Raw genomic sequence first — 57,160 nt, 5'->3', positions numbered from 1 at the left:
TCAAATCCGGCAGTCCTGTTGGCTTTAAAACGCTCAGGCGTTCCGCTTCATCGAACAGAAAAAGAAGCCGTCCGTATCGGTCGTCCCAGGCGTCAGCGTTATGGTCTCGCCATCCGCCGAATGCGGCTTGGCGGCATCGGCACCAAAAAGGCCTGTCCAGCGATCCAGTGCGGAACGGATGGAAAACTCCGGGTTCTCGGCACAGAAATGACGAACCTGACGCTCGTTTTCTTCCGGAAGGACAGAGCATGTGACATAGACCAGCTCCCCACCGGGGCGCACGAACATCTTGGCCTCATCCAGCGCCTGCCGCTGCTGCTCGACCCGCTCTTCCAGATTACGCTGCGTCAGCCGCCATTTGGTGTCGGGGCGACGACGCCATGTGCCGGTGCCGGTGCAGGGGGCATCGACCAGAACGCGGTCGAATTTGTTTTGATAGCGTTCCAGGGCCTCGGCGCGGTCGTGAACCTGCACATTGCGGGTTCCCGCGCGCTTCAAGCGTTCGATGATCGGTGCCAGACGCTTGCGATCGGCGTCGAAGGCGTGAACCTGCCCCTTGTTGTTCATGGTCGCTGCCATGGCCAGCGTCTTGCCGCCACCGCCTGCGCAATAATCGAGGATCTGTTCACCCTCTTGCGCACCGGCCAGATCTGCGACGATCTGCGATCCCTCGTCCTGAACCTCGAACCAGCCTTTCTGGAAGGAAAGTTCGGCGGTCACATTGGGGAGACGCGAAGGGCCTTCGCCCGCCGCAATCCGCACACCCTGACGGGCGATGCGCGTGGTCTCGGCCTTCGCGTCTTCCAGCGCCTTGATGACCTTGGCACGCGATGCCTTCAGCGTATTGGCGCGAAGGTCGAGCGTCGGGCGCTCGTTCAGCGCTTTTGCCTGCCGCAGCCAGTCCTCACCGAAGGTCGCCTCGAAAGATGCCTGCACCCAGTCGGGAATGTCACCCTGAACATGGGCAGGCGCGTCAGACAGCGCACGCGAGGCGAAGGCCGACAAAGCCGCATCTGGCAGAGGCTCCGGCGCGAACTTGTCGCCATCGAATTCGGCTGTCAGCTGCTCGGCGGATTTGCCCCATTGGCGCAACATGACGGCATAGCCGAGCGCAGTCGCGCTTCCGTCATCCATCAGCCATGCGTGGGAAAGTTTCATGCGCAGGGCATCGTAAACGATGTTCCCGATAGCGGCCCTGTCGCCGGAACCGGCAAAACGATGCGCCAGTCCCCAGTCCTTCAGCGCGTCGGCAACCGGGCGTCTACGCGCCTCGATATCCGCCAACACTTCGATAGCCCCGGCCAACCGCCCGCCCAAACGCATATTCTACCTCATTCACAATCTGTCCGGGTTGGTAGACGCGAATGGTGTCGAGGGCAAGTCTTCGCCCGGAATTCCCTAAAAAACGCTTCGAAGCAACAGGCTCAGTTGGAGGCCATGATTTCGTAGCAGACCTTGGCCGTGCCGGAGCTGACCATGCCAATGTTCTTGGCGGCTGCCTTGGAAAGATCGAGCACGCGACCCTTGATGAACGGACCACGGTCGTTGATGCGAACCACGACAGCCTTGCCGTTGCGGGCATTGGTCACCTTGACCTTGGTGCCGAAGCGCAGCGAACGATGAGCCGCCGTCAGATTGGAAGGGTTCATCCGCTCGCCCGAAGCTGTCTTGGAGGTCAGTGCATACCAGGATGCGCCTCCGCAGCCGGTACCGGCCTGTGCTGAAAGTGGAGCGATGATGGAACATGCGGCTATAGTTGCAGCCGCAAAAGTCATGCGTCGTATATGCGTCAAACTGTGCTTCCCTGATACTCGGCCCCGCGCCGATGGACTTAGGCGTATTGAATTGAGGTGAGTGTAGAGCGAGCGAAAGATGGCGAAAAATGGCCAATGGGTGTTCACGAAGTGTTACGCGTTGTAACATTCGTGAAGGGCGTCTACCCCGTGAATTTCGATGGGTTTCGACGTATTCGAAAAAATTCATTTGGAATCAACGCCAAACGAAAAATCCGTGCAGAGATAGGGTAAAGCGAACCGGATCACGAATTCACTGTGAAATAATTTTCCAAGACATGAAAATTTTAGCCAGATTGCGCCTTAACAAATGGTTAAAAAGGCGAAAATGCGATTAAAACATTCCTGAAAAGGGCTTTGGATGGATTTTTCAGGGTGGCGGAATATGAACGTTTATTCATCTCGCCAGGTGCCCTCATCCCACATCTGTCGCAGCGATTGGCGGTAGTTGGGATAGGCAAAGGCGAAGCCCAGCTCTTTCAGCTTGCGGTTTGAGACGCGTTTGTTCTCGCCATAGAAAGAACGGGCCATCTCGCTCAACTCTGCGGTCTCAAAGGGTTGCTCTTCCGGGGGGGCCACATCCATCAGGTCCGCAGCAAAGGCGACAACATCCTGCGGCGGTGCAGGCTCGTCATCCGTCACGTTGAAGATGCCGTGGGCCTTGTGTTCGATCAGAAATTCGGTGGCAGCACCAATATCCTCCACACGGATGCGGTTGAACACCTGATCCTTCTTGACCAGTCGCCGCGCCGTGCCCTTTTCAAGGTTGATGAGGCCGTTGCGACCCGGACCGTAAATCCCCGAAAGCCTCAGGGTGCAGAGCTTGACGCCCGCCTGCTGACAGGCCGCGTCCCAGGCCTGTTCGGCCTCCACGCGCTCGACGGAACGTACGGAGACGGGGCGGCAGGGCGTGTCTTCATCCACCCAAGCGCCATCATGGTTGCCATAGACCCCCACAGTCGAGAGATAGGCAGCCCATTGCAAATCCGGCATGAGGCTTTTGAGGTCGCCCTTGCACAGCCGCAGCAGTGGATCGCCGGAAGCGCTGGGTGCGATCGACTGCACCACGTGCGTAACGCCGCGCAATTCAGCGCGCAATTCGTCGCTGATCGCCTCGCCCGAAAAAATGAAGGGAGCGATGGCCTGACACTGCAATGTCGAGATTTTGTCTTCGCCGCGCGTCGTGCCGGAAATGCGGTCCATATCGGTCTGGAGTGCTCTGGCGATGGCCTTGCCGGAATAACCGGCCCCGAAAATCATCAGATGCGACATTTACACTCCTGCCAAGAACCATTCGTCCAGCACGCCCGAATCGTCTTCGGATGCACGTGTGCCAGCGTAGGCATTGAAGCTGTGCCTGTCCATCAATCTTGACAGCGCCCACACCGCCATACCGCGCACGTCGGGCGACACATCCTGTACAAGTATTTGACATTGTTCGATAAACTTGGCGTCACCGGAGTTTCCGGCAGCGATCAGGACATTGCGAATGAAGCGGTTACGACCAATCCTCTTGACCGGGGATCCGCTGAAAAAAGCACGAAAAGCGGCATCGTCCAGCGTCAGCAGAAAAGCGATTTCCGGTTCCTTCAGGTCGTCGCGGGCCTGAAATTTCATCTCGGATGCGTTCGCCGCAAACTTGTTCCAGGGGCAAGCGGCCAGGCAATCGTCACAACCATAGATACGGTTGCCGATCATCGGCCTGAATTCCGGCGGTATAGACCCCTTGTGCTCGATGGTCAGATAGGAAATGCAGCGCCGTGCATCCAGCTTGTAGGGCGCGGGAAAGGCATTGGTCGGGCAGGCGTCGAGACAGGCCCGGCACGAGCCGCAGTGGTCCCTCTCGGCATCGTCCAATTGTAGCTCTGCCGTGGTAAACATGCTGCCCAGAAACAACCACGACCCATGGCTGCGGCTGACGAGATTGGTGTGTTTGCCCTGCCAGCCCAGCCCGGCCGCCTCGGCCAGGGGCTTTTCCATCACCGGCGCGGTATCGACGAAGACCTTCACATCTTCGCCCGCACGCGCAGCAAACCGCGTGGCAATCTCTTTCAACCGTCCCTTGATGACATCGTGATAATCGCGGTTGCGGGCGTAAACGGAGATTGCGGCCTTGTCGGCCTTGGACAGGATGCCGCGCGGGTCTTCGTCGGGGCCATAGTTCAGGCCAAACATAACGACGGACTTCACCTCGCTCCATAACGTCTTGGGGCGCGCACGGCGTTCCTGCGTCTCTTCCATCCAGTTCATGGTGCCGTGAAAGCCGTTGTCGATGAATTCCCGCAGCCGTTCTGGCGCGAGCGGAATGCTGTCGGCGGAGGTGATGCGACAGAGATCGAAGCCGAGCGCGTCGGCCTCTGCGCGGACGAAGTCCGTCAGCTTGGCAGCACGCGTCTGTTGCTTCTGCAATGCCGTGTCGATTGCTTTTCTCCCGATGCGCGGCGCAATGAAACCGCGTCGTGCATCATTATACCGCAAGCCGATGTCGCAGGCTTAAAAATCCAGGTCCGCATAATGGGACGAGGGCGCAAGCCGCGGCACCCGCTCTGTCAGCAGCGGTCGGAAGGATGGGCGCGATTTGACGCGCTGGTACCATTCCTTGGCAATGGGGGCTTCGAGCCAGTTGATCTCGCCGAGATAATCGAGAATGGATACGGAGGCACCCGCAGCGAGATCGGCGTAGCTCAGCCGGTCGCCCGCAAGCCATGTGCGCGAACCTGCCAGCCATTCCAGATATTTCATATGCTGATGGACGTTGGAACGCGCGGTGCGCAACAGCTTGCTGTCAGGCGGGCCACCACCCTGTGCAGTCGACATTTGCAATTTGTAAGCACGTTCGCGCACCAGCGGTCGCGTCACGTCGGTTTCCATCTTTTGTAGAAACCATTCCGTCAGGCGGCGGATTTCGGCGCGCTGGAACGGATCTTCGGCCAGAAGGCGTCTGTCCCGTTTCAGCACACCATGGGTCTCGTCCAGAAATTCTGCCAGAACATAGGGACCGCAGAGCGAGCGCATGTTGTCATCGAGATAGACGGGCAGCGTTCCCGCCGGGTTAAGTGCCAGAAACTCCCGTCGCTTTTCCCAAGGCTGCTCCTCGACCAGATCCGCCTGAAAACCATATTCGGTCAGGATCAGCCGGACGAATCGGGATGCGGTCGACATGGGAGAATGAAAAAGGGTTGGCATAGGCACTCAGATTTTTTGTGAAAGGAAGGGTTGTCTTTATCGCCAGGCGGCGGACAAACGATGGCCTGTGCAGAAACTATAAGTTCAGCTTTTTTAAGACAAGTTTAACAGCCGAGCGATTGCCACATCACTTTATCGCTGAAAAGGCGCGTTCACTCACGAAAAAAGCGCCTTCGATCAACCCGATGGCGCTTTTCTAAACTCATGGCACAAGCGCTTTGCTTGAAATCGATCAGTTTGCCGAGATCGAGCTCGTGGCGCATGGATCGACGCCATAGGCTGGCGAACAACCGGTCTTGCCAGCTGCGACCGTGCCCGGCGCCATGAACGAACCTGCCAGAACAACCAACGCCGCACACGCAAAAAAGAGTGCGATAGACTTGCCCATTTTATATTTGCCTTTCAGACGATGACCGCAACGACACCAGCCGCCGCACGATGATTGTTAGGTTCTGGATTGTGTGTAGGATGTGGCGTTTAGCAATAAAGGACCTTGCTGAACACCGGGTTAATGCGAACTCTTGTTCACAGTTGCCCATGTGCCACGCTTGGTCCAGTGTCGTGCTGATGTCATGATGTGCCCCCACATACGAAAGAAAAGGCAGCGAACGTGATCGCTGCCCGTTGGATGCATAACTCATGGGTTTGGATTTGGTTGCACGCCCTTTTTTAAAAGCGTAACGCCCGCGAGCTGGACGCCGATTTTCCATCCAAAGCGGGATAAGGGCTTAAGCGGCTTTGCCTGTTTTGCTGAACTGTCCGTGGGTGCGGTAGCTCACCATGTAGGACGGCAGAACGGATGCGACGCGTACCGGTGTGATGCCGAGACCGTCGAGCGTCCTCCCGGAATTGGCGGCCTCTGCGGATACGATATTGTCGTTGCGCAGCATCGTGACCTGATCGGCCGTCAGTGGCGGCGTGATCAGCGGTACCATCGATGCGACCTTGCCGATCATCGATGCGATGCCGAAGGGCAGATTGATCAGCGGGCGCTGGCGATAGGTCGCTGCCAACACCGCCTCGAGACAGTCTCGGAATGTCATGACGTCCTGACCACCCAGCTCATAGGTCGCGCCAGCCTTCAGCGCGCCATCGACGCTGCGTGCCACGACTTCGGCCACGTCCTCGACATAGACGGGCTGGAACTTGGTGTGCCCGCCGCCGATCAGCGGCAGAAACGGCATACGCTGCGCCATACCGGCGAATTTGTTGAAGAAATCGTCTTCCGGTCCAAACACGATCGAGGGACGCAGAATGATGGCATCCGGCAGAACCGTGCGGATCGCAGCTTCGGCACGGCCTTTCGTGCGGGCGTAACCAACGGACGAATTGGCATCGGCGCCGATGGCGGAGATATGCGTCAGGGTTGCGCCTGCGTTCCTTGCGGCCTCGGCCACGGCGCGCGCACCTAATTCCTGTACGGCGTCGAAGGTGTTGCGACCGCTCTCGAACAGGATGCCGACGCAGTTGACCACATGGTCGGCGCCTTCAACGGCCTTGTTGATGGACTCCTTGTAACGCAGATTGGCTTGCACAAAGGAAATCTGCCCGACATTGCCCAATGGCTGCAAGAAACCGGCCAGATCGGGACGGCGAACGGCAACACGAATGCGATAGCCGCGCTTGGCCAGAAAACGCACAACATGCCGCCCGACAAAGCCCGAGCCGCCAAAAACGGTGACGAGAGGGGGAAGGTTGGCCAATGGCATGGGAGGCTCCTGCGAAGCGTTGAATATATGCGTTTCCGTCTCTTAGCTTAAAGCCGATGCAACGGGAAGAGAGAACAGCGTTTGTGGCCAACCAGAATGAACGGTTGCTGGACGATGATCAGGTGCCGTCCATGATCATCAGTTCGGTATCGGCCACCTCCTGGCGGATTTTCAGCGCCTGCTGGTATTCGTCGGAGTTGTAGCAATCGAGCGCGTGCTGCATCGAGGGAAACTCGATGATGACATTGCGGGCCCGACCCTTGCCTTCGAGTTGCGTCACAACGCCACCGCGTGCCAGAAAATTCGCTCCGAACCGCTCGAATGCGGGTTTGGCGGTGGAGATGTAGTCCTTGTAGCGCTCGGCGTCGCGCACATCCACCTGTGCAATCCAGTATCCCTTGGCCATGGTCTTATCCTTTTCAGAGTGCTCTGGACATCTCGTCCAGAATGGCAAGCGCCGCAGCCTTTGGATCGGCTGCTTTGACGATGGGTCGGCCTACCACCAGATGGCTGGAGCCAGCCCTGATCGCATCGAATGGTGTCACAACCCGCTTCTGGTCGCCGGCGTCGCCACCGATAGGGCGAATGCCGGGGGTAACGACGGCCATATCAGAACCGACGATCTCACGCACAGCGGCAGATTCTTCCGCCGAGCAAACGATGCCACCCATGCCTGCGTCCCGCGCCTGTGCGGCGCGTTTCAGCACCAGAGAACGGGCGTCACCCTGATATCCGGCATCCAGCAGATCGGCGTCGTCCATGGAGGTCAGAACCGTGACGCCCAGAAGCGTCAGCCCGGACCCATGCGCCGCCTTGACCGCCGCCCGCATCGCTTTCGGATAGGCATGCAGCGTCAGCATCGACATGCCCATCTTGGCGATGTTTTCTACACCCGAAGCCACCGTGTTGTCGATGTCGAGGAGCTTCATGTCGAGGAAGATGTTCTTGCCGCTTTGCGCCAGTTCCCTGGCAAATTCCAGCCCGCCCGCAAAGGCCAGCTGGTGGCCGATCTTGTAGAACAGGACATCGTCGCCGAGTGCGCTGACAATGTTTTCGGCCTCAGCCACGGTTGGAAGGTCAAGCCCGACGATCAGGCGCTCGCGTGCGGTCATAGTCTCATCCCCTGCCATGTTTCCCCCTGCCACGTTTCCATTGCCGTCCAGTCGCATGTGATGCGCCGGTCTGCAAGGGTAAAACAGAACAGATTGCCACCACCCGCAGGCTGGTCGGTGCTGCGGGTAATCTGGCTTCCTGCGAGGTGGCATTTCAGCAGGGTTCCGACGCCGCCATGTCCCACAAAGGCAATTGGCAGCATAGGATCATGGTCAGCGAGAACAGTCTCGACAGCCGATACGATTCGGGCTTGCGCATCGATGGCCGTTTCCCAACCCTTGTAGCTGGCATGTGGGTGGGCAAAGAACCAGTCCGCCGCTGCCTCGAACTGGTCCGGCGGCAGAAACCCCGTCGCACTCCTGTCGTTCTCGTGCATGTTGGGAACGGTCTCAACGGCAACACCGCTCACCGATGCAACAATCTGCGCGGTTTCGGTGGCCTTGTTCTCGGCGCTGCTGACGATGCGGCGCAATGTCTTGGCCCAGGGCAGGGCACTGGCCTTGCGTGTTCTTTCGACGCCCAACTCCGACAGCCCCCAATGGGGAACCGGCACATCGGCGTCGATCCTGACCTGTGGGTGGGTGATGTAAAGCGCGTACATGATGCTACGCTAGCTCAGGCGCGGGTGTAGGTCCACAGCTGTGCGGGCGGAATGTTGCGCACCACGAAATCAAAGTGGCGAATGTGGTAGAGGTGCGGTTGCGCCACGATCGGCGACATCGGGCCATAGGAAATCTGGAGGACCGGACGTCCATGCGGCACGCGATTGAGCAGGTCGTCGAGAAGACGGATGCGCTCGGCCATCGGGAAGTTCAGCATTGGTACGGCTGAGATGACGCAATCGAACATCTGGTCTTTTTGCGCCGCCAGCGTGGTGTCCAGATCGAAAGCATCGCCATTGATGAAATTCACGCCCGGATAGCTGCGCAGCAGTTGCTGGTAGAAGTCCGTGGAATATTCGATGGCCGTCACGTTTTCCGGCCTCACGCCTCGGCCTAGAATAGCCTTGGTGATACAGCCGGTTCCAGGCCCAAGTTCCAGCACGGGCAGGCCGGATTGCGGGGTGATGACACTGGCCATGCGCCGTGCGGTCACACCGGAGGTCGGAACGATGGCGCCTACCTTTTTCGGCTGGTTGACCATTCCCTTGAAGAAACGAATTTCCTCTTCGAATTTCCTGCCGAAGCGCTGTTTCAGGCTCAGTCCCATCCGGTCCCCCTCTGTGTTCCGTCAAAACAACATTTGGTGAAACTGTGGCGATATGTTGTTTCGAACTGTCGTAAAGACAATGAAAAATGTCGCAACAGGAAAATGTCGATAACTGGGGAAAATCTGCAAACAAAAAAGCCGGTGAGGCGGTCACCGGCTTTTTTGCGTTTTCACGAGGTGAGAATACGCTAAACGCGCATCGGCATCAGCACGTAAAGGGCGTCATCGCCCGCATTGTCGCGCACAAGCGTCGGTGAACCCGCGTCGGCCAGAAGGAAAATCGCGTCTTCGCCGGAAAGCTGCGCCGTGATGTCCAGCAGGTATTTGGCGTTAAAGCCGATCTCCATGCCTTCGTGTTCGTACCCAACCGCGACTTCTTCCGTCGCACTGCCGGAATCCGGATTGTTGACGGTCAGCGTCAATTGCCCCTCGGTGATGGCAAGCTTTACCGCGCGGCCACGCTCGGACGAGATGGTCGAGACGCGGTCCACTGCCTTGGCAAACGACTGGCAATCGACGCGCATTTCCTTGTCGTTGCCGGTGGGGATGACGCGCTGGTAATCCGGGAACGTACCGTCGATCAGCTTGGACGTCAAAACGATGTCGCCGATCGCAATGCGGATCTTGGCATCGGACACCTCGACCGTCACTTCCAGTTCGGGGTTATCGACCAGCTTCTGCAACTCGCCCACCGTCTTGCGTGGAATGATGATGCCGGGCATGCCCTCGGAACCGGACGGCGCGTTTACGTCGGCGCGTGCCAGACGGTGGCCGTCGGTGGCGACGGCACGCAGCTTCAGGTCGTTGCCGCTTTCGATCGTGTGGAAGAAGATGCCGTTCAGATAATAGCGTGTCTCTTCGGTCGAAATCGCAAACTGCGTGCGGTCGATCAGCATTTTCAGGTCAGTTGCCTTCAGTTTGAAGACGTGGCTGAAGGTCCCGGCCGTGAGATCCGGGAAATCGGTTTCCGGCAGGCACTGCAACGAAAACTTCGAGCGGCCGGATGCAACCGTCATGGTCGAGCCATCGGGATTGGTGGCCAGAAGAACCTCGGAACCATCAGGCAGCTTGCGCACGATTTCATACAGCAGATGCGCGGGCACCGTCGTCGAACCGGCCTGTTCCACCATCGCTGGTGTCGCTTCGGTGATTTCGAGATCGAGGTCGGTCGCCTTCATGTCCAGCTTGGCATCGGATGCGCGCAAGAGCACGTTGGACAGAATGGGAATCGTGTTGCGCCGTTCCACCACACGATGAACGTGGTTCAGCGATTTCAGAAGGTTCGACCGCTCGAGGGTAATACGCATGAAGACTTCCGCTTTCAACCGATGCGATCCTGGATAGGCCGGATCGCCAAGATAGTGTCTCCGGCATTTTGGCCGGATAATGTGGACGGGCAAAATGGCAGAGTTATCGAGGAAAAGGCAAGGGGCCAGACCGCGTCATTCCTCAATTTTCCACGCTATACATTCCCTTACATGACGTGAGCGCCAACAACGGCCCTTGTTCGCAGGCGCCGTCTTGCCCATAAAGACAGGGAAATACCACAGGACGGGAATGATGCAGTGACAGATGAAGCGGTGAGCGACCAGACGATAGACGACGCAGACGGCACGGGCCGCGGTTTCAAGGTCGGTGGCTTCACCGTGCCTGCACGCCCCATCGATGCCGCACTCTATCTGGTCGCCACCCCCATCGGCAATCTCGGAGATATCACCTTAAGGGCGCTGGAAACACTGGCCTCTGCTGATGTTCTGGCCTGTGAGGACACCCGTGTCACCCGCATTCTGCTGGACCGTTACGGTATCCGCAATCGCCCCTATTCCTATCACGAGCACAATGCCGAAGAGGCCGGCCCCAAGCTCATCGCTGCCCTGGATGCCGGAAAATCCGTGGCGCTGGTGTCGGATGCGGGCACGCCGCTGGTCTCCGATCCCGGATATCGCCTGGGGCAAATGGCAGTCGAGGCGGGCCACCGCGTCGTGCCCATTCCGGGCGCTTCGGCACCTTTGGCTGCGCTGGTCGGCTCCGGCATGCCGAGCGACGCTTTCATGTTCGCAGGCTTTCTGCCAGTCAAGGACAAGGGCAAGCGCGACCGTTTTTCCGAGCTTTCGAAAATTCCGGCGACCATGATGTTTTTCGAATCCCCGCACCGCATCTGCGCCACCATAAAGGTCGCCTCGGAGGTTCTGGGGCCGAACCGCCGCGCCGTCGTATGTCGGGAACTGACGAAGACCTTCGAAGAGTTCCGCCGTGGCACGCTGGGTGAACTGACGGAATTTTATAACGAAGACCGTATCGTCAAAGGCGAGATCGTGCTCCTCATCGAGCCGCCGTCCTATGACGAAATTCCTGATATGGAAGACGTCGAAAAGCTGCTGAAAGACCTTGTCTCCACCATGCCTGCCGCAAAAGCGGCCGCAGAGGCCGCCAAACTCACCGGCCTGCCGCGCAAGGAGCTTTACCAGCGCATCCTTGACCTGAAGGGTAGCGATGGCGCGTGAGGCAAGCAGACGCCGGGCCGAACGGCGCGGCCATATTGCCGAATATTGGGCAGCGCTTTATCTGCTGGTGAAGGGCTATCGCATCCTCGCCCTGCGTTACCGCACCCGATCGGGTGAAATCGATATTATCGCACGCAAGAAGGACGTGATCGCCTTCGTCGAGGTCAAGGCACGGGCCTCTGAAACAGGCGCTATCGATGCGGTCAGCTCCGCGTCGCAAGTCCGCATCCGCGCCGCCGCCGATCTCTGGCTGTCACGTCGTAAGGACGCCGCTGCTTTATCGCTGCGTTTCGATATCGTTGCAGTCCTGCCGCGCCGCATGCCCAAACATTTCATCGACGCTTTCTAGGGAGACAAGTGGATGCGCAGCGAACGGGAGAAAATGGCAGCGGGAGAATGGTATTGCTGTCTGGATGATGAACTCGATGCCCTGCGTGTCGCGGCCCGCCGGGCCGTCCACCAACACACCAGCATGGTGCCGGATGCCCGTGGTGCAATGGCCCCGCTTCTGCGCTCTCTCTTTGGGTCCGTCTCCAAAACCGCCTTCATCGAAGCACCGTTTCATTGCAGCTACGGCTTCAATATTTCGCTGGGTGAAAACACCTATCTCAACGCGGGATGCGTCATTCTGGATTCCGGCCCCGTCACCATAGGAAACGGTTCCATGCTCGGCCCCGGCGTGCAGATCTATTGCGCCGATCACCATAGGGATGGCGCGCAGCGCGCACGTGGCATCGAGATCGCCAAACCCGTCACCATTGGCAACAATGTCTGGATTGGCGGCGGGGCGATCATCCTGCCCGGCATCCGCATTTTCGATGGCGCGATCATCGGCGCGGGCTCGGTCGTCACGAAAGATGTCGCCGCCGGTCAGACTGTGGTCGGAAATCCCGCCCGCCTCGTTTCGGCATCGTTGCCGGCAACTCGTGATTGATGCGTGAAGTCATGGAGCACTTCTTGGTGCCGTACTGTTATAAATCCGACATAAAACCGTAAACGAGACGTCATGGAACGCGCCTATTCGCATCCTCACCCAACAAGGGCGGTAGAGGATCGGAACTATGATCAAGAAGTTTTCCATGGCTGCAATGGCCATCACGTTTTCGGCGACATCGTCCATGGCGGCGACCAACATCACCTGGTGGCATGGCATGGGTGGCCGCAACGGCGAAGTCATCAATGAAGTATCGCAGAAGTTCAATGCCGCGCAGACCAATTGTGCACTGACGCCTGTTTCCAAGGGCTCTTACGAAGAAGCGCTCGCCAGCGGCATCGCGGCCTTCCGTTCAGGCGAACAGCCGAACATCCTTCAGGTCTTCGATGCCGGTGCCGCCACCATCATCAATGCCAAGGGCGCGATCATTCCGGCCGAAGACATCATCAACAAGGCCGGTTACAAATTCGATCGCGAAGCCTTCATTCCCGGCGTGCGGAACTTCTACGCCGCTGCCGATGGCAAGTTCGTCGGCATGCCGTTCAACTCGTCTGCGCCGATCATGTACTACAACACCGAAGCCTTGAAGAAGGCCGGTGTCGAAGCCCCCAAGACCTGGGAAGAGTTCGAGGCCGCAGCGCCGAAACTGAAGGAAGCCGGTTTCATTCCCCTCGTTCAGACGCAACTGACCTGGGAATTCACCGAGAACTTCTTCTCGCGTAACAACCTTCAGTTCGCCACAAACAACAATGGTTACGACAGCGTTGTCGACACTAAGCTGAAGGTCACCGATCCCAACCTCGTCATGATGTTCGACAAGCTGAAGGCCTGGAAGGATCAGGGCTATTTCGCCTATTACGGCGCTGGCTGGAACGATAACCAGAAGCCGTTCGAAGAAAACAAGGTCGCGCTGTGGATCGGGTCTTCCGGCTCCTTCGGCGGCCTGCAGAAGACGGCACAGATGCCGTTCTCCGCAACCTTCCTGCCCTATTGGGGCTCCATCAAGGGCGCTGGCACCAACTCTTTCATCGGTGGTGCTGCCCTGTTTGCCATGTCCGGCAAGTCGGACGCCGAAAACAAGTGCGTGGCTGACTTTTTCCAGTTCCTGACATCGCCCGAAATCCAGAAGTTCTACCACGAGGCAACCGGTTACGTCGCCATCACCCAGGCGGCCTATGAGCTTGCCAAGAAGGAAGGCTTCTACGAGAAGCAGCCCGTTGCCGAAGTCGGCATCAAGCAGCTGTCTCTTCCAGGTGGTGAATGGTCCAAGGGCTACCGCCTCGGCTTCTACCCACAGATCCGCGCCATCATGGAACGCGAATATGGCCGCATCTTCTCCGGTGAAGTCGAGCCGAAGCAAGCCATGGAGATCATCGAAAAGGAAGGCAACGAGCTTCTGGCCCGTTTTGCCAAGACTGCCGGTTGATTGAACTGAAGCCATAAGAAATGGGCCTCCCTTCAGAATGAGGGAGGTCCGTTGGTTGTCTGAAGGCTAGCCAGTTTCTCTTTTGTCATCCTCGGGCTTGTCCCGAGGATCTAACGAACCACAACATTGAACGTGGTCAGATCCTCGGGACAAGCCCGAGGATGACGTCGAGCAAGTGGGTAAGACCTGTCCATGATCCCGGCCTCGCTTCAGACATGAAGAGACGCCCACAACACACAAAGGTTCGCGCGCGTGGCCTATACTTCGTCCCAGCCGGGTCTCGTCCGGCCCATTCCCGGCGTCGCCGCCAAGGCCAAGAAGCCTGTCGAGATGGCGCAGCCCGCCAAACGGGTGCAGTTTTCGTCGTCCGCGCTGCCTTATCTGTTGATCGCGCCACAACTCATCGTCATTTTCGTCTTCTTCTATTGGCCGTCCGTACAGGCCGTTCAGTCGTCATTCTATATCGAAGACCCCTTCGGCTTCGGCTCCACCTTCGTCGGCATGGCCAATTATTCCGATGCGCTATTCAGCGCCGAATATCTCAACATCGCCAAGTTCACGGTGATTTTCACTGTTCTCGTTACCGTCTTTTCACTGGCGCTCGGCCTTTTGCTGGCGGTGAAGGCGGACGCGATCATTCGCGGCGCTTCGGCTTACAAGACGCTGCTGATTTCGGTCTATGCCATCGCTCCGCCGGTTGCGGGCCTCATCGGCATGATGTTTTTTGACCAGCACATCGGCCCTTTCGTCAAGATGGCCGCCTTCTTCGGCTGGCACATGCAGGTCGGTGTCACCTATTTCGATACCGCCTTCGCCATGATTTTCGTGTCCGTCTGGAAACAGATCCCCTATAATTTCATCTTCTTCCTGTCGGGCCTGCAAAGCGTGCCGGTGTCGGTGCGCGAAGCCGCCTTCATCGATTGCCGCTCCGGCCTTCGCCGGTTCTGGACGGTCATCATGCCGCTTCTGGCGCCCACCGCTTTCTTCCTGCTCATCATCAACATCACCTATGCACTGTTCGATACTTTCGGCGTCATCGACGTGATGGTGAAGGACAAGGCGGCCAACAACCCGATTACCCTTGTCTACAAGGTCTATGTGGATGGCTTCCGCGGCAATGACATTGGCGGCTCATCGGCTCAATCGGTCATTTTGATGATCGTCGTCTTCGTGCTGACGGTCATCCAGTTCCGTTTCCTCGAAAAACGCATCCATTACGGTTGAGGGATTTTCACCATGTACAAGACAAAGCCCCTCGATCACCTGATCCTCATCATCGGTTCGCTGTTTCTCATCATGCCTGTGGTGGTCGCCTTCATGACGTCGACGCATACGGCAGCGCAGATCCATATGAATGGCCTGACGCTTCTGCCGGGAGACAATTTCGTCGGCACCTATGAGAAGGTCTTGACCCAGAAGGGTGGCTTTACGGGTCAGATCACCGGCCTCAACATGGTCATCAACTCGCTGATCCTCGGCATCGGCTTTGCTGTCGGCAAGATCGTGCTGTCGATGCTGGCGGCTTACGCCATCGTCTATTTCCGCTTCCGCTTCGCCACGCTTGCCTTCTGGGTCATCTTCACCACCCTGCTTCTGCCGCTGGAAGTCCGCATCATGCCGTCCTATGAGGTCATGAGCAAACTGGGACTGTTGAACTCCTATACCGGCCTCATTGTACCACTTCTGGCATCGGCCACCGGCACCTTCTATTTCCGGCAGTTTTTCAAATCCGTGCCGGATGAACTGTTGGAAGCTGCCCGTATCGATGGGGCAGGGCCGGTCAAGTTCTTCATCGATATCCTGCTGCCTCTGTCGCGCACCATGATGGCGGCCATCTTCATCATCATGTTCGTCTATGGCTGGAACCAGTATCTCTGGCCCATGCTGATGACTAGTGATGAGAGCTTCTTCACCATCATGCGCGGCATCAAACAGATCCTTCAGGTCTGGGTCGGCTCGCAAATTCCCGATTACAACGAAGCGTTCGCGCTCGCCGTTCTGGCCATGCTGCCACCTGTGTTGATCGTCGTCATCTTCCAGAGCTGGTTCATCAAGGGCCTCACCGAAAGCGATAAGTAAGGACAACCACAATGGCCGAAATCGAAATCAGTCAGGTCTGCAAGGATTACTCCAACGGCATACGCGCCGTTCACGATGTGGATATCTCCATCAAGGACGGGGAATTCATCGTCCTCGTCGGCCCGTCGGGTTGCGGCAAGTCCACGCTGTTGCGCATGGTTGCCGGTCTTGAGGAGATATCTCAAGGCAAGGTCAGCATCGGCAACCGCGTCGTCAATGACGTGGAGCCCGCCGACCGCGACATCGCCATGGTCTTCCAGAACTACGCGCTTTATCCGCATATGTCGGTTCGCCAGAACCTGGAATACGGCCTGAAAAACCGCAAGACGCCTAGGGACGAGATCGATGCGCGCGTGGCGGAAGCCGCCCGCATGCTGGAGCTTCAGCCCTATCTGGATCGCAAACCGCGGGCTTTGTCGGGCGGTCAGCGCCAGCGTGTCGCCATGGGTCGCGCCATCGTGCGCAAGCCCGCCGCTTTCCTGTTCGATGAGCCGCTGTCGAACCTCGATGCCAAGCTGCGCGTTTCCATGCGCGGCGAGATCAAGCGCCTGCAACGCCGTCTTGGCACCACCTCCATCTACGTCACCCACGACCAGCTGGAGGCCATGACGCTGGCAGATCGTCTGGTGGTGCTGAATGCCGGTCGTATCGAACAGATCGGCGCGCCGCTGGAGGTCTACCACAAGCCAGCCTCCACCTTCGTCGCCAGCTTCATCGGCTCGCCCGCCATGAACCTCCTGGCAGGCGAACTGCACGGCGACAGGCTCGCCATCGGCCCCGCCACGCTCTCGCTCAATGGTTATGCCCCGGCCTCCGGCCCTGTCACGGTCGGCATGCGCGCAGAAGACCTGCGGATTGCCCGCGCCGGTGAACAGGGCATCCCTTTCCGCGTGGATTATATCGAGGAGCTCGGCTCGCAGCGTCTCCTCCATGGTCTGGTGGGCGATCAGGTTCTGACCGTGGCCTGCGCTGCCGAAACCGAGATGCCGCAGGAGATGTTGCTGGCGATTGCGCGCGAAAAGCTGCATTTCTTCCACAATGACACCGGCAAGCGCATCACGACCAGCGCCGATGTCATGCCGCGTCAGCCAGCGGAGCAGCGTGTCGCGGCCCATTAGAGCGTTTCCTTGTTAAATGGAAACGTTCTGCCGGAGCAGATTTTCGTCAGGACAAAGGCGATTGGCGAAGGGCATACCCTGAGGTACGGTCGAGCCGATCGCCTTTGTCCCGGCGGAAATATGCCCGGCCCTCCGGGTTGGTTGAAACGGGCCATCTGCCTGCCCGGACGGCTTGGCCGTATGCTAAGGCTACGCCACGCGCCATCCGGACAAGCAGTCGATCCCGTTTGAACCAACAGAACTGTTTCCATTTAACAAGGAAACGCTCTAAAAGTCGGCTGGAAATGCACGTCGTTAAACTTGTCTCAATTTAAGGAAGAGCATTCTTACTCGATCTGTGCTAGGGCGTTTCCATTGCAAGGTTGGGGACGCAATATGGTTTTTCATGTCATGATCGCAAGTGTGGCTGCAATGGCGGCCCGCGCCGTGCCGCTGATGCCGCGCGCCAGGAGTGTCGGGCGGACGCAAACCGTTGTATCGGCTGCTTCCAGCGGCCTGATCATGCAACCCGCCCCCATCAACCCGGACTGGATCCTCGCAGGCGAACCCGTAGCCCGCATGGCAGACCATTCCAGAAGTGCAGATCGCGCCGCCTATACCGCTCTGTGGGATTGCACGGCTGGCACGTTCCGCTGGTTCTTCGCCTGGGACGAAACGGTCCATATCGTCGAGGGCGACGTCCATGTGACTGCGGAAGATGGCACCATTCATATGCTCCGAACGGGCGACGTTGCCTATTTCAAGGCCGGCACCTGGGCCACATGGCGTGTGGATACCTATGTGCGCAAGGTCGCCTTCCTGCGCCGCCCTTTCCCGGCGCCGATCGCCTTTGCCTATCGCTTGAAGAACAAGCTGTTGCCGGCCAAAACGCCCTCGCTGTAAGCCCCGAAACCGTCAATAAAACTCATAGATACGCCACTCCGTAGCAGTTGCCTTTGAAGCTTGCCTGCCCTACACATTTCGGGCTTTCAAAAGGAAATTGCGCATGGCCAAAATCAAGAACGTCGCGATCCAGATGGATCATGTCTCCGGCATCAACATCGCAGGCGACAGCACCTTCGCGATCAGCCTTGAGGCGCAGGCCCGCGGTTACCGCCTGTTCCATTACACACCGGATCGTCTGTCGATGCGAGATGGCAAGATCTACGCCACCGTCGAACAGATGCAGTTGCGCGATATCAAGGGCGATCACTTCTCTTTGTCTGAACCGGAGCGTGTTGATCTCGCCACCATGGATGTTATCCATCTGCGCCAGGATCCACCCTTCGACATGGCCTACATCACCTCCACGCATTTGCTGGAGCGCATCCACCCCAAGACGCTTGTGGTGAATGATCCGGCATGGGTGCGCAATTCGCCGGAAAAGATCTTCGTCACCGAATTCGCCGACCTCATGCCCACCACGCTCATCACCAAGGACGTGAGCGAGATTGCCCGGTTCCGCGAAGAGATGGGCGACATCATCCTCAAACCCCTTTACGGCAATGGCGGCGCAGGCGTCTTCCACTCCACCCGCGATGATCGCAATTTTTCCTCGCTGCTGGAAATGTTCGGCCAGATGTTCCGCGAACCCTATATCGCCCAGCAATATCTGCCGGATGTCCGCAAGGGCGACAAGCGGATCCTTCTGGTTGATGGCGAGCCGGTTGGCGCCATCAACCGCGTGCCTGCGGAAAACGATGCCCGCTCCAACATGCACGCCGGTGGCCGTCCTGAACCGACAGAGCTCACGGCCCGCGAAAAGCAAATCTGCCAGCGTATCGGCCCCGCATTGCGGGAGCGCGGCTTCCTCTTCGTCGGCATCGATGTCATCGGCGATTACATGACGGAAATCAACGTCACGTCACCCACCGGCATCCGCGAAGTCAAGAAATTCGGCGGTGCCGATGTCGCCAGCCTCTTGTGGGACGCGATCGAGCGCAAGCGCGACGCGCAGGGCTGAGCCGTTTGGAGTGGCGAAAACCTGAGGTTTTCGCCACGTCTTACAACTCACGCCGCCTTGGCGACGTGATACTCCTTGATCGCAGCCATCTTGATAGCCGGATAGCGTTCCGCTTCATAGCGCAGCGAAAACGCATCCTGCGCCAGAAACACCGGGTCACCGTCCAGATCGCGGGCAATATCGCCGCGCTTGACGGTCAGGAATTTCTCCATATCCGAAGCCTGATCCGAGGAAATCCAGCGGCAGATCGAGAAACGCGACATTTCAAACGAAACCGGCAGGCCGTACTCGCCCATCAGCCGTTCCTTCAGAACATCCAGCTGCAAGGCACCGACAACGCCGACGATGGCGGGCGATCCGTCTTCGGGAGAAAACAGCTGTACGACGCCCTCTTCGGCCATCTGGTGAAGCGCTTCTTTCAGCTTCTTCGCCTTCATCGCATCTTCCAGCCGCACGCGGCGCAGAATCTCGGGCGAGAAGTTCGGTACACCCTGAAACACCAGGTTTTCCCCCTCGGTCAGCGTGTCGCCGATGCGCAACGTGCCGTGGTTGGGAATGCCCACCACATCGCCCGCGAATGCCGTATCGGCAATGTGTCGCTGCGACGCGAAGAAGAACTGCGGTGCCGTCAGGCCCATCTGCTTGCCGGTACGCGCCAGCCGCGCCTTCATGCCACGCTCCAGCTTACCGGAGCAGATGCGCGCAAAGGCAATGCGGTCGCGGTGGTTGGGGTCCATATTGGCCTGAATCTTGAACACGAAGGCCGTCATTTTTTCTTCGGCCGCGTGAACCGTTCTCGTATCGGCCACCTGGTCGCGCGGTGGCGGCGCAATGTCGCCGAGAGCGTTGATCAGGTCTCGCACACCAAAATTGCGCAGCGCGGAGCCGAAGAAGACCGGCGTCAGATGTCCCTCCAGAAAGGCCTCGCGGTCAAAAGGACGGCACGCCTCCAGCGCCAGCTGCGTTTCCTCGATAAAGGCCCCGCGCTCGTTTTCCGGCAACCGGCTGGCCACGTCCTGCGGGCCATTCACCTGCGTTGCCTCGACTTCCGTGTCGGAACCGCGAACCTTGTTGCTGGCCAGATAATAGGAACCGCAGAAGCTCTTGGAACGACCGATCGGCCAGGTGATCGGTGCCGTGTCCAACGCCAGCTTTTCCTCGATCTCGTCGAGAATTTCGAAGATGTCTCGGCTTTCGCGGTCCATCTTGTTGACGAAGGTGATGATCGGAATGTCGCGCATGCGGCAGACTTCGAACAGCTTCAGGGTGCGCGGCTCGATACCCTTGGCGGCATCGATGACCATGATGGCGGCATCCACCGCCGTCAGCGTGCGGTAGGTATCGTCGGCAAAGTCTTCATGGCCCGGCGTGTCGAGAATATTGTAGACCTTGTCGTCATATTCGAAGGTCATCACCGAGGTCACGACCGAGATGCCGCGCTCGCGCTCGATTTTCATCCAGTCGGACCGCGTCTGGATGCGATCCTTCTTCGCCTTCACTTCACCGGCCAGCTGAATGGCGCCGCCGAACAGCAACAGCTTTTCGGTCAGCGTCGTCTTACCGGCGTCCGGGTGCGCGATGATAGCGAAGGTGCGGCGGCGGGAAACCGCCTCGGCGAGTGTTTCGGGCATCAAACAAATCCTGTGGAATTGCGCGGTATCTAGCGTTTCGGGGCCGCTTTTGCAATTGACCTTGGCGCGCACAAGGAAAACTAATGCCGCATGACCAAAGAAAACCAAAATCGCCCCGCCCTGAATCTCGTTCGTCTGGACCATGCACAGGGCATCGAGCTGCCTTCCTACGAGACGCCGGGAGCGGCTGGCATGGACCTGCGTGCCGCCGTCGCCGGGGATGCGCCGGTGGTGCTGACACCGGGCGCCCGCGCACTGGTGTCCACCGGCTTCATCTTCGAAGTCCCCCAAGGTTTTGAGGCGCAAATCCGCCCGCGCTCCGGCCTTGCCATCAAGAACGGCATCACCTGCCTCAATTCACCGGGAACGGTGGACAGCGATTATCGCGGCGAGGTCAAAGTCATCCTCGCCAATCTGGGCCAAGACGATTTCGTCATCGAACGCGGCATGCGCATCGCCCAGATGGTCGTAGCGCCCGTCACTCAAGTGACCGTTGTCGAGGTCGACGAGACCTCGGATACCGCGCGTGGCACCGGTGGTTTCGGCTCTACCGGCGTCTGATGGCTGACAACCCGTTGCAATTTTCCGCGCGGCATACGTGAAATTGTTCACTTCTTGTTCTTGTCTTATCATGACCGTTGTGCAAGGTTGCAGGGGCGGACACTTACACGCGTGATTGAGCGTTTTCTAAAGTCCGCCTGTTGGGGGCTTTCATGGTTGCGCGCGTCAATACGGTGGCATTTCAGGGCATAGAGGGCGTGCCGGTCGAAGTTCAGGTCATGGTCGCACCCGGCAAGGTCGGCATGCAGATCGTCGGCCTGCCGGACAAGGCTGTTGCCGAAAGCCGGGAGCGGGTGCAGGCGGCCTTGCATGCCTCTGGTCTGGCGCTTCCGGCAAAGAAAGTCACGGTCAATCTCGCACCGGCTGATTTACCCAAGGAGGGAAGTCATTTCGATTTGCCCATCGCGCTGGGCCTGATGGCCGCCTTGGGTGCCATTCCTGCGGATGCGCTGGGTTCCTATGTTGTTCTGGGCGAGCTTAATCTGGATGGGACCATTGGCGCCGTGTCTGGCGCGCTGCCGGCCGCCATCGGCGCAAACGGGCAGGGTAAAGGTCTCATCTGCCCGGCAGACAGCGGTGGAGAAGCGGCATGGGCCGGTGCCGACTTCGATATTCTCGCTCCGCGCAGCCTGATCGCTCTCGTCAATCATTTCCGCGGCACACAGCGTCTTTCGCGACCGGTTCCAGCCATCCGCGCCCATCCTGCAAACCTGCCGGATCTTGCCGATATCAAGGGGCAGGAAAGCGCCAAGCGCGCGCTGGAGGTGGCCGCCGCCGGAGGGCATAATCTGCTCATGGTCGGTCCGCCCGGTTCGGGCAAATCCATGCTGGCCTCACGCCTTCCCTCCATTCTGCCGCCGCTGTCGGCGGCGGAATTGCTGGAAGTCTCCATGGTCCATTCCATTGCCGGGCAATTGTCCGGCGGCAAGCTGTCGGATCGTCGCCCGTTCCGCACCCCGCACCATTCCGCCACCATGGCAGCCCTTGTTGGTGGTGGCCTGCGGGCGCGGCCGGGGGAGGCCTCGCTTGCCCATCACGGCGTGCTTTTTCTCGATGAATTCCCGGAATTTTCGCCGCAGTCGCTGGATGCGCTGCGCCAGCCACTGGAAACCGGTGAGTGCATCATTGCCCGCGCCAATCATCGCGTCAGCTATCCCGCAGAAATCCAGCTCGTTGCGGCCATGAACCCATGCAAATGCGGTATGGCGGGCGAGCCCGGCTTTACCTGCGCCAGAGGGCCGCGCTGCCTGACAGATTATCAGCAGCGCATTTCCGGCCCGCTGATGGACCGCATCGATATCCGCATCGAAGTGCCGGCTGTCTCGGCCGCAGATCTCATCCGCCCCATGGCCGCCGAAGCCAGCGTCGATGTCGCCCGCCGCGTCGCCCGCGCTCGTGATCTGCAGCAGGACCGTTTCGCGACCGCCGGTTTCAACGGCATCCGCACCAACGCCCGCTGCTCAACGGCGCTGATCGAAAAATTCGGTGAACCCGATGCGCCAGGCCTGCAACTGCTCCGCGACGCCGCCGAAAAACTGAAATTCTCCGCCAGAGGCTACCACCGCATCCTCAAGGTCGCCCGCACCCTGGCCGATCTGGACGACAAGCCCACCGTCGGCCGCATCCATCTGGCCGAAGCGATTTCCTATCGCATCGCAGGTGAGCGATTGACGGCGGCAGCGTGAGGGGAAATCACGAGCGAACCTTATTGTCATCCTAAGCCAGTCACAGGAGAAGCGCCGATGGTGGCGTTCACCCCCACTGTCTGCCGGCATCTCCCCCACAGGTGTGCAGATCAACAAAAGGCATACTCAATGCTCCGAACGTAACGGTCGGAACGATAGCTCTGGCAAAACATGCTCTCGTCCCGCCGCAACTTTTAAGACGTCCAATGATAATGCCCCCAGCGGATCTCCCCCCTTGAGGGAGAGATGCCCGGCAGGGCAGGGGGGGAACGGCACATTCAGATCCTCATCAAAATTACTTCCCAACAAAATCAGTACCTTAAATGAAAATCTGAAAAAACAGCAAAAAACACCCCGCAGTTTTCTCCACGGCTCGCGAATCGACCGCACACTGGTCCCGTTCCGCCCTCGGATACACCGCAAGGCGTTGCGGCGAGGCGGAACCGGCGCTGGTGGTGAGGGGGTACGCAACCCCTCATCGCCGGGGTCCGGCAGCGAATCCCCCCGGCGGCAACGGGTGGGGCGTGGCACCGGTTTCGGACCGGCCGGTGCACCGCCCCCGATATTCGGACCGGATCGGCATGCCTGCCTCGAATATCCAGACGGGTTTCGAGATCCAGGCAGTGTCGCTCCTGTCCGCCCGCCGCCGGGTGTACCGACAGCTCATCGGCTCCTGGTCGAACGCGACCGTGAGGAGTTTGAAGCGAAAGTCAGGCGGTACACAGGCAAACGCTGCATCTGCCCGGCATCCTCGAAGGGGGAGAAAGGGCAGGTGCGGCCGAACTGGCAGGTGGAATGTTTCGGCAACGAAGCACCCGCCGCCCGGAGGTAAAGGGTTGGACCTTGAACATGTCCGACCGGTGAACCGGCAGGGTTTCGGCCCTTTGCCATCCGGGATGCGCCAGCCGTGGCAAGAGGATCGCTGGCGGGCACAAACCGCTGAACGGGGCGCTGAAAGGTGCCAATATTAGACTACCCAACGAGGCAGCTTGCAGCGCCCCGTCCGAATACCATGGCCGATGAGGCTGTGGACCCTGAGAAGAAAGCACACCACGGGCAGAGGCTGCCGCGTGAACGGCGAAGCCTGCGCAAAAGGCTGGCCGGGATTTTTGACAGGATGGCTATGGGAGAACGCAGCCGCCTCATCTTCAACGTTCAAGAGGAGCGAGAGTTAGCCGCGATTCGATCTCCCCACCTGTGGGGGAGATGCCCGGCAGGGCAGAGGGGGTAAGCCACATCCGCGACGTTCGTAAGAATCGTCATACGGAGCGCACCTCACCCTTACCGCTCCATCAACGAACCGAAAAAACGCTCAAAATCCCAAACCCTCAAACAGGGCCGTCGACAGGTACCGCTCGGCAAACGACGGAATGATCACGACGATGGTCTTGCCCGCATTCTCATCCCGTGCGCCGATCTTGCTCGCAGCCGACAACGCAGCACCGGAGGAAATGCCCACAGGCACACCTTCGAGGCGGGCAACGAGGCGGGCGGTTTCAAAGGCTTCATCATTGGTGACGGTGATGATTTCGTCGTAGATTTTCATATCGAGAACGTTGGGCGCAAAGCCCGCGCCAATACCTTGAATTTTATGCGGGCCGGGGGAGCCGCCCGAAAGAACCGGGCTGTCGGCGGGCTCGACGGCCACGACCCTGATCTCAGGCTTGCGGGATTTCAGAACCTGACCGACACCGGTGATCGTGCCGCCCGTGCCGACACCGGAAATGAAGATATCGACATCACCATTGGTATCGTTCCAGATTTCTTCCGCCGTCGTCCTGCGGTGGATATCAGGATTGGCCGGGTTTTCGAATTGCTGCGGAATGATCGCATTGGGCAGTGTTTCGGCCAGTTCATGCGCTTTGGAGATCGCGCCCTTCATGCCCTTGGGGCCTTCGGTCAGAACCAGTTCGGCACCCAACAACGCCAGCATCTTGCGCCGTTCGATCGACATGGTCTCTGGCATGGTCAGGATCAGCTTGTAGCCTTTTGCCGCCGCAGCGAATGCAAGCGCAATGCCCGTGTTGCCTGACGTGGGCTCGATCAGCGTTGTCACGCCAGGGGTAATCTTGCCCTGCGTTTCCAGCGCTTCGATCATGGCAACGCCGATCCGGTCTTTGACCGAAGCAATGGGGTTGAAGAATTCGAGCTTCGCCAGAATGGTGGCTTTGACACCCTTTTCGTTGGCCAGCTTGTCGAGACGCACCAGCGGCGTGTCACCGATCGTTTCGGTGATCGAGGAATAGATCCGTCCGCGTCCCGGTTTTCTGGCTTCAGACATGACAGGCTCCCATTGTGCAAATGCATCAGAATTTTGCGCAGAATAGGAGGAATGGTCCGATCACGCTAGAGAATGAGAATGCGTATGTGGAGTCATTCCTGGCATATCGTTCTCAAAATTGCAGCTTTGTCGACACGATCATTTCAGGTCGCGCGCGTGGCGATCATCGCTGCTGTTGCCGCCAGAATCCCGGCGGCGGTACGGTTGAGGATGGTCAGCGCGCTGGGGCGCTTCAACAGGGCCCGGGCCTTGGATGCCAGCAGAATGTAGGGCAGCAGCACTGCCATCAGCACGGTGAAGGTCACTGCCAGCAGGGTGATGTATTCGGTGCTACCGATCACGCGGATATCGATGAGCGTCGGCACCAGCGCCACGTAAAACAGCATGGTCTTCGGGTTCCCCAGCGTGATGAGCAGTCCCGATAGAAACGACATGGCGATGCTGGTGCTCTTCTTCGCCTGCAGATCCTTCGGCAAAATTCCTGCTGTCCAAAGTTTCCAGGCGATATAAAGAAGGTATATGGCACCTGCTATCTTTAAGACCATGAAGGCCTCCTGAAAGGTCTGTGCCAAAAAGGCAAGACCCAGGATGACGGCGGTCAGATAGACCATATCGCCCAGCACCAGACCCAGCCCCATGAAGAAGGTTTCGCGAAAGCCCGAGCCCAGAGCCCGCGCAACGATGGCCGTCATGCCTGGGCCGGGAATGGCCGCTGCAATGAAAAGGGCGGTGGCGTAGGCGAGGAGGCTGGCGATGCTCACGATCATATCCTTCGAAAACAGGAGATATCGCTATAGCATGACGACAGCGTTTGAACAGACCGGTCCCGAAACGGACAAAGCCCGCACGAGGCGGGCTTTGCTGCAAATCATTCGGCAAGCGGTCTGATCAGAGGAACGGGCGATCAGGCATATCGTCGATGCTGATTACACCGTCAGTGTTTTTGTCAAGGCGTGTGAACATTTTCTCGCCAGCGGCCGTGAATTCGGCCTTGCTGATCTGGCCGTTGCCATCGGTATCGGCCATGGCGAACATGCCGTTCATCTTGCCGCCCTTACCACCCATGCCACCCCGGCCGCCTTCGCGTCCTTCGTGTTTGCGGCCTGGCTCACCCTTGTGGTCGGCCTGTTCCGGGCCACCCTTCTTGCCATCGGGACCCTTGGCGTCTTCACGCTCTGGGCGCGGGTTGGCGGCGCGGTATGCCTCCATCTTTGCCCGGCGATAGTCGCGCATTTCCTTTGGCGTGATCGAACCGTCCTTGCTGGCGTCGATCTCGGTGAACAGCGCATCCTGGCGCGCTGCGAACTCCTCCTTGGAAACCTTGCCGTCCTTGTTCGTGTCCGCCATCTTCAAAAGATAGACATAGGCCAGTTCCGGGCGCATGGGCGGGCCGTCTCGGCCGGGGCCGCGCGGTGCCGCCATTGACATGGGTGCGGTTGTGCCGAGCACGAGCGCCGCTCCAAGAGCTGTCAGGGCAAATTTACGAATTGTCATGGTCTGTACCTTTCAAATGCTGTCCCTGATGGAAAGGTAGTGCCGCCGTTCTCCCTTCACCAGTTAAACATCAGCAATGTGCATGACAAATCGGTAATGCAGGTCAGGCCATCGGCAATGCCTTGAGAAAGCCTGTCAGATCATCGGTGATGAAATCGATGTGCTCGTCGCTTGCGGCGGGAATTTCCCAGCGCTCCATGATGACGCCTTCGAGGTTGCGCGGCACCAGCAGCACCGTCTTCATGCCCAGCGCCTTGGGTGCCACGAGATTGCGCGGCAGGTCCTCGAACATCGCCGCCTTGTTCGTGTCGAGCTTGGCAAGGGCTGCGAATTTCTCATAGGTCGCGCTGGCGGGCTTGGGCAGATAATCGGCCGCGACGATGTCGAAGATATCCTCGAAATGGTCGACAATACCCAGCGCACCGGCTGCCGCCTGCGCATGCGGCACACTGCCATTGGTCAGAATGAACTTGCGGCCCGGCAACGCCTTGATCGCCTCACCCAGCTCCGGGTTTGGGGCAAGCATCGAATAATCGATGGCATGGGCCCGCTCCAGAAAAGCATTGGGATCGATACCGTGATGGATCATCAACCCCTGAAGCGTCGTGCCATGCTCATGGTAATAGTGCTTTTGAAGCTTGCGCGCCTCGTCGGGCTCCAGGTTCAGCAGTTCGGCGACATAGGCCGTCATGTTCGTATCGATTTGCGAAAACAGGTTCACCTCATGCGGGTAAAGCGTGTTGTCGAGATCGAACACCCATTCGGTCACATGGGAGAAAGCGGCGGCGTCAGGTGCATTTTTCGGTTTCGTGCTCATGCCCATTCTTATGCAACGGCTGGACCGCAAAGAAAACGGAAAAGGCGACGCCGTGTGAGAAAAGCGACCTTGGCGGACGCGCAAAGCCCATGATACCGCCATGTCATGGAACTCTGGATCGGCATTACCTTTGTCAGCGCGTTTTTGCAAAATTTGCGCTCGACCTTGCAAAAGCACCTGAAGGCCAGCATGGGAACGACGGGTGCGACGTTCATGCGCTTTGGTTTCGGCGTGCCCTTTGCGCTTGCCTACCTTGCTTTTCTGCACTTTGGCTTGGGCAAGCCGCTTCCGTCAACCAACGCAACGTTCGCAATATGGGCCGTCGTTGGCGCCATGGCGCAGATCGTCGCGACATTTTTGCTGGTTCACCTGTTTTCCCTGCGAAACTTTGCAGTGGGCACGGCCTATTCCCGCACGGAACCGGCACAGGCCGCCATCATCGCCCTGATTGTCGTCGGCGAGAGCGTCAGTTCCGGCACGGTTTTGGCCATTGCGATATCGGTCGCAGGGGTGATGCTGATTTCCGTGGCGCGAACAGAGCTGTCCCCGACATCCATTCTGACGTCGATTTTCAGCCGCACCGCAGGCATCGGGCTGGCATCCGGTGCCTTTTTCGGCATGTCGTCGGTGGCCTATCGCTCTGCGTCACTTTCGCTTGCCCCAAGTCTGGAAAGACCGGATGCCATGATGCAGGCGAGTTTCACGCTGGTCGTGGTCATCGTCCTACAGACGCTGTGCATGCTGGGTTGGCTCGTCTGGCGGGAGCGTTCCGAATTGCCGCGTATCGCCAAAGCGTGGAGACCGGGCATTGCTGTGGGGTTCGTGGGGGCAACTGCCTCGTTCGGCTGGTTCACCGCCATGACGCTTCAACACGCTGCGGTGGTCAAGGCGCTGGCGCAGGTCGAAATGCTGTTCGCCTTCGCCTCGACGGTGTTTTTCTTCAAGGAAAAAATCAACAGGCTGGAAGTGACAGGATGCCTGTTGATCGTGCTCGGCGTTTTGTCGTTGCTCGCATTTGGCTGAGCGACAAGGTTCAGGGAACGATGAGCGTGCCCGCGCCTTCCGTGAAGATTTCCAGCAGAACCGAGTGGGGCGTCTTGCCGTTGAGGATGACGACGCCCTGAACGCCCGCCTTGATGGCTTCGATGCAGGTTTCGACCTTGGGGATCATGCCGCCGGAAATCGTGCCGTCCTTGATCAGTGCGCGGGCCTGCGAGACCGTCAATTCCTTGATCAGTTCCTTGTTCTTGTCGAGAACGCCTTCGACATCCGTCAGGAACAGCAGGCGGCTGGCATGCAGCGCGCCTGCGATGGCACCGGCAAAGGTGTCGGCGTTGATGTTGTAGGTCGCACCGTCACGGCCAGGCGCCACCGGTGCGATGACCGGGATCATTTCGGACTTGGCGAGAAGGTCGAGCAACGTGCGATCCACCTCCACCACTTCGCCGACGAAGCCGAGGTCGAGAACGCGCTCTATGTTGCTGTCGGGGTCGATGACCGTCTTCTTCGCTTTTTCGGCAAAGACCATGTTGCCATCCTTGCCGCACAGGCCGATGGCCCATTCGCCAGTCTGGTTGATGAGGGCAACGATTTCCTTGTTGATCGAACCAGCCAGAACCATTTCGACGATTTCGACCGTCTTGGCATCGGTGACCCGCAGGCCCCCCTCGAATTTCGATTCGATGCCCATCTTGGAGAGCATGGCGCCGATCTGCGGGCCGCCGCCGTGAACGACGATGGGGTTGATGCCCGATTGCTTGAGGAGCGCGATGTCTTCGGCGAAGGCTTTGCCCAGGCTCGTATCGCCCATGGCATGGCCGCCATATTTCACGACGATGGTTTTGTGCTCGTATTTCTGCATGAAGGGCAGGGCTTGCGCCAGAAGTCGAGCCTGCATTTCGCTTTCGGAAGACGTCATGGGAAAGAACCTCGTCGTTGATTGTGGCGCTTTTAACCCAAGTTTTTGACGGATGAAACAACGGACAGTCATGCGACCGCAGAAAGTTGAAACGTGATCGCGTCGTTTATCAGCAACGATTGACATGCGAGACCAATCGGACCAGCTTTGCAACAGGGGAGATGTGCGTCGCCAGCGGGTTGGGCTACGCACCAAGCCAGGAGTTCGACGACGAATGACCTTGCCGGATCGGGAGAAGCCAAGCGGGTTGCGCGATGAGGTGCTAGCAGGCGAATATGTTTTGGGAGCCTTATCCGACGATGCCCGGGCGGTCCTTGCCAGACGCATCAAAACGGACCGTCAGTTCGCCGCGACCGTGCGTCGCTGGAAGACTGGCCTTGCAGAAAACGACAGGCGGGAGCGTCGGGTGTTTTCTAACTATGTGAGGGACGCGTCTCTGGACCACGCCCTGCGCCGTCCGCACGACAGGCTGCACCGCAGTATCTACGGGAGATTTTCGATCGTCCTGTCGCTTTGGAATTCTGCGCGCTTCTGGCGACTGACGACAATTGCGGCGATGCTTTGGGCGATCGTGCTGCTGTTTGCAGTCGCTTGAGCGGCTGGTGTGAGGTGACTGTCGCCACCTCATTATTCTCAGCCGACACTCACCGTCCGGACGATTTCAGCCCGAAGGGTGTCCAACCCTGACGATTTCTCTGACGATGTTGCCAGAACCTCGGGGTAGGCCGCCGGACGCTTGCGGATTTTCTCCATGGTCTCGCTGATGAGGCGCGGGACGCCGGCGTCCTTGATCTTGTCGGTTTTTGTCAGCACGACCTGGTAGGATATGGCCGCCTTGTCGAGGATGTTCAAAACATTCTCATCATTGGCTTTGATGCCGTGGCGGGAATCGATCAGCAAGTAGACGCGCTTCAAGGTCGCGCGTCCACGCAGGTAATCAAACACCAGCTTCGTCCAGGCATCCACGTGGTCCTTGGGCGCCTGCGCATAGCCGTAACCCGGCATATCGACCAGCGCCATGGGCGGAAGATCGCCCGCTTCACCGGAATAGCCTTCAGGAACGAAGTAGTTCAGTTCCTGTGTGCGGCCCGGCGTGTTCGACGTGCGCGCCAGCCCCTTATGGCCGACGAGCGCGTTGATCAGCGACGACTTGCCCACGTTGGAGCGCCCGGCAAAGGCGATCTCAGGCGGTCCTTCAGGTGGCAGAAACTTCATGGCGGGCACACCGCGAATGAAAATCCAGGGCCGCCCGAAGAGCGGCTTTTCCGTCGCCGGCTGGCCGCTTTTGCTGTCGCCCGTCATTTGGTTTCCACCGGCTTTCGTTTGAACAACGCCTTGATGTTGTCGAACAGCTCGATCTTGGCGCCGTGGCGCTTCATGATCACGGCCTGCTGGGAAATCGACAGGGTGTTGTTCCACGCCCAGTAGATGACGAGACCGGCAGGGAACGACGCCAGCATGAAGGTGAAGATCAGCGGCATCCAGGTGAAGATCATCGCCTGTGTCGGATCTGGAGGCGTCGGGTTCATCCGCATCTGCATGAACATCGTGATACCCATGATGATGGGCCAGACGCCGATCATCAGGAAGTGCGGCACGTCGTAAGGCAGAAGACCGAACAGGTTGAAGAGCGATGTCGGATCTGGCGCTGACAGGTCGTGGATCCAGCCGAAGAACGGCGCATGCCGCATTTCGATTGTGACGTAGATGACCTTGTAGAGCGCGAAGAACACCGGAATCTGCAAAAGCATCGGCCAGCAACCGGCCACCGGATTGATCTTCTCTTCCTTGTAGAGTTGCATCATGGCCTGCTGCATGGCCATGCGGTCATCGCCGTGCTTGGCCTTGAGCTCTTCCATCTTCGGCTGCATGCGCTTCATGTTGGCCATCGAAGCGTATTGCTTGGAAGCCAGCGGGAAGAACAGAAGTTTGACGACGATGGTGGTCAGAAGGATCGCAACGCCGAAGTTGCCGATGTGACGGAAGAAGAAGTCCATCAGTTTGAACATCGGCTTGGTGATGAAGTAGAACCAGCCCCAGTCGATCAGAAGATCGAACTTCGGAATGCTGTACTCAGCCTCGTAGCGATCGACCAGAGGAACTTCCTTGGCGCCCGCGAAGACGAGGTTCTTCAGTTCGATCGACTGGCCCGGAGCAACGGTGACTGCGTCTGCACGGTAATCGGCCTGATAGCGCGGCTGACCATCTGTGAAATGGGTGTAGCGGGATTCGACAGGAATGGTCTGCGGGGGAACAATCGCTGCTGCCCAATACTTGTCGGTAATGCCGAGCCAGCCGCCCGTAGCCTTGGGCGAGGTGAAGGGCTTTTCCTCGATATTCTTGTAGCTTTCTTCCGTCAGGCTTCCGTCTGCACCGGCAACGCCGAGAAAGCCTTCGAAAATCACGAAGACCGGAGGGGTGGCAGGCTTGTTGTTGCGGGTGATGCGGCCATAGGTCGAAAACGAAATCGGCTCCTGGCCGGGATTTTCAACCTTGTCGGTGACGGTGATCATATAGTGATCGTCAATGGCAAGCGTGCGGGTAAAGACCACGCCCTTATCGTTGGTAAAGGTCAGCGCAACCGGTGTCGTTTCCGTCAGCTTGGAACCGGAAGCCGCCGTCCAGACAGTGGAGGGACCGGGAACCGTGCCCACCGCTTCACCGGCGATGTAACCGAGTTCGGTAAAATAACCGTCTCGGGTGTCTGAGGGCGAGAACAGGGTGATCAGCGGGCTCGAATCGTCCACGGTCTCGTGGTAATCCTTGAGGCGGATATCGTCCAGACGTGCGCCGGTCAGATTGATGGAACCCTGAATGGCGTTGGTGTCGATCTGAACGCGGGGAGACTTGGCGAGTGCTTCGTCACGCGAAACGGTTGCCGCCTGCTGGGCGGTTGCGCCGGGCAGCGCCCCTGCGGGCGTCGGCGCGCCGGGTGCGGCGTTCGTCGTTGTTTGCTGGCTCTGCTGGGTCGCCTGCTGAGCCTGACGCGCCTCCTCGGCGCGGCGTTGCTGCTCGATGCGCGGGTTCATGTACAGGAACTGCCAGGCTAGTACGATGACAACCGAAAGGCCGATCGCGATGAAGTAGTTGCGGTTTTTTTCCATCATTCTTTCCTGGAGCGGGTCTCCCGGGAGCGGCCCGATTTCGCGCGTCCCTCGATCCGCTCTCTGAGCAAGTGTTCCAGTACGGCAAATTCGGTCTTCAATACATCCCTGCGGGCGACAATCACATAGTCAAGTCCGGGCTTCATGGAAGACCCGGCTGAAAGCCTGACGGCTTCCTTCAAACGGCGTCGCATGCGGTTGCGCTCAACTGCGTTTCCCTGCCGTTTCGTCACGGTGAAACCGACCCTTGGAGCGGTTTCGGGCTGTTTCCGATCCAGCACTTCGAGAAGGAAAGTGCTGCCTCGTCTTTTTTCTCCTGCCTGGACAGCAAGAAACTCCGGTCGGTTTTTCAACCGACCGGGTATGTGTCTATCATGCGTCATATGCCACGACTTTCATCGGGCTTAAGGCCCAATTAGGCCGAAAGACGTGCGCGACCGCGTGTGCGGCGAGCGGCAAGAACCTTGCGACCGCCGGCAGTTGCCATGCGGGAACGGAAACCATGACGACGCTTGCGAACAAGCTTGGATGGCTGGAAAGTACGCTTAGACATTTATTTAATACCGCGGGGTGCGGCCCTTCTTGACTTTGCCCCTTGTGGGACAAGAGCGTTTCGATTGACGTTCAGACCATCGGCGCAAGCGCAAAATGCCGGAACGTGCGGGCTTATAAGGGCTTACGGCCTGGAAAGTCAATCGCTGCCGGCCAAACCCGCACCGTACGTTTGGCCACGTCAATGCGAGTTTAAGCCACCACGTCATGTAACTCCGGCGGTAAGGTCTTCATTTCAAGAGTAAAGCAGGTACCGATCAAATTCGAAATTAATTTTTAAGAGTAGATCGATAAATGTTGTCATGGCGAACTATCGGTTCGTCTGCGTTCTCACATCCGTGTGAGGGGGGGCGCTTTGTAAGGGGGGTACGCAGTGAGAATTCGGGGAAAAATTAATCTTCTGGTGGGGCTTTTAAGTCTCGTGGCATGCACGATCGGCGGCCTGTCGATCTATGCGGTCAAGGAATACCAGTCACAGACTGTCGCTCTGGATGCGATTGCTGACAGAGCGCGCCGTGGAGAGACATTGAACCGTCTTGTTACTGCTGTCGTCATGGAGGCGCGTGGTGTTTATGCGGCCAAGGACAAGGAAGCGGCCGCAAAATTCGGCGATGGCATCCTCAAAAACCTCAACGACATGGATGCGTTGCTGAAGGATTGGAAACCACGGGTTCCCGCCAGTCAGGTCGCGGCATTTGCCAATATCGAAAAGCGTTTCGCGGATTTCCGCACATTCCGCACGGAAACGGCGCGTCTGGGACGCGAGGTCAGCCCTCAGGATGCCAACACGCAGGGCAACAACGAAGCCAACCGTGAAAACCGTAAGGCCTACCAGGCCGATATCGATGCCGTCGTGAAATCCGACATTCAAGAGCTTTCCGCAGTCAAGAAAAGCACCGAAAACTTTGGCGAGATGATTTTTCTCGTTGTCGTCTTCGTGACAGCCGGTGGTGTCATCGCCGCGTCCGTCCTTGGTCTTTACATCGGCTCGAAGGAACTCAGCGCGCCGATCCTCAACGTGTCGAACGCAATGAGGTCTGTTGCCGAGGGCAAGCTCGACACAGACGTTCCCTATCTTGGCCGCAAGGACGAAATCGGTGAGATGGCGGATGCCGTCGAAGTTTTCAAACGCAACGGCCTGGAGGTGCGCCGCATGAACGCGCAGGAAGCGGCAATGCGCGCCAAGAGCGATGATTTGCAGGCGGGTATGGCCGAGGTCGTGAGTGCGGCTGCTGCCGGTGATTTCACCAGACGCATCACCAAGGACTACGGTGACGACAACCTCAACCGCTTCGCCACCAACATCAACGCGTTGCTGTTGAGCGTCGAGACCGGCGTGACCGAGACCGGGCGCGTCATCGAAAGCCTGGCTCAGGGCGACCTGACGCAGACGATGAACGGCAGTTTTCAGGGCGTGTTTGCCGAGCTTCAATCCAATGTGAACGAGACATTCTCCAAGCTGAAGGGCACCCTCTCCGAAGTTCGTGGCAGCACCGAAAGCATCAATGGCAATGCCAACGAGCTGCGCTCCGCCGCAGACGACCTGTCCAAGCGGACCGAACAGCAGGCGGCGGCTCTGGAAGAAACCTCCGCTGCTCTCGACGAAATTACGGCAGTCGTTCGCAGCTCCACCGCGCGCGCCGAGGAAGCCAGTGCGATGGTTTCCGAAACCAAGGAAAAGACGACCGAATCCGCCAAGGTCGTGCGCGATGCGGTCACGGCCATGGGACGGATCGAGCAGGCGTCGCGTGAAATCAGCCAGATTATCAGCGTTATCGACGAGATCGCCTTCCAGACCAACCTTCTGGCGTTGAATGCTGGCGTGGAAGCAGCGCGCGCCGGTGAGGCCGGCAAGGGCTTTGCAGTCGTGGCCCAGGAAGTCCGCGAGCTTGCACAACGCTCCGCAAACGCGGCCAAGGACATCAAGACACTCATTACCAAGTCGGGTGACGAGGTTGGTCGTGGCGTGACGCTGGTCAAGCGCACGGGCGAAGCTTTGGACGAGATGGAAAACCGCGTGCTCGGTATCAACGACCATATCCATTCGATCGCGACCGCCGCCAAGGAACAGTCGACCGGCCTTCAGGAAATCAACACGGCCATCAATCAGATGGATCAGGTCACGCAACGCAATGCCGCCATGGTGGAAGAGACCTCGGCTGCGACCCACAAGCTCAGCGGCGAAGCCGAAAACCTCGTCTCGCTGGTTGGACGCTTCCGCCTGGGCAATGAAACCGCGCCGGCATCCTCTTACCGGCCTGTGGCTGCGTCTCATCGCTCTGCTCCGGTCGCGTCTCCTGCACGCAAAATGATGGGAAATGTTTCGCGTGCCTTCAATGGCAATGCCGCACGTGCTCAATCCAGGGACGAGTGGCAGGAGTTTTAAGCCTCACGGAAGACAAGATCATCACGACGCCGCCAGAGATGGCGGCGTTTTTGTTTGACCTTGATATCGCGACAGCTTGGAAAACGGTGCGGGCGCCTTAATATCTCTTGGAATTACGAGCCCGCGCCGATATGAAACCAGAGGCCACACATCAACAGGAACAGGCCTGGTGTTTTCGACCGTCATGAACAGGACCGACCGTCAGACTGCGGACCCGCAGACCGAGGTACCCGCCTTGACGAAGGGCTTGTCCGGTCGTCTGCTGCTGTTGACGGTCATCTTCGTCATGATTGCCGAAGTGCTGATCTTCGTCCCCTCTGTTGCCAATATGCGCCTCTCATGGCTGCGCGATCGCTTGAACACCGCTGCGGCGGCTGGCATCGTTATTGATGGCTTGCAGACGGAACTGCCCAGAAGCGTCCAGGACGACACCCTGCTGGCCACCGGCGCCAAGCTGATTGCGCTGAAGAAGGACGGGACCTCGACGCTTCTGGCCGCCACCGAAGTGCCGCCGAGCGTCGACGATCAGTATGATCTGTCGGGCGTTTCGCAACTGGAAGCCGTGCGCGATGCCTTCTCCGTGCTTCTCTTTGGCGGTGACCGTGTCATTCGCGTGTTCGACGTCATCGGCGATAGCAACATGATCATCGAAATCGTTATCGGTGAGCATAAACTGCGTGCCGCCATGATCGCCTATGCGGGCAACGTGCTGATGATCTCGGTAGCACTCTCACTCATCACCGCCAGCCTGATTTTCGTCTCGATCAACCGCATTCTCATTCGCCCGATCCGTCGACTGACCGCAGGTATGCAGGTGTTTTCCGAGCAGCCGGATGATCCCGCCAACGTCTTCAAGCCTGAGGAAGGCAGCGACGAGCTGGCCGTGGCCGGGCGACATCTGGCGGATATGCAGACCCAGCTCCAGAAGACCCTGAAACAGCAGAAAAACCTCGCCGATCTCGGGCTGGCCGTCTCCAAGATCAACCACGACATGCGCAACATCCTGTCGTCGGCGCAACTGATGTCCGACCGTCTGGTGGATGTCGAGGACCCGATGGTGCGAAGCTTTGCCCCGAAGCTTCTGCGTACGATTGATCGCGCCGTGGGCTATACCAGCGCGGTTCTCGTGTATGGGCAGGCGACAGAAGGTACGCCGAAAAGGCGGCTGACAGACCTGAGTGAACTGGTGCAGGACGTTAAGGACATCATTGCCATCGATCCCGCAGCTGAGATCGATCTGGTGGACAATGTTGCCCCGGGCACGCTCATCGATGCCGATGGCGAGCAACTGTTCCGCGTCCTCTACAATCTCTGTCGCAATGCCGTGCAGGCGCTGCAACAGGCCAGTGGCGAGGTTTACCCCGATAAACGGCTGACGATTGCGGCGCAGCGCAATGGAGACGTGGTCAGTATCGTCATTGATGACAACGGCCCGGGCATGCCGCAAAAGGCAAGAGAGAACCTGTTCTCTGCCTTCCGTGGTTCAGCTCGCTCCGGTGGCACCGGTCTTGGTCTGGTCATCGCTCGGGAGCTGGTGCTCGCCCACAAGGGAACGATCGCGCTCGTGGAAAAATCCGGCAACGGCACCCAGTTTCGCATCGAAATCCCCGACAGCCCGAAGACCGACCAGCATTCGAGCCTGTCCGAGTGAATGGACGCGCCTGTTTTCGGCGCGGCGGGCGGACGGCCACAGCCGACGGCCAGTTTCGGACCTCTGCTGCAGTCCTATCAAATCATGATCGATTTCAATGGCTTGCAAATTTCATTGCAGGAAAATGACAATTTTCCAGTGAAATGACTTGCATTCATTCCCCGGACGTTTTAGAGGATCGCCACGCCAACGGAACACGTTTCCACGGCAAGCACCCGTAGCTCAGCTGGATAGAGCATCAGACTACGAATCTGAGGGTCGGACGTTCGAATCGTTCCGGGTGCGCCACTTTCTGCTTAAAAATCTCAGTATTGATTGTCGCAATACAAGTCCCGGATGTGACAGTTTCTGGTGTGGCATTGAGCGATAAAGACCGAGCCTTTGCTCGATTATTTCCCGTCCGAAGTAATGCTTGTTTTGTCACGGCTAGACTTGGCTGTTTTGGTTAGGCTGAGGCAAGCTTAAAACCCTAATGTTGTTCTATATTCCACAGGCGGAACAACAGATGATCGATATGTCGGAGCCGAAAGGTTCCATGTCCGTTACCGCAGACCAGCTTCTTTCAAGAACATTTACGTTCCGGGTCGCAAAGAACGATACGGTGATCAGTGAAGACTTCGTGTTCCACAAGAACGGTTTCCTGATTGGCTACAGTCACCCGAATGAAATGTTCTGGGAGATGGATGGACAGTGTGTCAACATCCTTGACAAGGATGGCGGGATAACATGCCGGTTGTCCTTGCAGCCCGCCAAGGATGGCGTGATCAGGCTCGGCGGTTATTTTCGCGATCCTGCATCAGGATACGAGCAAACCAGCAATTTCCACATTCTCGAAGAGAATTCATCCGACAGCCATACCAAAATCCAGAGCTTCGATCTTTTCGATACGCTGGTTGCCCGCCGCTGCCATGATCCCCTGGAAATTTTCCATATCGTTGAGCGCAAGGCCGGTGTCGCGGGCTTTGCGGACAAACGCCACAGAGTGGAAATGAGCGTGTTCGGGCACCACCCATACGGGCTCGATGATATCTACACGATGATGGTCGCCGACGGTTTTCTCACGGAAAAGCAGGCGAATGTGCTCAAGTGGATGGAGCTTGAGGAGGAGTGGGATCACCTTTTCCCGATTGGTGATGTGGTGGCACGGGTCAATGCCGACGATATCGTCATTTCCGACATGTATCTGCCCTTTGCCTTTATCGAGCGCGTCCTCAAGGAAAAATGTGGCCTTGATAACAAGCTTTATCTCAGCAATTACGGCAAGCACCACAAGCTGATCTGGCCCGAAATTCTCGAGACTTATGATCTGCGCAGCCATTTCGGTGACAACATACAGGCCGATATCATCAGCCCCTCGAGCTTTGGTATCGGCGTGAATTTCGTGACCATCTCCAAATGGGACCGGACCGAGGAAATTCTCCATGCTATCGGTCTGGGGCCATATGCGCATGCCGTGCGTGAAACGCGCCTGCATGCGTTTCACCCCAACATCCATATTCGCCATGCGTTGAATGCTCAGGCCTCGGTCAATATCCCGCTGATGATCCTCGGCACGTTCTGGATCAGGCTGCTGGTCGAGCAGCAGGGAGCCGACAAGATCTTGATGGCCGCCCGCGACTGTAACCTCTGGCACGAGATGGTGTCTTCACGCCATTTTGCCAAAGCCGGAATCCCACACTCGGAATACGTCCGCATTTCCAGATCGGTCTGCTACATCGAATCCGCTGAATACGAGGCCTATTTTCAGGGCAAGCTGGGACGTCAAAATCTGCTCGTCGATTTCGTTGGGACTGGCAGGTCTTTGGGAACAATCGTCCAGCGGATGGGGCGCGGGAACGCCATCACGCCTTGCGTTCTGATGGGCGAACCCAAACTTGCCAACGCCAGTGAATACCGTCCTGAGACGCTTGTCCTCAAGGACTTCCACGAATACCGGATTTTCTTCGAAGCCCTGAACGCGTCTCTCGATGGATCGGCCGTCCTGACCGTTCTCGATAATCATCGCCTCAAGGTTTTGCAGCAGGACAACGAATTCAGTGACCTTGCACGGATGATCATCTCTGCCATGCGCGAGACGTTCGGTCACGTCATGGCGGGGCTCGATCGGTTCGATCCGCCCACGACCATGCCGACGCTGGACAACCTGAAAATTGCGGCAGATGCAATCGCAGAGCTTATTCCTGCCTGGGGTCCAAAGCTCGCCGCCTTGCAGCGAGAACAAAAAAACAACCTGTCGCTCGGCAATCCGTTACATGCCGTGAAAATCGCTTAACCCTTTGATCGCCGGATTACAACCGAGAACGTAGGAAAATCATGCCATCCAGAACCATTCATAACCTGCTGACCGAAGACATGCGCAAGAGAGTTGCGTGGGAAGGCACCAAAGTTCCGCCATTCCCGAGCGTCGATAATACCGTCTCCGGCCAGGTGTGGGCGACGATTCCAGGGGGGCACAAATGGCTTGGCTATTTTCAGACCTATGACCGCGAGTTTGGACGATATCACGGCAAGCAACCCCGTGTTCTTGAAATTGGCGTTTACAAAGGCGCGTCTTTGCAGTTGTGGAGACGTTTCTTCGGAGACGGAGCGGTCATTGTCGGAATCGACATTGACGAAGGCTGCGCACGCTTCAACGCGCCTGAACACGACATCCATGTCGAAATCGGCGATCAGAGCGATCCAAGCTTCTTGCAATCGGTTGTCGACAAATATGGTCCGTTCGACATCATCATCGATGACGGTAGCCATATTGCCTCGCATCAGATCGCGTCCTTCAACGGGCTTTTCACCAATGGGCTCAAGGACACCGGTATTTACTTCGTTGAAGATCTGGAGTGCATGTATTGGGGGCATACCGATGCTTTCCGCGACGCGCCGGTGACGACTGTCGAATTCTTCAAGATGCTGATCGACATTCAAAACAGCATTTTCGAAGATTATAATTACAACGACTTTGCCGTTCACTTGCCAGGGTCGAGACATCAGTACGAAGTGATCGCGCTGGCAAAATCCATCGCGAGCATCAAGTTCGCGCGTGGATTGGTCCTTGTCGAGAAGGCTCCCCAAATTCCACCGCTGACACTTCATTTATAATCTGACCGTTATTGCGATATCTGGCAATGGCGCTCCTGCGCCAACGGTCCTCTGCGGCGCTTGCGACACACCACGGCGAAAAGCGTCACCGATGGTGCCGTGGCCGCTGGCCTATGGTCGGCAGTTCTGTAATAAGGGAGACAGTTGGTAACGAAGGCGATCGATCGTCACTTGTGACGAGAGAGCCTTCGCCTTGTCCCTGGAGTATCTGAATGGCCGCAAGGCTCGTAGCGCTTGTCACCTTGCTTGCTTTTCTTGTCAGTTGCGGCGGGCGCCCCATTGGGGTGATGAACCCGACAGGGCAAAGGGTGCAGGGTACCTCTGCGGTCAATCTTCTGGTTGCCACCACGCGCGCGCCATCCGATGACAAGGCCATTCTGTTCGGGGGAGAGCGCGGGACCGGGCTGAAGGTCGATGCGATCTCCGTTTCCATTCCGCCGGAGGCCAACCGCAAGGTCGGTCAGGTGCAATGGCCGAAGAAGCTGCCCGCAGACCCGCTGAAGAGCTTCACCACCGTTTCCGTCGATCCGCTGAGGACCGACCAGGACGCTCAACACTGGATCAAGCGCAACAGCCTGAAAAACAAGCGCGTTCTCGTCTTCGTACACGGCTTCAACAACCGCTATGAGGAATCGGTCTACCGCTTCGCGCAGATCGTTCATGACTCGAAATCCGATGTGCTGCCGGTCGTTTTCACATGGCCATCGCGCGCCAGCGTGTTCGATTATAATTACGACAAGGAAAGCACCAACTATTCCCGCGATGCGCTGGAAGAAATGCTGACGCGCCTCGCCAAGGATGGTTCGGTCAGTGACGTCACCATCATGGCGCATTCCATGGGCACCTGGCTTGCGGTGGAAGCGCTGCGGCAAATGGCGATCCGCAATGGTCGCGTCTATCCCAAGATCAACAACGTCATTCTGGCGGCACCCGATCTCGATGTGGATGTCTTTGCCCGCCAATATGAGAGCCTCGGCAAGGAAAAGCCGAAATTCACGCTGTTCGTGTCGCAGGATGACAGGGCGCTCAGCCTTTCCCGGCGCATTTCCGGCAATGTTGATCGCCTCGGCCAGATCGATCCCGCCGCAGAACCCTATCGGAGTCAATTGGAGAGTGCTGGCATTACCGTGCTCGATCTCACCAAGCTGAAATCCGGTGATAGCCTGAACCACGGAAAGTTTGCTGAAAGCCCCGAGGTCGTGCGTCTCATCGGCGGGCGGCTGATCGACGGGCAGACGGTGACGGATTCCGATGTCGGTCTCGGCGAGGCCATCGGTGCCGTGGGCATCGGTGCCGCACAAACGGTTGGAACGGCGGCCAGTGTCGTTGTCAGCGCGCCGATTGCGGTGTTTGATCCCCGCACGCGCGAAAATTACGGCCGTCAGGTCGAGCGCCTCGGTCGCTCGGTTGGTAACACCGTCGGTTCGGTGGGGGATACCGCGACGAGCGTGGTCGATCCGCAAGATCTGAGTTCCGGATCACGCGGCGATCTGGACTGCGCCGCCTCTCAAAATCGCGGCAAGTCCGAATGCCGTGATCGCTAGCGCATAATATACAAACAGTATTTTATGCGCTAAGACCTGTCGACGATAATCCATTTTCGGAGTGGTTCCCATGCGCTTCAAACGCACCCTTCAACTCCTCGATGTCCATTGCGAGGGTGAAATCGGGCGTGTCGCCACCGGTGGCGTTCCGAAAATTCCGGGCAACACGGTGGCCGAACAGCTGCATTGGCTGAACACCGACCCGAAAGGGGAGGAGCTTCGGCGCTTTCTGACGCTGGAGCCACGCGGCGCGCCCATCGGTTCCGTCAACCTGCTGCTGCCGCCCAAGCACCCGGATGCAGATGCTGCCTTCGTCATTCTCCAGCCGGATCAGGCACATGCAAGCTCCGGCTCCAACTCCATCTGTGCCACGACAGCGCTGCTGGAAAGCGGCATGGTGGAGATGCAGGAGCCGGAAACGATCGTTACGCTGGAAACGGCCGCCGGTCTGGTCAAGGCCACCGCCACCTGCCGCGACGGTCGTTGCGAGACGGTGAAACTGACCATGGTGCCGTCCTTCGTGCACCAGCTGGATGTCGAGATCGATACGCCGGACTGGGGCCGCATCCGCATGGATATCGCCTATGGCGGTATTTTTTACGCGCTGGTGGATGTGCAGCAGATCGGCCTCACCATAGACAAGGCCAATGCCGCGAAACTGGTGGCTGCGGGCATGGTGCTGAAGGATATCGTCAACCGTGAAATCCCGGTTGCGCACCCTGAAATCCCGGCCATCTCTGGCGTGGCCTATGTGATGTTCCGCGATACCGAGGCCGATGGCACCATCCGCACCTGCACCACCATGTGGCCGGGCCGGGCGGATCGCTCTCCCTGCGGCACGGGAAATTCCGCCAATCTCGCCACGCTACATGCTCGCGGTAGGGTGAAGGTCGGCGATACCTATACGTCGCGCTCCATCATCGGCACGCAGTTTGAGGTCGGGCTTTCCGCCACAACCGAAGTTGCCGGCAGGTCAGCGGTTATTCCCACCATTACCGGGCGCGGCTTCACCTTCGGCATGCACCAGGTCTGGCTCGATCCGAATGATCCGCTGGCGCAGGGATTTGCCATGACGGACGTGTGGGGGCCGCAGGCGGGCGCGATCTAAGCCATGTTTGCTTTGAAAAAGTCTGCTCTGGACGTTGTTTTCTTCCATGGAATGGTGCTAAACGGGCGCAATTCCAGCATGATCCAGAGGTCTTACGATGAAGTCGATCACCCTTCGCCGCCCTGATGACTGGCACCTGCATTTGCGCGATGGTGCGATGCTGGAAGGGGTAATTGGCGACACCAGCCGCCATTTCGGGCGCGCCATCATCATGCCGAACCTCGTGCCACCGGTGGTGACCACGGCAGACGCCATCGCCTACAGGGAGCGCATCGTCAAGGCCATTCCACCAGGTGATCGTTTCGAGCCGCTGATGACGCTGTACCTCACAGAACACACCAGCCCCGACGATGTCGAAGAGGGCAAGAACAGCGGCCTCATCCATGCTGTCAAGCTTTATCCCGCTGGTGCCACCACCAATTCCCACGGTGGCGTCAGGGATATGGACAAGGCCATGCCGGTTCTGGAGCGCATGGCCAAGATCGGCCTGCCGCTCTGCGTCCACGGTGAAGTGACGACCCCGGAGGTCGATATTTTCGACCGTGAAGCGGTCTTCATCGAGACGGTTCTGGAGCCGCTGCGAAAGCGCCTGCCCGAGTTGAAAATCACCATGGAGCATGTGACCACGCAAGACGGCGTGGATTACATCAAGGCATCCAAGGCCAATCTCGCCGGTTCCATCACCACCCATCACCTCATCATCAACCGCAACGCCATTCTGGTCGGCGGCATCAAGCCGCATTATTATTGCCTGCCGGTGGCCAAGCGCGAAGAACATCGCCTCGCCCTGCGGGCTGCCGCCACCTCCGGCGACAAGCGCTTCTTCCTCGGCACGGATTCCGCCCCGCATGTGGACCCGTTGAAGGAATGCGCCTGCGGTTGCGCCGGCGTTTACACCTCCGTCAACACCATGAGCTGCCTTGCCCACGTGTTTGAGCAGGACAACGCGCTCGACAGACTGGAAGCCTTCACCTCGCTCAACGGTCCGGCCTGGTATGGTCTGGCGCCCAACGAAGAGACCATCACGCTGGTGAAGCGCGATGAGCCCGTGAGTTTCCCGGCCAAGATCGAAACCGGTGACGGTACCGTGACGGTGTTTGACCCGATGTTCCCGCTCCACTGGGACGTCGCCTGATTTTTTCAATCGCTGCCGGTTTATCCGGCAGTTTTTCTATGTGCTCGATGACGATAAAGGAAACCGCCCGATGTCCCAGTTCACATTCACGGATCGCGCCCTTGTGGCACAGCTTGTTGCGAAAATGTTGTGGGAAATCAAGGCGGTCCATTTCAATTCGGAAAATCCCTACACCTTCGCTTCCGGTATGAAGAGCCCTGTCTACATCGACATGCGCAAGCTGATTTCGTACCCGCGCATCCGCTCCGCCGTCATGGACTTTGCAGCTGCCAAGATCGTCGCTGATGCGGGCTTTGAAACGTTCGATTGCGTGGCAGGTGGCGAGACGGCGGGCATTCCCTTCGCAGCCTTTCTGGCCGAACGATTGGGCCTGCCGATGATCTATTGCCGCAAGAAGCCCAAGGGCCACGGCCGCAATGCGCAGATCGAAGGCCATATGCCAGAAGGTGCCCGCGTGCTGGTCATCGAGGATCTGACCACCGCTGGCGGCTCCATGTTCACCTTCATCGACGCCATCCGCGCAGCCGGTGGCATCGTCGATCACGGCATTGCGCTGTTTTATTATGGCATCTTCCCCGAAGCCGAAGCACGCTTTGCCAACGGAAACGTAAAACTGCATTACCTCAGCACGTGGCGCAATGTTCTGGACGCAGCCCGCACCGAAAAGCTGTTCGATGACAAGACCCTGTCGGAAGTGGAAGCCTTCCTCGACAACCCGTTGCCATGGTCGGCCGCACGCGGTGGCGTCAGCGAATTGCCGCAATCGTAATCTTGGTTGGGGCCGAATTTCGATCGTGCAACGACTGGCCAATTCGGGTGAAGTTGTTTAAATCGATTTAGTTTTTGATACGGAGAAGAGCCGGATGATCCTGTGTTGTGGTGAAGCCCTGATCGACATGCTGCCGCGTGAGACCACGAAAGGCGAGCCGGGTTTCGCGCCCTATGCAGGCGGCGCGGTTTTCAACACAGCGATTGCGCTGGGTCGTCTCGGCGTTCCCTCCGCCTTCTTCTCCGGCATTGCCGATGACATGATGGGCGACATCCTCAAGGACACGCTGAAAGCCAGCAATGTCGATTACAGCCTCTGCGCGTTCTCGCATCGCCCCTCGACGATCGCCTTCGTGAAACTGGTGGATGGACACGCGACCTATGCCTTTTACGACGAAGGCACGGCGCTGCGCATGCTGTCGGAAAGCGATCTTCCCAATATCGGTGCCGATTGCGAGGCCATGCATTTCGGCGCGATCAGCCTTATCCCCGAACCCTGCGGCTCAACCTATGAAGCACTGTTGATGCGCGAACACGAAACGCGCGTCATCTCGCTGGATCCCAACATCCGCCCCGGCTTCATCAAGGACAAGCAGAAACACCTGGACCGCATCAACCGCATGGCCGCCAAGTCGGATATCGTCAAGTTCTCGGATGAAGATCTGGCCTGGTTCGGTCTGGAAGGCGATGAAGACACGCTGGCCCGCCACTGGCTACACCACGGCGCCAAGCTCGTGGTGGTCACCCGCGGCGCAGAAGGCGCGGTCGGCTACACCGCCAACCTGCGCGTGGAAGTACCGAGCGAACGGGTCGATGTTGTCGATACAGTCGGCGCCGGCGATACGTTCGACGCAGGAATTCTCGCCTCGTTGAAACTTCAGGGCCTGCTCACCAAGCCGCAGGTCGCGGCGTTAACCGAAGAGCAGATCGCCAAGGCGCTGGCGCTGGGTGCCAAAGCTGCGGCTGTGACGGTCTCACGCGCAGGGGCGAACCCGCCTTGGGCGAAGGAGATTGGGCTTTAGGCAGATGTTTCGCCGGTTCTGGCCCAGCGCTTCCCCGCTCTGCCTTTCTTCGGCCAAAACATTCCCTCTATAAGCGGCTATGGAATTTCTCGAGGCCTACATCCCTGAAGACGTCGGCTCCATGCTGGTTATGGCCGTTTTTGCGGTCATCGCCATATGGCTGGTGACGTTCGTTGTACGCAAACTGATCGGAGTTGCGCTACTCGCCGCCATCGTCATCGGCGGCCTGATGGTCTGGCAGAACCCCGCAGTGCTGGGAACCGCGCAAGACACCGCCATGCGCTATTATGACCAGTGGCATGATGGCGGAAAATCCGACGACGGTCAGCGGCGGTGGTAGCATCTGTGGGCCACAATCTAGAAACTGCCCTTGAACCGGGCCATGTCGCCACTCGTCAAAGCTTCAAGATTGGCTTCTATCTTGTCGAGAGGCCAGTCCCACCAGGCAAGGCGTAGGAGCTCTTCGATCACGTCTTGCGAATACCGCATGCGGATAATCCCTGCGGGGTTGCCCCCGACAACCGCATAGGGCGGTACGTCGCGGGTAACCACGGACGCGGCGGCAATGATGGCACCACTACCGATGTGAACTCCAGGCATTATGGCAGCGTTCTGGCCAATCCACACATCATGTCCCACGATTGTGTCTTTGAAGGGCAGGTCCTTGTAGCCGAACGTTTCTTGCTTGAATATCCGAAACGGGTATGTCGTAAACCCCGTCATAGGATGGTTGGCAGAACTTGTGATGAAGTAACAACCTCTCGCAATCTGGGCAAATTTGCCGATGACAAGCCGCTCGCCAGCTTGCGGACCGAGGAAAGTTGCGAGGATCGCGGCTGTGTCTTCAAGCTTGCCAGAATGCGTGTAGTAGCTGAAATCACCAATTTCCATGCGCGGATGATCGACGACGTTATTAAGATGGATTGTCTCTTTGAACACGGTTCCGTCTGGCAGCGTTATTGGATAGACGGCCTTTGCGTTGAGAAGAGCCATATGAACCTCCCTACGGAATACACGGCCCTCAGGCTATTGGGTCGGAGCCGCAGAATCCACCCACAGCTTAATATGTCTCTGATGAATTATATTGATGGGCCGAACATTCGGCCACAGGCATGGAAAACTAAGAATTCCGCCTCCCACGCAATCTCATTCGTTGATATCGCTTCAAATACGCTGAAAATGGGATCATCCCTCCTCTTTATGCGTTAAGCCGCTGCTGCGGTCGTCGCGCTATTATGGAATTTCAATATGTCTTCTTCTTCCCCAACGGCCAAAAGGCCGTTTTATACGTCTTTCGGCTTCCAAGTCTTCGCTGCCATGGTCGTTGGCCTCATACTGGGCTACATCGCCCGGCAGATGGGAGCGACCGAGGCCGGGCCGAACTGGCTGGTGCAAACGTTGGCCACCATCGGCACAATTTTCGTACAGTTGTTGCGGGCGCTGGTGCCGCTTTTGATCTTTACGGCTATCGTTGCCAGCATCGCCAATCTGCGCGAGTTGAACAATGCGGCGCGGTTGGTGTGGCAGACGCTCCTGTGGTTTGCCATCACGGCGCTGATTGCCGTTCTGATCGGCATTACGCTGGGTCTTCTCATCCAGCCGGGCATCAATTCAGGCGTTGCGGCGACGGCTGCTGCGGCGCCCTCCAGCACCGGCTCGTGGCTCGATTTTCTCAAAGGATTGATCCCCGCCAACCTGCTGGGTCTTCAGGCATCCACCAAGATCAGCGATACGAGTGCAACGACCTCGCTCAACTTCAATGTGTTGCAAATATTGGTGATTTCCATTGCCGTCGGCATTGCAGCCTTGCAGGTGGGTGAAAAGGCGGAGTCGTTTCTGGCGTTCAATCGCTCGCTTCTGGCCATTACCCGGAAAATTCTGTGGTGGGTCATCCGTCTCACACCGATCGGTACCATTGGTCTTCTGGGCAATGCCGTTGCCGTCTATGGCTGGGAGGCGCTGGCCTCGCTCGGCTGGTATTCGGCAGCGATTTATATCGGTCTCGCGCTGGTTCTATTTGTGGTCTACCCGATTATTCTGACCGCAAACGGGCTGAACCCTGTCCGCTTCTTTTCAGGCGCCTGGCCTGCGATACAGCTGGCTTTCGTGTCCCGTTCGTCCATCGGTACTTTGCCAGTTACGGAACAGGTAACAGAGCGCAATCTGGGCGTGCCGCGTGAATATGCAGCCTTTGCCGTGCCGCTGGGCGCGACGACCAAGATGGACGGGTGTGCGGCGATCTACCCTGCGATTTCGGCTATCTTCGTCGCGCAGTTCTACGGCGTGCCGCTCGGCATTCAGGAGTATGTGCTGATCGCCTTCGTCTCCGTGCTGGGTTCGGCGGCAACCGCTGGCCTGACCGGCGCAACGGTCATGCTGACGCTGACGCTCTCCACGCTCGGTCTTCCTCTTCAAGGTGTTGGCCTGTTGCTGGCGGTGGATCCGATTCTCGATATGGGCCGCACGGCGGTCAACGTGGCAGGACAAGCATTGATCCCGACCATCGTGGCGAAACGTCAGGGCATTCTGGATCAGGCCGCTTATGACCGTGAGGATGGAATTGACGCGCTCGACCCGACCATGGTGCCTGCGGAATAGAGTCTGGATCATCGCTGAAAACAACAAAACCCGCTGGGCGACCAGCGGGTTTTCGCTATGTGAGGCCGCTTGACGTGCTTACTTTGTCAGGCCGGACAGCGCTTTGACGAGGCCCTGTGTCGAGCTGTCGTGGCCATCGGTGCTTTCCTTGCCTTCCACCACTGGCAGCAGACCCGTCGCGAGTTCCTTGCCCAGTTCCACGCCCCACTGGTCGAAGGAATTGATGCGGAAGAGGACACCTTCCACAAAGACGCGGTGTTCGTAAAGCGCGATGAGGCGACCGAGCGCGAAGGGTGTCAGCTTGTCGTAGACGAAGGTGATCGACGGGCGGTTGCCGGTGAAGACGCGGTGCGGGGCGATGAAGTCGGCTTTCCTGTCGTCCATGCCCTTCGAGGTCAGTTGCTCCTTGGCCTCGGCAAGTGTGCGGCCCTTCATCAGCGCTTCCGATTGCGCAAGGCAATTGGCGATGAGCAACTGGTGCTGGTGGCGCAGGTTCGGCTCGAAGCCGTTGGCGGCAATCATGAACTCGGCAGGAATGACGCTCGTGCCCTGATGGATCAGCTGGTAAAAAGCATGCTGACCGTTGGTGCCGGGCTCGCCCCAGACCACCGGGCCGGACTGGCCTTCGACAGGGGTGCCGTCGATGGTAACGCCCTTGCCGTTGGATTCCATATCCAGTTGTTGCAGATAGGCCGGGAAGCGAGACAGGCGCTGGTCGTAGGGCAGGATGGCGCGTGTCGGGTAATCCAGCACATTGCGGTGATAAAAGCCGATAAGCCCGAGCAGCATCGGCAGGTTCTGGCGCACGGGCGCCTCGCGGAAATGCGTATCCATGGCATGGGCGCCATCGAGGAATTTTCCGAAATTCTCTGGACCAACAGCGATCATGAGCGGCAGACCAATGGCCGACCAGATGGAATAACGACCGCCAACCCAATCCCAGAAGCCGAAGACCCGGTCGCTGTCGATACCGAATTTGGCAACCTTGTCCAATGCGGTGGAGACGGCGCAGAAATGATGCTTCACAGCGTCTTCGCCCAACGCATCGGCAATGAACGCGCGGGCCGTCGCGGCATTGGTCATCGTCTCGATGGTCGTGAAGGTCTTGGATGCGATGATGAAGAGCGTGGTTTCCGGCTCGATCTGCTTCAGCGTATCGGCAATGTGCGCGCCATCGATGTTGGAGACGAAATGGGCGCGGGGGCCGTCATGGAACGGAGCCAGTGCCAGGGTGGCCATAACAGGACCAAGATCCGAGCCGCCAATGCCGATATTGACGACATCGGTGATTTTTTTGCCCGTTGCACCCTTGAGCGTGCCGGAGCGGATGGCATCGGCAAATTTGCCCATGGCAGCGAGAACGCCGTTCACATCCGGCATCACATCCTTGCCGTCGACCATGACAGGTGCGTTGGAGCGGTTGCGTAGTGCAGTGTGCAGCACGGCGCGTCCCTCGGTGAAGTTGATCTCTTTGCCGGAGAACATTTCATCGCGCTTCTTCTGGACGCCGCCCTCGACGGCAAGCTTTTCGAGAAGCGCGAGAACCTCGTCATTCACCGCGCATTTGGAAAAATCCATCAACAGGTCATCGAAGCGGACGCTGAACTGCTCGAAACGGTTGGCGTTGGCGGCAAATGCGGCGCGAAGATCGGTGGCCGCAGTTTTGGCGGCGGTGGATTTCAGGTTTTCGACGATGGCCTGCATGGAATGCTCCTCATGCTCCGGGAAAGGATGAGGAAGCTATTCTTTTTCATCGGGCTAAATCAAGGCGAGATCGGCTAAATCGATTGAAATATCGTGAAGTGCACCAATCAGTTAGCCAGCTTTCGAAGTTCACGCCGCAGGATCTTGCCGACATTGGTCTTTGGCAGTTCCGTCAGGAACTCGATATGCTTGGGCCGCTTGTAGTTGGTCAGGCTTTTTGCGCAGAATGCCTTCAGATCGTCAGCGGTGAGGCTGGCATCCTTTTTAACAACGTAAAGCTTTACCGCTTCGCCGGAATGTTCGTCGTTAATCCCCACGGCGGCACATTCCTGTACACCGGGATGGGCCGCGGCCACCTCTTCGATCTCGTTCGGATAGACATTGAACCCGGACACGAGGATCATATCCTTCTTGCGATCGACGATCTTCGTATAGCCACGGTTGTCCAGAAACCCAATGTCGCCGGATCGGAAGAAGCCGTCCGGTGTCATGACCTTTGCGGTTTCATCGTCGCGCTGCCAGTAACCAGCCATGACCTGAGGGCCGCGGATGCAAATCTCGCCCACCTCACCAAGCGGCAGACTGTTGCCGTCATCGTCGCGAATGTCGATATCGGTCGAAGGCATGGGAAGCCCGATCGTGCCGCTGAAATCCGGCACCCCGAGCGGGTTGACCGTGGCAACTGGCGACGTTTCGGACAGACCGTAACCTTCGCAGATATGGGTGCCTGTCACAGAGGCCCAACGTTCCGCAATCGGTCGCTGTACTGCCATTCCGCCGCCCATGACAAGAACCAGCGACGAGAGATCGAGCTTGCGAAATTCCTCATTGTTCAGGAGCGCATTGAACAGCGTGTTGATACCGGGGAAGATGTGAGGCTTGTAACCTGCCAGCTCCTTGACGAAGCCGGGAATGTCGCGTGGATTGGCGATCAGCAGATTGTGACCACCCAGCGCAATGCCCATCAGCGAATTCACCGTCAAAGCAAAAATGTGGTAAAGGGGCAGGGCACACACGAAGTTCAAGACCTCTGGTCGGGTCCTGTTGACGAAGCCGGGTTCCATCCACAGCGCGATCTGGCTTTTGTTGGCCAGAAGATTGGCGTTGGTGAGCACAGCACCCTTGGAAACACCCGTCGTACCACCGGTATATTGCAGGAAGGCCACGTCGTTGAGGCCGATATCGGTCGGTTTCAATTCCATCTGGCGCGATTGCGCGAGCATAGCCTTGTAGGTGACGGCCTGCGGCAGCGCATAGGCCGGAACCATCTTCTTGACCTTGCGCACGACGAGATTGACGATGTGGCCCTTGAGGCCCAGCAGATCGCCCATGGACGCCACGACGACATGCTTCACATCCGTCTTCGGCAACGCCTGTTGGGCGACATGGGCGAAGTTTTCGAGCACGAACAGCGCTTTGGCGCCGGAATCTTTCAGCTGGTGTTCCAACTCGCGGGGCGTATAGAGAGGGTTGACGTTCACCACGACCAATCCTGCGCGCAGAATAGCGTAGGTCGCAACCGGGTTCTGGAGAATGTTGGGCATCATGACCGCAACGCGGTCACCCTTTTGCAAGCCCAACTGTTGCAACCAAGCACCGACGCGGCGGGTCTGTTCTTCCAGCTGGCGATAGGTCAGGGACTTGCCCATGGAGGAAAATGCCTTGCGATCGGCATAGCGTTCGCAGCTTTTTTCCAGCAGCTCTGCAAGGGAGGAATTACCAAGGTCGGGAATCTCCGCAGGCACGCCTTGCGGATAGGATGCAAGCCAGGGTCGCGGCAGACTATCCGTTTCCTGGCGGCTAAAACTCACGTCGCTCATATCCGTCCTCCCATGCTGGCATTTGCAATCACTGCAACGTGCGGTCATCCCTGCCAGCTCCTCGGCGTGATGATGCACCTATGATTGCAACTGTAGATGAAGCCTCCAAAACCATCCACTCACATCAGCGTATTTAACTCTAACGTAAACGTCAACTATCGCGCCGGCCAAATCCGGGATGCCTGCTGGGGACATCATGTTTGGTTTTTGACTTTAATCCTGATTTGAGCGATCAACAAAACCGCATCAGAAAAACACGGAACCCTGACATGCCAGAGACCGCCGCTCTCCACCTCAGCACCATCGGAAAGCGCTTTGGCGATGTGGATGTGCTCGAGGGTATCGACCTGACGGTCATGCGCGGCGAGATCATCTGCCTTGTTGGTCGTTCAGGCTGCGGAAAGTCCACCCTGTTGCGCATGATTGCAGGTGTCGAAACGCCCGATGCCGGTTGTATCATGATGAACGGGCGCGAAATTGCCGGGCCGACGACCTTCATGGAGCCTGAAAAGCGGCGTATCGGTTTTGTGTTTCAGGACTATGCGCTGTTTCCGCATTTGACGGTCGAGCAGAATGTTCTTTTCGGCCTGAAAGGGCAGCCCAAACATCAGGCGCGGGCGCGTGCTATCGAGATGATCGAGCATGTCCGACTGGCGGATCTGGCCAGGCGCTATCCGCATACGCTTTCCGGCGGTGAGCAGCAACGTGTGGCGCTGGCGCGTGCCTTGGCACCCAAGCCTGACATTCTGCTGATGGACGAGCCTTTCTCCAATTTGGATCGCGGGCTTCGTGACAGCGTGCGCGAAGAAACGCTGAGCCTCCTGCGAGACCTGAAAACGACCGCCATCATGGTCACGCACGACCCCGAAGAGGCTTTGTCTGCGGGCGATCGCGTGGTGCTGATGGAGGAAGGCCGTATCGTGCAGACGGGCACCGGCTACGAGTTGCACGACAATCCCGTCAGCCGTTATGCCGCAGATTTCTTCTGCTCCTTCAACAAGGTGGAAGGCACCGTCAGAAACGGACACCTGGAAACACCGATCGGACGCTTTGCCCATAAGGGCGATCTGCGTGAAGGGGAGAAGGCCCTCGCCTATATTCGTCCCGCCGCGATCACCATATCTCCGTTCAAGACCAGCGCGGCAATTTGCGGGCGCATCACCGACCGTGTGTTCATGGGCGAGATCGAACAGGTTTCGGTGAGCGTGGAAGGCCTCCTGAAGGACGTGCGGGTCCGCAGCATGCGCCGGATGCCTCTCGATGTCGAGGAGGTCAATCTTTTGGTAGAGCAGGAGGCCGTCCTGACCTTTACCTCAGATTGAACATCTGAATTCAGACCCGGAAAAAGCCCTTATATTCAACTCAAAGTGAGAGAAACGCGCTGAAATCCGGGTGCGCATAACTTGATTTATCCGATCAGGTATGGTGCATGCAGTTCCGACATCATTTTCACGTCACAGGGACATAGGCATGACATCACTGACCGTCACCAAAATTGCACTTCTGGCTAGCACCATGGCCTTTTCGGCCGGAGCGGTACATGCTGCGGAACTGAACATCTATACGACCCGCGAGCCGGCCCTGATGCAGCCGCTGCTGGATGCCTTCACCAAGGAGAGCGGCGTCAAAGTTAACTCCGTATTCCTCAAGGACGGTCTGGCAGAGCGCGTCTTGAGCGAAGGTGCGAGCTCGCCCGCTGACGTTTTGATGACGGTCGATGCTGGAAATCTGGTCGATCTGGTTGAAAAGGGTGTGACGCAGCCTGTCGAATCCGAGGTTCTCACCAAGGCCATTCCAGCCGAACTGCGCGATGCCAAGGGCAACTGGTTTGCACTGTCCATGCGTGCTCGTGTTCTTTACGCAGCCAAAGACGTCGATGTCGCGACGTTCAACTACGAAGACCTCGCTGACCCGAAATGGAAGGGCAAGGTGTGCATTCGCGCAGGCCAGCACCCTTACAACACCGCACTTTTTGCAGATTACATTGCTCACCACGGTGCTGAAGCCACCGAAAAGTGGCTGGCAGGCGTGAAAGACAATCTGGCCCGCAAGGCTGGCGGCGGTGACCGTGATGTCGCCAAGGATATTCTCGGCGGTATTTGCGAGATCGGCATTGCCAATTCCTATTATGTCGGCCTGATGCGCTCCGGCAAGGGTGGCGAAGAGCAGGTCAAGTGGGGCGAGGCCATCAAGGTCGTCCTGCCAACGTTCAAGGATGGCGGCACGCAGGTGAACGTATCAGGTGCAGCCGTCGCCAAAAACGCGCCGAACAAGGCCGAGGCCGTCAAGCTTCTGGAATATCTGGTTTCCGATGAAGCCCAGAAGATCTATGCGGAAGCCAATTACGAATACCCGGTTAAAAAGGGCGCGGCGCTCGACAAGATCGTTGCCTCTTTCGGTGACCTGAAAGTCGATACCAAGCCGCTGACGGAAATCGTATCTCATCGCAAGCAAGCCAGCCAACTGGTCGACAAGGTCGGTTTCGACAATTAAGGGCTAGGGGACATAGCGCCTTGAACGGGCGTTGATGTCCAGGCCACAGCAGCGACTTTGGTCTCTTTGATCTCAGGCGCCCGTGTCACGCGGGCGCCTTGCCTGTTTCAAGCAACCCGTGTTTTCGCACGGTCAATTCCCCAAGATCAGTATGCACGCCAGCACCACCAAAGCCATTTCGTCCAGACCCAGACTGCGGATAAACTCTGCATTCTGGTGGCTGTTGACGTCCTGCGTCATCGCCGCGCTGGCCATGCAGCCTTTGCTGGCGCTGCTATCGGAAGCGATCAAGGGATCGAACGGTCTTTGGGCGCATCTGCGCGATACAGTGCTGACCACGGCCCTTCCCGAAACGTTGATCCTTTTGCTCGGTGTCGGCGTTCTGGCAGGGGTTATCGGCACAACCAGTGCCTGGCTTGTCAGCGCCTATGATTTTCGCGGGCGAAAGCTCCTGGAGTGGGCGTTGTTGTTGCCGCTGGCCATGCCGACCTATATCGTCGCCTACGCCTATCTGGATATTTTGCATCCGCTGGGGCCGGTGCAGGGAGCGATGCGCTGGATCCTGGGATATTCCAGTCCGCGCGAATTTCGGTTGCCCGATATCCGCTCGATGACCGGTTGCATCATCCTGCTCGGCTTCGTGTTGTATCCCTATGTTTACATTCCGGTCAGGGCGATGTTTCTGACGCAGGCTGGAAACCTCCTCGATGCTGCGCGTATGCTCGGCACGTCGAGGCGGGCGCTGTTTCTCAAGGTCGCGGTGCCGCTTGCCCGCCCTGCCATCGCGGTCGGCGTCAGCCTCGCGCTGATGGAGGCGCTCAACGATATCGGCGCCTCGGAGTTTTTAGGCGTGCGAACGCTGACCGTGTCCATCTATACCACCTGGGTCACCAAATCCGATTTGCCGGGGGCAGCGCAGATTGCGCTGTGCATGTTGCTTCTGGTCGTCGCGCTGGTTGCCATGGAACGATGGGCGCGGCGCCGGCAGCGTTACTCCAGCTCGGCACAAAAAAGCACCGCCCTGACCCCCGCGCGTCTTCAAGGGGCGCGCGCTGCTGCTGCATTTTTGCTTGGTGGTCTGCCGATCCTGGTCGGCTTCATTGCCCCGGCGATCTATCTGGTCACGGAAGCATGGAAGCGATTTCAGTTCAGCGGGCTATCGCAGCGGTTTGCGGATGAGGCGATGAACACGGTGCTGTTTGCAGGTGTCGCGACCATGGCAACGATCGTGGCAGGGCTGGTGGTCGCCTACGCCATGCGGCTTGTCCCGGGTCAGGTCTCGCGCTGGTCTTTCAGCCTGGCAACCGTCGGCTATGCAGCACCGGGAACCGTGATCGCCATCGGCGTGCTGATCGCCCTTGGCGGGTTCGATCGATTTGTCGATGCGACGATGCGGCAATGGTTCGGAGTGTCCACCGGCCTTTTGCTGATCGGCAGCGGCTCTGCCCTGATCTTTGCCTATATGGCACGTTTCCTGACCATTGCAGGGGGCGGGATCGATGCGGGGTTGAGCCGCATCCCCCTATCTCTCGATCAGGCCTCCCGCACGCTAGGCCGCACCTCGACTGCAACCTTCCGCAGCATCCACCTGCCACTTTCCAAGGCAGCGATAGCCGCAGCCGCCCTTCTCGTTTTCGTGGATTGCGTGAAAGAATTGCCCGCGACGCTGCTGCTGCGCCCGCTCAACTTCGAGACATTCGCCACGCATCTGTATGGTGAGGCGGCACGCGGCACCTATGAGGAGGCGTCGATCGCCGCGTTGGCCATCGTCATCGTGGGTATTTTGCCGGTCATGCTGCTGGCGCGAGTCGGACGTATCAGGGCTTGACCGCGACGCCGTGAGGGACTTTCCATTTGTCAAAGCTCGCTTCCCGCAGTAATCATGATAAATCAAATCATGTTTATGCAAAGGAGCTAGCATGCTGGTAGCGCAATCTGAATTGGCAACGGAAAATGGCAGTCAATATCTCGTCCAGCTTTTCAAACACTTTGCCCACAAGATCGAGGTCAGCTACTCCGAAACCCACGGGGACTGCGAATTCGATTTCGGCAAGGCCAGCCTCGATGCGCATAGCGATCGTCTGACGATCGCCATCACGGCACCGGACGAAGAAAAGCTGGAGCGAGCAAAATCGGTGGTCGAAAGCCATCTGCTGCGCTTTGCATTTCGCGAGGAGGTGGACAAGCTCGATTGGCATTAAGGGGACAAAAGGCGGAACGATTTCGCGGCCTGAGGATTTACAAGTCATAACGAATATAACGCAAAGGAGGAAACGTTATGGTACATCACACCCCTCAGCCCGGTCAGGATCCTTACGTCAAGGATACCCCAAGTTTTATTGCCAGCGACAAGGTCGAAGGCACGAGCGTCTACGGTGCAGACAGCAAGAAAATCGGCTCGATTCAGCGCGTCATTCTGGAAAAGCGCGGGGGCCGTGTCGCCTACGCCGTTCTGAGCTTTGGCGGCTTTCTCGGCATCGGAGACGACTACTATCCACTGCCGTGGGAAAAGCTGCATTACGACGAAGAGCTTGATGGCTATCGCATCGATCTTACGAAAGAGCAGATCGAGAATGGTCCCAAATTCGCAAACCGCGATGATGACAGCCTTTTCGGCAACGACGATCGTAAGGTCTACGATTACTACGGCGTCCCGCCATACTGGATGTAGCATCAACGAAAAATGGCCCCGACTGGGGCCATTTCAGACTGCTGACAAACCCCTGGTCACATCGGGGGGGTTATGATTCATTGGGACATGTTGAAGAAACCTGCTCCCGAA

The 57,160-nt window shown here is 58.2% G+C and carries 54 protein-coding genes and 1 tRNA gene; 30 read left to right on the top strand and 25 right to left on the bottom strand.

The window, feature by feature from the left end:
* Window positions 1-33 precede the first annotated feature (33 nt).
* The 12 genes from EKM04_RS18645 to dnaN form a co-directional block, all read right to left on the bottom strand.
* A complete protein-coding gene (locus EKM04_RS18645) occupies window positions 34-1,323 on the bottom strand; it encodes an RsmB/NOP family class I SAM-dependent RNA methyltransferase (protein ID WP_183896634.1) in 1,290 nt (429 codons plus the stop codon).
* 101 nt (window positions 1,324-1,424) lie between these two features.
* Window positions 1,425-1,793, bottom strand: a complete 369-nt coding sequence (locus EKM04_RS18640; protein ID WP_174151911.1) for a septal ring lytic transglycosylase RlpA family protein — start codon at window positions 1,791-1,793, stop codon at window positions 1,425-1,427.
* Between the two features lie 393 nt (window positions 1,794-2,186).
* The gene (locus tag EKM04_RS18635; RefSeq protein WP_234910958.1) at window positions 2,187-3,065 is read right to left on the bottom strand and encodes an SDR family oxidoreductase; all 879 of its coding nucleotides are present in this window, start codon (window positions 3,063-3,065) and stop codon (window positions 2,187-2,189) included.
* On the bottom strand, window positions 3,066-4,214 hold the full coding sequence (gene queG, locus EKM04_RS18630) for a tRNA epoxyqueuosine(34) reductase QueG (protein ID WP_183896801.1): 1,149 nt from the start codon (window positions 4,212-4,214) through the stop codon (window positions 3,066-3,068).
* A 72-nt stretch (window positions 4,215-4,286) separates the two neighbouring features.
* Window positions 4,287-4,979: a glutathione S-transferase family protein gene (locus EKM04_RS18625; protein ID WP_174151912.1), complete on the bottom strand. Its 693-nt coding sequence runs from the start codon at window positions 4,977-4,979 to the stop codon at window positions 4,287-4,289.
* A 232-nt stretch (window positions 4,980-5,211) separates the two neighbouring features.
* On the bottom strand, window positions 5,212-5,367 hold the full coding sequence (locus tag EKM04_RS18620; RefSeq protein ID WP_164470679.1) for a hypothetical protein: 156 nt from the start codon (window positions 5,365-5,367) through the stop codon (window positions 5,212-5,214).
* Window positions 5,368-5,707: 340 nt separating this feature from the next.
* The gene (locus tag EKM04_RS18615) at window positions 5,708-6,688 is read right to left on the bottom strand and encodes a complex I NDUFA9 subunit family protein (RefSeq protein ID WP_183896633.1); all 981 of its coding nucleotides are present in this window, start codon (window positions 6,686-6,688) and stop codon (window positions 5,708-5,710) included.
* 118 nt (window positions 6,689-6,806) lie between these two features.
* Window positions 6,807-7,094, bottom strand: coding sequence for a DUF1330 domain-containing protein (locus EKM04_RS18610; protein WP_183896632.1), 288 nt, complete (start codon window positions 7,092-7,094; stop codon window positions 6,807-6,809).
* 13 nt (window positions 7,095-7,107) lie between these two features.
* On the bottom strand, window positions 7,108-7,800 hold the full coding sequence (pyrF, locus tag EKM04_RS18605) for an orotidine-5'-phosphate decarboxylase (protein ID WP_183896631.1): 693 nt from the start codon (window positions 7,798-7,800) through the stop codon (window positions 7,108-7,110).
* On the bottom strand, window positions 7,797-8,402 hold the full coding sequence (locus tag EKM04_RS18600; protein WP_183896630.1) for a histidine phosphatase family protein: 606 nt from the start codon (window positions 8,400-8,402) through the stop codon (window positions 7,797-7,799). The genes pyrF and EKM04_RS18600 overlap by 4 nt, the downstream gene beginning before the upstream one ends.
* Before the next feature lie 14 nt (window positions 8,403-8,416).
* The gene (gene pmtA, locus EKM04_RS18595) at window positions 8,417-9,010 is read right to left on the bottom strand and encodes a phospholipid N-methyltransferase PmtA (protein ID WP_183896629.1); all 594 of its coding nucleotides are present in this window, start codon (window positions 9,008-9,010) and stop codon (window positions 8,417-8,419) included.
* Window positions 9,011-9,198: 188 nt separating this feature from the next.
* Window positions 9,199-10,317: a DNA polymerase III subunit beta gene (dnaN, locus tag EKM04_RS18590; protein ID WP_174151918.1), complete on the bottom strand. Its 1,119-nt coding sequence runs from the start codon at window positions 10,315-10,317 to the stop codon at window positions 9,199-9,201.
* 288 nt (window positions 10,318-10,605) lie between these two features.
* Here dnaN and rsmI point away from each other — a divergent pair, with 288 nt between their 5' ends.
* From rsmI to gshB, 9 genes are all read left to right on the top strand, one after another.
* On the top strand, window positions 10,606-11,514 hold the full coding sequence (rsmI, locus tag EKM04_RS18585; RefSeq protein WP_252094090.1) for a 16S rRNA (cytidine(1402)-2'-O)-methyltransferase: 909 nt from the start codon (window positions 10,606-10,608) through the stop codon (window positions 11,512-11,514).
* Entirely contained in the window at window positions 11,504-11,863 is a 360-nt protein-coding gene (locus EKM04_RS18580) for a YraN family protein (RefSeq protein WP_183896627.1), read from the top strand. The genes rsmI and EKM04_RS18580 overlap by 11 nt, the downstream gene beginning before the upstream one ends.
* Window positions 11,864-11,875: 12 nt before the next feature.
* A complete protein-coding gene (locus EKM04_RS18575; RefSeq protein WP_183896626.1) occupies window positions 11,876-12,448 on the top strand; it encodes a sugar O-acetyltransferase in 573 nt (190 codons plus the stop codon).
* Between the two features lie 127 nt (window positions 12,449-12,575).
* Window positions 12,576-13,874, top strand: a complete 1,299-nt coding sequence (locus tag EKM04_RS18570) for an extracellular solute-binding protein (RefSeq protein ID WP_183896625.1) — start codon at window positions 12,576-12,578, stop codon at window positions 13,872-13,874.
* Window positions 13,875-14,126: 252 nt separating this feature from the next.
* Window positions 14,127-15,098 (top strand): ABC transporter permease subunit, encoded by a 972-nt coding sequence (locus EKM04_RS18565; RefSeq protein ID WP_183896624.1) that lies wholly within the window; start codon window positions 14,127-14,129, stop codon window positions 15,096-15,098.
* Between the two features lie 12 nt (window positions 15,099-15,110).
* A complete protein-coding gene (ugpE, locus tag EKM04_RS18560; RefSeq protein WP_174151924.1) occupies window positions 15,111-15,953 on the top strand; it encodes a sn-glycerol-3-phosphate ABC transporter permease UgpE in 843 nt (280 codons plus the stop codon).
* 11 nt (window positions 15,954-15,964) lie between these two features.
* Window positions 15,965-17,071: a sn-glycerol-3-phosphate import ATP-binding protein UgpC gene (locus EKM04_RS18555; protein WP_183896623.1), complete on the top strand. Its 1,107-nt coding sequence runs from the start codon at window positions 15,965-15,967 to the stop codon at window positions 17,069-17,071.
* Between the two features lie 375 nt (window positions 17,072-17,446).
* Entirely contained in the window at window positions 17,447-17,953 is a 507-nt protein-coding gene (locus EKM04_RS18550; protein ID WP_183896622.1) for a cupin domain-containing protein, read from the top strand.
* A 103-nt stretch (window positions 17,954-18,056) separates the two neighbouring features.
* Window positions 18,057-19,013, top strand: coding sequence for a glutathione synthase (gshB, locus tag EKM04_RS18545; protein WP_183896621.1), 957 nt, complete (start codon window positions 18,057-18,059; stop codon window positions 19,011-19,013).
* Between the two features lie 47 nt (window positions 19,014-19,060).
* On the opposite strand, the gene EKM04_RS18540 is transcribed toward gshB, so the two are convergent.
* A complete protein-coding gene (locus tag EKM04_RS18540) occupies window positions 19,061-20,644 on the bottom strand; it encodes a peptide chain release factor 3 (RefSeq protein WP_183896620.1) in 1,584 nt (527 codons plus the stop codon).
* Window positions 20,645-20,734: 90 nt separating this feature from the next.
* Here EKM04_RS18540 and dut point away from each other — a divergent pair, with 90 nt between their 5' ends.
* Window positions 20,735-21,205, top strand: coding sequence for a dUTP diphosphatase (dut, locus tag EKM04_RS18535; protein WP_183896619.1), 471 nt, complete (start codon window positions 20,735-20,737; stop codon window positions 21,203-21,205).
* A 152-nt stretch (window positions 21,206-21,357) separates the two neighbouring features.
* Complete coding sequence (locus EKM04_RS18530) at window positions 21,358-22,890, top strand: YifB family Mg chelatase-like AAA ATPase (RefSeq protein ID WP_183896618.1); 1,533 nt, start codon at window positions 21,358-21,360, stop codon at window positions 22,888-22,890.
* A gap of 1,312 nt (window positions 22,891-24,202) precedes the next feature.
* Here the strand turns inward: EKM04_RS18530 and cysK are convergent.
* The 4 genes from cysK to EKM04_RS18510 form a co-directional block, all read right to left on the bottom strand.
* Window positions 24,203-25,171 (bottom strand): cysteine synthase A, encoded by a 969-nt coding sequence (cysK, locus tag EKM04_RS18525; protein WP_183896617.1) that lies wholly within the window; start codon window positions 25,169-25,171, stop codon window positions 24,203-24,205.
* A 143-nt stretch (window positions 25,172-25,314) separates the two neighbouring features.
* Window positions 25,315-25,938, bottom strand: a complete 624-nt coding sequence (locus EKM04_RS18520; protein ID WP_210290111.1) for a LysE family translocator — start codon at window positions 25,936-25,938, stop codon at window positions 25,315-25,317.
* Window positions 25,939-26,059: 121 nt separating this feature from the next.
* Complete coding sequence (locus EKM04_RS18515; RefSeq protein WP_183896615.1) at window positions 26,060-26,665, bottom strand: EF-hand domain-containing protein; 606 nt, start codon at window positions 26,663-26,665, stop codon at window positions 26,060-26,062.
* 103 nt (window positions 26,666-26,768) lie between these two features.
* A complete protein-coding gene (locus EKM04_RS18510; protein WP_174151956.1) occupies window positions 26,769-27,482 on the bottom strand; it encodes a pyrimidine 5'-nucleotidase in 714 nt (237 codons plus the stop codon).
* A 105-nt stretch (window positions 27,483-27,587) separates the two neighbouring features.
* On the opposite strand from EKM04_RS18510, the gene EKM04_RS18505 reads away from it, so the two are divergent.
* The gene (locus tag EKM04_RS18505) at window positions 27,588-28,505 is read left to right on the top strand and encodes a DMT family transporter (RefSeq protein WP_174151957.1); all 918 of its coding nucleotides are present in this window, start codon (window positions 27,588-27,590) and stop codon (window positions 28,503-28,505) included.
* Between the two features lie 10 nt (window positions 28,506-28,515).
* Here EKM04_RS18505 and argB read toward each other — a convergent pair whose 3' ends face one another.
* Window positions 28,516-29,400, bottom strand: coding sequence for an acetylglutamate kinase (gene argB, locus EKM04_RS18500; protein WP_174151958.1), 885 nt, complete (start codon window positions 29,398-29,400; stop codon window positions 28,516-28,518).
* A gap of 214 nt (window positions 29,401-29,614) precedes the next feature.
* Here argB and EKM04_RS18495 point away from each other — a divergent pair, with 214 nt between their 5' ends.
* Window positions 29,615-29,995, top strand: a complete 381-nt coding sequence (locus EKM04_RS18495) for a hypothetical protein (protein WP_183896614.1) — start codon at window positions 29,615-29,617, stop codon at window positions 29,993-29,995.
* A 38-nt stretch (window positions 29,996-30,033) separates the two neighbouring features.
* Here the strand turns inward: EKM04_RS18495 and yihA are convergent, their stop codons facing one another.
* The 4 genes from yihA to rpmH are packed head-to-tail and all read right to left on the bottom strand — an operon-like array spanning window position 30,034 to window position 33,057.
* Window positions 30,034-30,702 carry a ribosome biogenesis GTP-binding protein YihA/YsxC gene (gene yihA, locus EKM04_RS18490; protein ID WP_174151960.1) on the bottom strand — a complete coding sequence of 223 codons (669 nt, stop codon included), beginning with the start codon at window positions 30,700-30,702 and terminating at the stop codon, window positions 30,034-30,036.
* Entirely contained in the window at window positions 30,699-32,504 is a 1,806-nt protein-coding gene (gene yidC, locus EKM04_RS18485; protein ID WP_174151961.1) for a membrane protein insertase YidC, read from the bottom strand. Before yidC ends, yihA begins: the two co-directional genes overlap by 4 nt.
* A complete protein-coding gene (rnpA, locus tag EKM04_RS18480; protein WP_174151962.1) occupies window positions 32,504-32,887 on the bottom strand; it encodes a ribonuclease P protein component in 384 nt (127 codons plus the stop codon). The genes yidC and rnpA overlap by 1 nt, the downstream gene beginning before the upstream one ends.
* A gap of 32 nt (window positions 32,888-32,919) precedes the next feature.
* On the bottom strand, window positions 32,920-33,057 hold the full coding sequence (gene rpmH, locus EKM04_RS18475) for a 50S ribosomal protein L34 (protein ID WP_042616368.1): 138 nt from the start codon (window positions 33,055-33,057) through the stop codon (window positions 32,920-32,922).
* A gap of 372 nt (window positions 33,058-33,429) precedes the next feature.
* Between rpmH and EKM04_RS18470 the strand changes: the two genes are divergently transcribed.
* The 11 genes from EKM04_RS18470 (at window position 33,430) to EKM04_RS18420 (ending at window position 46,103) form a co-directional block, all read left to right on the top strand.
* A complete protein-coding gene (locus EKM04_RS18470) occupies window positions 33,430-35,442 on the top strand; it encodes a methyl-accepting chemotaxis protein (protein WP_183896613.1) in 2,013 nt (670 codons plus the stop codon).
* A 184-nt stretch (window positions 35,443-35,626) separates the two neighbouring features.
* Complete coding sequence (locus EKM04_RS18465; protein WP_183896800.1) at window positions 35,627-37,093, top strand: ATP-binding protein; 1,467 nt, start codon at window positions 35,627-35,629, stop codon at window positions 37,091-37,093.
* Window positions 37,094-37,304: 211 nt separating this feature from the next.
* Window positions 37,305-37,381 (top strand) — tRNA-Arg (locus tag EKM04_RS18460).
* 217 nt (window positions 37,382-37,598) lie between these two features.
* Window positions 37,599-39,365, top strand: a complete 1,767-nt coding sequence (locus EKM04_RS18455; RefSeq protein WP_183896612.1) for a hypothetical protein — start codon at window positions 37,599-37,601, stop codon at window positions 39,363-39,365.
* A 41-nt stretch (window positions 39,366-39,406) separates the two neighbouring features.
* A complete protein-coding gene (locus EKM04_RS18450) occupies window positions 39,407-40,186 on the top strand; it encodes a class I SAM-dependent methyltransferase (RefSeq protein ID WP_183896611.1) in 780 nt (259 codons plus the stop codon).
* A gap of 212 nt (window positions 40,187-40,398) precedes the next feature.
* Complete coding sequence (locus EKM04_RS18445; protein ID WP_183896610.1) at window positions 40,399-41,730, top strand: alpha/beta hydrolase; 1,332 nt, start codon at window positions 40,399-40,401, stop codon at window positions 41,728-41,730.
* 70 nt (window positions 41,731-41,800) lie between these two features.
* Window positions 41,801-42,838 carry a 4-hydroxyproline epimerase gene (locus EKM04_RS18440; RefSeq protein WP_183896609.1) on the top strand — a complete coding sequence of 346 codons (1,038 nt, stop codon included), beginning with the start codon at window positions 41,801-41,803 and terminating at the stop codon, window positions 42,836-42,838.
* 97 nt (window positions 42,839-42,935) lie between these two features.
* Complete coding sequence (gene pyrC, locus EKM04_RS18435) at window positions 42,936-43,973, top strand: dihydroorotase (RefSeq protein WP_183896608.1); 1,038 nt, start codon at window positions 42,936-42,938, stop codon at window positions 43,971-43,973.
* Between the two features lie 70 nt (window positions 43,974-44,043).
* Window positions 44,044-44,742 (top strand): orotate phosphoribosyltransferase, encoded by a 699-nt coding sequence (locus EKM04_RS18430; protein WP_174151969.1) that lies wholly within the window; start codon window positions 44,044-44,046, stop codon window positions 44,740-44,742.
* Window positions 44,743-44,836: 94 nt separating this feature from the next.
* The gene (locus EKM04_RS18425; RefSeq protein ID WP_183896607.1) at window positions 44,837-45,763 is read left to right on the top strand and encodes a carbohydrate kinase family protein; all 927 of its coding nucleotides are present in this window, start codon (window positions 44,837-44,839) and stop codon (window positions 45,761-45,763) included.
* A 79-nt stretch (window positions 45,764-45,842) separates the two neighbouring features.
* On the top strand, window positions 45,843-46,103 hold the full coding sequence (locus EKM04_RS18420; protein WP_183896606.1) for a hypothetical protein: 261 nt from the start codon (window positions 45,843-45,845) through the stop codon (window positions 46,101-46,103).
* A 17-nt stretch (window positions 46,104-46,120) separates the two neighbouring features.
* On the opposite strand, the gene EKM04_RS18415 is transcribed toward EKM04_RS18420, so the two are convergent.
* The gene (locus EKM04_RS18415; protein WP_183896605.1) at window positions 46,121-46,756 is read right to left on the bottom strand and encodes a CatB-related O-acetyltransferase; all 636 of its coding nucleotides are present in this window, start codon (window positions 46,754-46,756) and stop codon (window positions 46,121-46,123) included.
* Between the two features lie 255 nt (window positions 46,757-47,011).
* On the opposite strand from EKM04_RS18415, the gene EKM04_RS18410 reads away from it, so the two are divergent.
* A complete protein-coding gene (locus tag EKM04_RS18410; protein ID WP_183896604.1) occupies window positions 47,012-48,361 on the top strand; it encodes a dicarboxylate/amino acid:cation symporter in 1,350 nt (449 codons plus the stop codon).
* Between the two features lie 78 nt (window positions 48,362-48,439).
* Here the strand turns inward: EKM04_RS18410 and pgi are convergent, their stop codons facing one another.
* Together pgi and EKM04_RS18400 are read right to left on the bottom strand one after the other, a co-directional pair.
* Window positions 48,440-50,065 carry a glucose-6-phosphate isomerase gene (pgi, locus tag EKM04_RS18405; RefSeq protein ID WP_183896602.1) on the bottom strand — a complete coding sequence of 542 codons (1,626 nt, stop codon included), beginning with the start codon at window positions 50,063-50,065 and terminating at the stop codon, window positions 48,440-48,442.
* Between the two features lie 107 nt (window positions 50,066-50,172).
* A complete protein-coding gene (locus EKM04_RS18400; RefSeq protein ID WP_183896600.1) occupies window positions 50,173-51,885 on the bottom strand; it encodes a long-chain fatty acid--CoA ligase in 1,713 nt (570 codons plus the stop codon).
* A 269-nt stretch (window positions 51,886-52,154) separates the two neighbouring features.
* Between EKM04_RS18400 and EKM04_RS18395 the strand changes: the two genes are divergently transcribed.
* From EKM04_RS18395 to EKM04_RS18375, 5 genes are all read left to right on the top strand, one after another.
* Window positions 52,155-53,207 (top strand): ABC transporter ATP-binding protein, encoded by a 1,053-nt coding sequence (locus tag EKM04_RS18395; protein WP_183896599.1) that lies wholly within the window; start codon window positions 52,155-52,157, stop codon window positions 53,205-53,207.
* Window positions 53,208-53,355: 148 nt separating this feature from the next.
* Window positions 53,356-54,378 (top strand): Fe(3+) ABC transporter substrate-binding protein, encoded by a 1,023-nt coding sequence (locus EKM04_RS18390; RefSeq protein ID WP_183896597.1) that lies wholly within the window; start codon window positions 53,356-53,358, stop codon window positions 54,376-54,378.
* 151 nt (window positions 54,379-54,529) lie between these two features.
* Window positions 54,530-56,206, top strand: a complete 1,677-nt coding sequence (locus EKM04_RS18385) for an ABC transporter permease (RefSeq protein WP_183896595.1) — start codon at window positions 54,530-54,532, stop codon at window positions 56,204-56,206.
* A 91-nt stretch (window positions 56,207-56,297) separates the two neighbouring features.
* Window positions 56,298-56,579, top strand: a complete 282-nt coding sequence (locus EKM04_RS18380; protein WP_183896593.1) for a DUF2218 domain-containing protein — start codon at window positions 56,298-56,300, stop codon at window positions 56,577-56,579.
* A gap of 77 nt (window positions 56,580-56,656) precedes the next feature.
* Entirely contained in the window at window positions 56,657-57,049 is a 393-nt protein-coding gene (locus EKM04_RS18375; RefSeq protein WP_183896591.1) for a PRC-barrel domain-containing protein, read from the top strand.
* Window positions 57,050-57,160 lie beyond the last annotated feature (111 nt).

It is taken from the genome of Rhizobium skierniewicense Ch11, from assembly GCF_023757665.1.
Classification (GTDB): domain Bacteria; phylum Pseudomonadota; class Alphaproteobacteria; order Rhizobiales; family Rhizobiaceae; genus Agrobacterium; species Agrobacterium skierniewicense.
The sequence above is the reverse complement of the archived record's forward strand: the minus strand, read 5'-3'. Positions and strand labels throughout refer to the sequence as shown.

What these genes read in the sequence shown, in the direction of transcription:
- EKM04_RS18645 (WP_183896634.1), bottom strand. Translation starts at nt 1,323, where the DNA reads ATGCGTTTGGGCGGGCGGTTGGCCGGGGCTATCGAAGTGTTGGCGGAT.
- EKM04_RS18635 (WP_234910958.1), bottom strand. Translation starts at nt 3,065, where the DNA reads ATGTCGCATCTGATGATTTTCGGGGCCGGTTATTCCGGCAAGGCCATC.
- EKM04_RS18625 (WP_174151912.1), bottom strand. Translation starts at nt 4,979, where the DNA reads ATGCCAACCCTTTTTCATTCTCCCATGTCGACCGCATCCCGATTCGTC.
- EKM04_RS18620 (WP_164470679.1), bottom strand. Translation starts at nt 5,367, where the DNA reads ATGGGCAAGTCTATCGCACTCTTTTTTGCGTGTGCGGCGTTGGTTGTT.
- EKM04_RS18615 (WP_183896633.1), bottom strand. Translation starts at nt 6,688, where the DNA reads ATGCCATTGGCCAACCTTCCCCCTCTCGTCACCGTTTTTGGCGGCTCG.
- EKM04_RS18610 (WP_183896632.1), bottom strand. Translation starts at nt 7,094, where the DNA reads ATGGCCAAGGGATACTGGATTGCACAGGTGGATGTGCGCGACGCCGAG.
- pyrF (WP_183896631.1), bottom strand. Translation starts at nt 7,800, where the DNA reads ATGACCGCACGCGAGCGCCTGATCGTCGGGCTTGACCTTCCAACCGTG.
- EKM04_RS18600 (WP_183896630.1), bottom strand. Translation starts at nt 8,402, where the DNA reads ATGTACGCGCTTTACATCACCCACCCACAGGTCAGGATCGACGCCGAT.
- pmtA (WP_183896629.1), bottom strand. Translation starts at nt 9,010, where the DNA reads ATGGGACTGAGCCTGAAACAGCGCTTCGGCAGGAAATTCGAAGAGGAA.
- dnaN (WP_174151918.1), bottom strand. Translation starts at nt 10,317, where the DNA reads ATGCGTATTACCCTCGAGCGGTCGAACCTTCTGAAATCGCTGAACCAC.
- EKM04_RS18580 (WP_183896627.1), top strand. Translation starts at nt 11,504, where the DNA reads ATGGCGCGTGAGGCAAGCAGACGCCGGGCCGAACGGCGCGGCCATATT.
- EKM04_RS18575 (WP_183896626.1), top strand. Translation starts at nt 11,876, where the DNA reads ATGCGCAGCGAACGGGAGAAAATGGCAGCGGGAGAATGGTATTGCTGT.
- EKM04_RS18570 (WP_183896625.1), top strand. Translation starts at nt 12,576, where the DNA reads ATGATCAAGAAGTTTTCCATGGCTGCAATGGCCATCACGTTTTCGGCG.
- ugpE (WP_174151924.1), top strand. Translation starts at nt 15,111, where the DNA reads ATGTACAAGACAAAGCCCCTCGATCACCTGATCCTCATCATCGGTTCG.
- EKM04_RS18555 (WP_183896623.1), top strand. Translation starts at nt 15,965, where the DNA reads ATGGCCGAAATCGAAATCAGTCAGGTCTGCAAGGATTACTCCAACGGC.
- EKM04_RS18550 (WP_183896622.1), top strand. Translation starts at nt 17,447, where the DNA reads ATGGTTTTTCATGTCATGATCGCAAGTGTGGCTGCAATGGCGGCCCGC.
- gshB (WP_183896621.1), top strand. Translation starts at nt 18,057, where the DNA reads ATGGCCAAAATCAAGAACGTCGCGATCCAGATGGATCATGTCTCCGGC.
- EKM04_RS18540 (WP_183896620.1), bottom strand. Translation starts at nt 20,644, where the DNA reads ATGCCCGAAACACTCGCCGAGGCGGTTTCCCGCCGCCGCACCTTCGCT.
- dut (WP_183896619.1), top strand. Translation starts at nt 20,735, where the DNA reads ATGACCAAAGAAAACCAAAATCGCCCCGCCCTGAATCTCGTTCGTCTG.
- EKM04_RS18530 (WP_183896618.1), top strand. Translation starts at nt 21,358, where the DNA reads ATGGTTGCGCGCGTCAATACGGTGGCATTTCAGGGCATAGAGGGCGTG.
- cysK (WP_183896617.1), bottom strand. Translation starts at nt 25,171, where the DNA reads ATGTCTGAAGCCAGAAAACCGGGACGCGGACGGATCTATTCCTCGATC.
- EKM04_RS18520 (WP_210290111.1), bottom strand. Translation starts at nt 25,938, where the DNA reads ATGATCGTGAGCATCGCCAGCCTCCTCGCCTACGCCACCGCCCTTTTC.
- EKM04_RS18515 (WP_183896615.1), bottom strand. Translation starts at nt 26,665, where the DNA reads ATGACAATTCGTAAATTTGCCCTGACAGCTCTTGGAGCGGCGCTCGTG.
- EKM04_RS18510 (WP_174151956.1), bottom strand. Translation starts at nt 27,482, where the DNA reads ATGAGCACGAAACCGAAAAATGCACCTGACGCCGCCGCTTTCTCCCAT.
- EKM04_RS18505 (WP_174151957.1), top strand. Translation starts at nt 27,588, where the DNA reads ATGGAACTCTGGATCGGCATTACCTTTGTCAGCGCGTTTTTGCAAAAT.
- argB (WP_174151958.1), bottom strand. Translation starts at nt 29,400, where the DNA reads ATGACGTCTTCCGAAAGCGAAATGCAGGCTCGACTTCTGGCGCAAGCC.
- EKM04_RS18495 (WP_183896614.1), top strand. Translation starts at nt 29,615, where the DNA reads ATGACCTTGCCGGATCGGGAGAAGCCAAGCGGGTTGCGCGATGAGGTG.
- yihA (WP_174151960.1), bottom strand. Translation starts at nt 30,702, where the DNA reads ATGACGGGCGACAGCAAAAGCGGCCAGCCGGCGACGGAAAAGCCGCTC.
- yidC (WP_174151961.1), bottom strand. Translation starts at nt 32,504, where the DNA reads ATGGAAAAAAACCGCAACTACTTCATCGCGATCGGCCTTTCGGTTGTC.
- rnpA (WP_174151962.1), bottom strand. Translation starts at nt 32,887, where the DNA reads ATGACGCATGATAGACACATACCCGGTCGGTTGAAAAACCGACCGGAG.
- rpmH (WP_042616368.1), bottom strand. Translation starts at nt 33,057, where the DNA reads ATGTCTAAGCGTACTTTCCAGCCATCCAAGCTTGTTCGCAAGCGTCGT.
- EKM04_RS18465 (WP_183896800.1), top strand. Translation starts at nt 35,627, where the DNA reads ATGAACAGGACCGACCGTCAGACTGCGGACCCGCAGACCGAGGTACCC.
- EKM04_RS18455 (WP_183896612.1), top strand. Translation starts at nt 37,599, where the DNA reads ATGATCGATATGTCGGAGCCGAAAGGTTCCATGTCCGTTACCGCAGAC.
- EKM04_RS18450 (WP_183896611.1), top strand. Translation starts at nt 39,407, where the DNA reads ATGCCATCCAGAACCATTCATAACCTGCTGACCGAAGACATGCGCAAG.
- EKM04_RS18445 (WP_183896610.1), top strand. Translation starts at nt 40,399, where the DNA reads ATGGCCGCAAGGCTCGTAGCGCTTGTCACCTTGCTTGCTTTTCTTGTC.
- EKM04_RS18440 (WP_183896609.1), top strand. Translation starts at nt 41,801, where the DNA reads ATGCGCTTCAAACGCACCCTTCAACTCCTCGATGTCCATTGCGAGGGT.
- pyrC (WP_183896608.1), top strand. Translation starts at nt 42,936, where the DNA reads ATGAAGTCGATCACCCTTCGCCGCCCTGATGACTGGCACCTGCATTTG.
- EKM04_RS18430 (WP_174151969.1), top strand. Translation starts at nt 44,044, where the DNA reads ATGTCCCAGTTCACATTCACGGATCGCGCCCTTGTGGCACAGCTTGTT.
- EKM04_RS18425 (WP_183896607.1), top strand. Translation starts at nt 44,837, where the DNA reads ATGATCCTGTGTTGTGGTGAAGCCCTGATCGACATGCTGCCGCGTGAG.
- EKM04_RS18420 (WP_183896606.1), top strand. Translation starts at nt 45,843, where the DNA reads ATGGAATTTCTCGAGGCCTACATCCCTGAAGACGTCGGCTCCATGCTG.
- EKM04_RS18415 (WP_183896605.1), bottom strand. Translation starts at nt 46,756, where the DNA reads ATGGCTCTTCTCAACGCAAAGGCCGTCTATCCAATAACGCTGCCAGAC.
- EKM04_RS18410 (WP_183896604.1), top strand. Translation starts at nt 47,012, where the DNA reads ATGTCTTCTTCTTCCCCAACGGCCAAAAGGCCGTTTTATACGTCTTTC.
- pgi (WP_183896602.1), bottom strand. Translation starts at nt 50,065, where the DNA reads ATGCAGGCCATCGTCGAAAACCTGAAATCCACCGCCGCCAAAACTGCG.
- EKM04_RS18400 (WP_183896600.1), bottom strand. Translation starts at nt 51,885, where the DNA reads ATGAGCGACGTGAGTTTTAGCCGCCAGGAAACGGATAGTCTGCCGCGA.
- EKM04_RS18395 (WP_183896599.1), top strand. Translation starts at nt 52,155, where the DNA reads ATGCCAGAGACCGCCGCTCTCCACCTCAGCACCATCGGAAAGCGCTTT.
- EKM04_RS18390 (WP_183896597.1), top strand. Translation starts at nt 53,356, where the DNA reads ATGACATCACTGACCGTCACCAAAATTGCACTTCTGGCTAGCACCATG.
- EKM04_RS18385 (WP_183896595.1), top strand. Translation starts at nt 54,530, where the DNA reads ATGCACGCCAGCACCACCAAAGCCATTTCGTCCAGACCCAGACTGCGG.
- EKM04_RS18380 (WP_183896593.1), top strand. Translation starts at nt 56,298, where the DNA reads ATGCTGGTAGCGCAATCTGAATTGGCAACGGAAAATGGCAGTCAATAT.
- EKM04_RS18375 (WP_183896591.1), top strand. Translation starts at nt 56,657, where the DNA reads ATGGTACATCACACCCCTCAGCCCGGTCAGGATCCTTACGTCAAGGAT.